The organism is Lysobacter hankyongensis (genome assembly GCF_039543145.1).
Classification (GTDB): Bacteria; Pseudomonadota; Gammaproteobacteria; order Xanthomonadales; family Xanthomonadaceae; genus Lysobacter_I; species Lysobacter_I hankyongensis.
In genome coordinates this window covers 57,672-115,342 of sequence record NZ_BAABJE010000018.1, presented here as the reverse complement: position 1 = coordinate 115,342, position 57,671 = coordinate 57,672, and the positions used below count along the sequence as shown (strand labels likewise).

General features: G+C 68.1%; 44 protein-coding genes and 1 pseudogene (2 of these 45 cut by a window edge). 28 read left to right on the top strand and 17 right to left on the bottom strand.

Annotation, left to right across the window (positions count from 1 at the left end):
• Nucleotides 1–3,101 carry the start of a putative Ig domain-containing protein gene (locus ABD974_RS17000; protein WP_345304533.1) on the bottom strand. It extends 4,546 nt beyond the left edge of the window, so 3,101 of the gene's 7,647 nt are visible here — the first part of the coding sequence; it begins with the start codon at nucleotides 3,099–3,101; its stop codon lies off the left edge, out of view.
• Nucleotides 3,102–3,246: 145 nt separating this feature from the next.
• Nucleotides 3,247–10,200 (bottom strand): annotated as a pseudogene (locus ABD974_RS16995) (putative Ig domain-containing protein); the annotation flags it as partial.
• 304 nt (nucleotides 10,201–10,504) lie between these two features.
• Between ABD974_RS16995 and ABD974_RS16990 the strand changes: the two are divergent.
• The 4 genes from ABD974_RS16990 to ABD974_RS16975 all read left to right on the top strand — a co-directional run bounded on the left by ABD974_RS16990 (nucleotide 10,505) and on the right by ABD974_RS16975 (nucleotide 12,863).
• A complete protein-coding gene (locus tag ABD974_RS16990; protein ID WP_345304531.1) occupies nucleotides 10,505–11,050 on the top strand; it encodes a phage tail protein in 546 nt (181 codons plus the stop codon).
• Between the two features lie 77 nt (nucleotides 11,051–11,127).
• The gene (locus ABD974_RS16985) at nucleotides 11,128–11,664 is read left to right on the top strand and encodes a phage tail protein (protein ID WP_345304530.1); all 537 of its coding nucleotides are present in this window, start codon (nucleotides 11,128–11,130) and stop codon (nucleotides 11,662–11,664) included.
• Between the two features lie 88 nt (nucleotides 11,665–11,752).
• Nucleotides 11,753–12,280 carry a phage tail protein gene (locus ABD974_RS16980; RefSeq protein ID WP_345304529.1) on the top strand — a complete coding sequence of 176 codons (528 nt, stop codon included), beginning with the start codon at nucleotides 11,753–11,755 and terminating at the stop codon, nucleotides 12,278–12,280.
• Between the two features lies 1 nt (nucleotide 12,281).
• On the top strand, nucleotides 12,282–12,863 hold the full coding sequence (locus ABD974_RS16975; RefSeq protein WP_345304528.1) for a GNAT family N-acetyltransferase: 582 nt from the start codon (nucleotides 12,282–12,284) through the stop codon (nucleotides 12,861–12,863).
• Between the two features lie 159 nt (nucleotides 12,864–13,022).
• On the opposite strand, the gene ABD974_RS16970 is transcribed toward ABD974_RS16975, so the two are convergent.
• Complete coding sequence (locus ABD974_RS16970) at nucleotides 13,023–13,313, bottom strand: DUF6916 family protein (protein WP_345304527.1); 291 nt, start codon at nucleotides 13,311–13,313, stop codon at nucleotides 13,023–13,025.
• Between the two features lie 237 nt (nucleotides 13,314–13,550).
• Between ABD974_RS16970 and ABD974_RS16965 the strand changes: the two genes are divergently transcribed.
• Genes ABD974_RS16965 through ABD974_RS16940 form a run of 6 tightly spaced genes read left to right on the top strand, consistent with a single transcriptional unit; the run spans nucleotide 13,551 to nucleotide 17,692 of the window.
• A complete protein-coding gene (locus ABD974_RS16965; RefSeq protein ID WP_425562726.1) occupies nucleotides 13,551–14,336 on the top strand; it encodes an ABC transporter ATP-binding protein in 786 nt (261 codons plus the stop codon).
• Entirely contained in the window at nucleotides 14,336–15,085 is a 750-nt protein-coding gene (locus ABD974_RS16960; protein ID WP_345304526.1) for an MlaE family lipid ABC transporter permease subunit, read from the top strand. Before ABD974_RS16965 ends, ABD974_RS16960 begins: the two co-directional genes overlap by 1 nt.
• A gap of 8 nt (nucleotides 15,086–15,093) precedes the next feature.
• Nucleotides 15,094–15,621 (top strand): outer membrane lipid asymmetry maintenance protein MlaD, encoded by a 528-nt coding sequence (gene mlaD, locus ABD974_RS16955; protein ID WP_345304525.1) that lies wholly within the window; start codon nucleotides 15,094–15,096, stop codon nucleotides 15,619–15,621.
• A complete protein-coding gene (locus tag ABD974_RS16950) occupies nucleotides 15,618–16,289 on the top strand; it encodes an MlaC/ttg2D family ABC transporter substrate-binding protein (protein ID WP_345304524.1) in 672 nt (223 codons plus the stop codon). The genes mlaD and ABD974_RS16950 overlap by 4 nt, the downstream gene beginning before the upstream one ends.
• Nucleotides 16,286–16,576, top strand: a complete 291-nt coding sequence (locus tag ABD974_RS16945) for an STAS domain-containing protein (protein WP_345304523.1) — start codon at nucleotides 16,286–16,288, stop codon at nucleotides 16,574–16,576. Before ABD974_RS16950 ends, ABD974_RS16945 begins: the two co-directional genes overlap by 4 nt.
• 51 nt (nucleotides 16,577–16,627) lie before the next feature.
• Complete coding sequence (locus tag ABD974_RS16940; RefSeq protein ID WP_345304522.1) at nucleotides 16,628–17,692, top strand: MlaA family lipoprotein; 1,065 nt, start codon at nucleotides 16,628–16,630, stop codon at nucleotides 17,690–17,692.
• Between the two features lie 45 nt (nucleotides 17,693–17,737).
• Here the strand turns inward: ABD974_RS16940 and ABD974_RS16935 are convergent, their stop codons facing one another.
• Together ABD974_RS16935 and ABD974_RS16930 are read right to left on the bottom strand one after the other, a co-directional pair.
• Entirely contained in the window at nucleotides 17,738–19,117 is a 1,380-nt protein-coding gene (locus ABD974_RS16935) for a DNA recombination protein RmuC (protein WP_345304521.1), read from the bottom strand.
• 30 nt (nucleotides 19,118–19,147) lie between these two features.
• A complete protein-coding gene (locus ABD974_RS16930; RefSeq protein ID WP_345304520.1) occupies nucleotides 19,148–20,317 on the bottom strand; it encodes a class I SAM-dependent rRNA methyltransferase in 1,170 nt (389 codons plus the stop codon).
• Between the two features lie 265 nt (nucleotides 20,318–20,582).
• On the opposite strand from ABD974_RS16930, the gene ABD974_RS16925 reads away from it, so the two are divergent.
• From ABD974_RS16925 to ABD974_RS16915, 3 genes are all read left to right on the top strand, one after another.
• Nucleotides 20,583–21,551, top strand: coding sequence for a TerC family protein (locus ABD974_RS16925; RefSeq protein WP_345304519.1), 969 nt, complete (start codon nucleotides 20,583–20,585; stop codon nucleotides 21,549–21,551).
• Nucleotides 21,552–21,630: 79 nt separating this feature from the next.
• A complete protein-coding gene (locus tag ABD974_RS16920; protein ID WP_345304518.1) occupies nucleotides 21,631–22,431 on the top strand; it encodes a rhomboid family intramembrane serine protease in 801 nt (266 codons plus the stop codon).
• Nucleotides 22,432–22,837: 406 nt separating this feature from the next.
• The gene (locus tag ABD974_RS16915; protein WP_345304517.1) at nucleotides 22,838–23,659 is read left to right on the top strand and encodes a TrbM/KikA/MpfK family conjugal transfer protein; all 822 of its coding nucleotides are present in this window, start codon (nucleotides 22,838–22,840) and stop codon (nucleotides 23,657–23,659) included.
• Between the two features lie 148 nt (nucleotides 23,660–23,807).
• Here ABD974_RS16915 and ABD974_RS16910 read toward each other — a convergent pair whose 3' ends face one another.
• Entirely contained in the window at nucleotides 23,808–24,461 is a 654-nt protein-coding gene (locus tag ABD974_RS16910; RefSeq protein WP_345304516.1) for a DUF2238 domain-containing protein, read from the bottom strand.
• Nucleotides 24,462–24,564: 103 nt separating this feature from the next.
• Between ABD974_RS16910 and ABD974_RS16905 the strand changes: the two genes are divergently transcribed.
• The gene (locus ABD974_RS16905) at nucleotides 24,565–25,197 is read left to right on the top strand and encodes a hypothetical protein (RefSeq protein ID WP_345304515.1); all 633 of its coding nucleotides are present in this window, start codon (nucleotides 24,565–24,567) and stop codon (nucleotides 25,195–25,197) included.
• The gene (locus ABD974_RS16900; RefSeq protein WP_345304514.1) at nucleotides 25,194–26,945 is read left to right on the top strand and encodes a M28 family metallopeptidase; all 1,752 of its coding nucleotides are present in this window, start codon (nucleotides 25,194–25,196) and stop codon (nucleotides 26,943–26,945) included. Before ABD974_RS16905 ends, ABD974_RS16900 begins: the two co-directional genes overlap by 4 nt.
• Nucleotides 26,946–26,994: 49 nt before the next feature.
• On the opposite strand, the gene ABD974_RS16895 is transcribed toward ABD974_RS16900, so the two are convergent.
• Nucleotides 26,995–28,818, bottom strand: coding sequence for a monovalent cation:proton antiporter-2 (CPA2) family protein (locus ABD974_RS16895; protein ID WP_345304513.1), 1,824 nt, complete (start codon nucleotides 28,816–28,818; stop codon nucleotides 26,995–26,997).
• 136 nt (nucleotides 28,819–28,954) lie between these two features.
• Between ABD974_RS16895 and ABD974_RS16890 the strand changes: the two genes are divergently transcribed.
• The 4 genes from ABD974_RS16890 (at nucleotide 28,955) to ABD974_RS16875 (ending at nucleotide 35,667) form a co-directional block, all read left to right on the top strand.
• A complete protein-coding gene (locus ABD974_RS16890) occupies nucleotides 28,955–29,605 on the top strand; it encodes an ECF-type sigma factor (RefSeq protein ID WP_345304512.1) in 651 nt (216 codons plus the stop codon).
• Between the two features lie 81 nt (nucleotides 29,606–29,686).
• A complete protein-coding gene (locus ABD974_RS16885; RefSeq protein WP_345304511.1) occupies nucleotides 29,687–32,479 on the top strand; it encodes a protein kinase domain-containing protein in 2,793 nt (930 codons plus the stop codon).
• 85 nt (nucleotides 32,480–32,564) lie between these two features.
• Nucleotides 32,565–34,634 (top strand): XVIPCD domain-containing protein, encoded by a 2,070-nt coding sequence (locus ABD974_RS16880; protein WP_345304510.1) that lies wholly within the window; start codon nucleotides 32,565–32,567, stop codon nucleotides 34,632–34,634.
• Nucleotides 34,635–34,815: 181 nt separating this feature from the next.
• Nucleotides 34,816–35,667, top strand: coding sequence for an energy transducer TonB (locus tag ABD974_RS16875; protein WP_345304509.1), 852 nt, complete (start codon nucleotides 34,816–34,818; stop codon nucleotides 35,665–35,667).
• A 33-nt stretch (nucleotides 35,668–35,700) separates the two neighbouring features.
• On the opposite strand, the gene ABD974_RS16870 is transcribed toward ABD974_RS16875, so the two are convergent.
• Nucleotides 35,701–36,591 carry a LysR family transcriptional regulator gene (locus tag ABD974_RS16870; RefSeq protein ID WP_345304508.1) on the bottom strand — a complete coding sequence of 297 codons (891 nt, stop codon included), beginning with the start codon at nucleotides 36,589–36,591 and terminating at the stop codon, nucleotides 35,701–35,703.
• Nucleotides 36,592–36,727: 136 nt separating this feature from the next.
• Here ABD974_RS16870 and ABD974_RS16865 point away from each other — a divergent pair, with 136 nt between their 5' ends.
• Complete coding sequence (locus tag ABD974_RS16865; RefSeq protein WP_345304507.1) at nucleotides 36,728–37,327, top strand: short chain dehydrogenase; 600 nt, start codon at nucleotides 36,728–36,730, stop codon at nucleotides 37,325–37,327.
• A gap of 84 nt (nucleotides 37,328–37,411) precedes the next feature.
• Complete coding sequence (locus tag ABD974_RS16860) at nucleotides 37,412–38,278, top strand: hypothetical protein (protein WP_345304506.1); 867 nt, start codon at nucleotides 37,412–37,414, stop codon at nucleotides 38,276–38,278.
• A gap of 250 nt (nucleotides 38,279–38,528) precedes the next feature.
• Here the strand turns inward: ABD974_RS16860 and ABD974_RS16855 are convergent, their stop codons facing one another.
• Entirely contained in the window at nucleotides 38,529–39,488 is a 960-nt protein-coding gene (locus ABD974_RS16855) for a ComEC/Rec2 family competence protein (RefSeq protein WP_345304505.1), read from the bottom strand.
• A 22-nt stretch (nucleotides 39,489–39,510) separates the two neighbouring features.
• Entirely contained in the window at nucleotides 39,511–40,074 is a 564-nt protein-coding gene (locus ABD974_RS16850; protein ID WP_345304504.1) for an SH3 domain-containing protein, read from the bottom strand.
• A gap of 477 nt (nucleotides 40,075–40,551) precedes the next feature.
• Here ABD974_RS16850 and ABD974_RS16845 point away from each other — a divergent pair, with 477 nt between their 5' ends.
• Entirely contained in the window at nucleotides 40,552–42,594 is a 2,043-nt protein-coding gene (locus tag ABD974_RS16845) for a S8 family peptidase (protein ID WP_345304503.1), read from the top strand.
• A gap of 135 nt (nucleotides 42,595–42,729) precedes the next feature.
• Here ABD974_RS16845 and ABD974_RS16840 read toward each other — a convergent pair whose 3' ends face one another.
• The 7 genes from ABD974_RS16840 to trxA all read right to left on the bottom strand — a co-directional run bounded on the left by ABD974_RS16840 (nucleotide 42,730) and on the right by trxA (nucleotide 52,040).
• Nucleotides 42,730–43,671, bottom strand: coding sequence for a diacylglycerol kinase catalytic domain-containing protein (locus tag ABD974_RS16840; protein ID WP_345304545.1), 942 nt, complete (start codon nucleotides 43,669–43,671; stop codon nucleotides 42,730–42,732).
• Nucleotides 43,672–43,676: 5 nt separating this feature from the next.
• Nucleotides 43,677–44,690 (bottom strand): SPFH domain-containing protein, encoded by a 1,014-nt coding sequence (locus ABD974_RS16835; protein ID WP_345304502.1) that lies wholly within the window; start codon nucleotides 44,688–44,690, stop codon nucleotides 43,677–43,679.
• 535 nt (nucleotides 44,691–45,225) lie between these two features.
• Nucleotides 45,226–46,491: a TolB family protein gene (locus ABD974_RS16830; protein WP_345304501.1), complete on the bottom strand. Its 1,266-nt coding sequence runs from the start codon at nucleotides 46,489–46,491 to the stop codon at nucleotides 45,226–45,228.
• A 191-nt stretch (nucleotides 46,492–46,682) separates the two neighbouring features.
• Nucleotides 46,683–48,719: an elongation factor G gene (gene fusA / locus ABD974_RS16825; protein WP_345304500.1), complete on the bottom strand. Its 2,037-nt coding sequence runs from the start codon at nucleotides 48,717–48,719 to the stop codon at nucleotides 46,683–46,685.
• 379 nt (nucleotides 48,720–49,098) lie between these two features.
• Nucleotides 49,099–49,509, bottom strand: coding sequence for a hypothetical protein (locus ABD974_RS16820; protein ID WP_345304499.1), 411 nt, complete (start codon nucleotides 49,507–49,509; stop codon nucleotides 49,099–49,101).
• A gap of 147 nt (nucleotides 49,510–49,656) precedes the next feature.
• Nucleotides 49,657–51,411 carry a transcription termination factor Rho gene (gene rho, locus ABD974_RS16815; protein WP_345304544.1) on the bottom strand — a complete coding sequence of 585 codons (1,755 nt, stop codon included), beginning with the start codon at nucleotides 51,409–51,411 and terminating at the stop codon, nucleotides 49,657–49,659.
• 302 nt (nucleotides 51,412–51,713) lie between these two features.
• On the bottom strand, nucleotides 51,714–52,040 hold the full coding sequence (gene trxA, locus ABD974_RS16810) for a thioredoxin (protein WP_345304498.1): 327 nt from the start codon (nucleotides 52,038–52,040) through the stop codon (nucleotides 51,714–51,716).
• A 293-nt stretch (nucleotides 52,041–52,333) separates the two neighbouring features.
• Between trxA and rhlB the strand changes: the two genes are divergently transcribed.
• The 6 genes from rhlB to ung form a co-directional block, all read left to right on the top strand.
• Nucleotides 52,334–54,082 (top strand): ATP-dependent RNA helicase RhlB, encoded by a 1,749-nt coding sequence (rhlB, locus tag ABD974_RS16805; RefSeq protein ID WP_345304497.1) that lies wholly within the window; start codon nucleotides 52,334–52,336, stop codon nucleotides 54,080–54,082.
• Nucleotides 54,083–54,092: 10 nt separating this feature from the next.
• On the top strand, nucleotides 54,093–54,371 hold the full coding sequence (locus ABD974_RS16800) for a hypothetical protein (protein WP_345304496.1): 279 nt from the start codon (nucleotides 54,093–54,095) through the stop codon (nucleotides 54,369–54,371).
• A 40-nt stretch (nucleotides 54,372–54,411) separates the two neighbouring features.
• Complete coding sequence (gene ftsE / locus ABD974_RS16795; RefSeq protein WP_345304495.1) at nucleotides 54,412–55,101, top strand: cell division ATP-binding protein FtsE; 690 nt, start codon at nucleotides 54,412–54,414, stop codon at nucleotides 55,099–55,101.
• On the top strand, nucleotides 55,094–56,038 hold the full coding sequence (ftsX, locus tag ABD974_RS16790) for a permease-like cell division protein FtsX (RefSeq protein ID WP_345304494.1): 945 nt from the start codon (nucleotides 55,094–55,096) through the stop codon (nucleotides 56,036–56,038). The genes ftsE and ftsX overlap by 8 nt, the downstream gene beginning before the upstream one ends.
• 108 nt (nucleotides 56,039–56,146) lie before the next feature.
• The gene (locus ABD974_RS16785) at nucleotides 56,147–56,986 is read left to right on the top strand and encodes a response regulator (RefSeq protein ID WP_345304493.1); all 840 of its coding nucleotides are present in this window, start codon (nucleotides 56,147–56,149) and stop codon (nucleotides 56,984–56,986) included.
• Nucleotides 56,987–57,089: 103 nt separating this feature from the next.
• Nucleotides 57,090–57,671, top strand: partial view of a uracil-DNA glycosylase gene (ung, locus tag ABD974_RS16780; protein WP_345304492.1) — the 5' portion only. It continues 135 nt past the right edge of the window; 582 of the gene's 717 nt are visible here — the first part of the coding sequence; the start codon lies at nucleotides 57,090–57,092; its stop codon lies beyond the right edge, outside the window.

The following is a 57,671-nucleotide window of genomic DNA, read 5'->3' as shown; positions in this document are numbered from 1 at the left end:
GAGCTGTCGGTGACCTGCAGGGTGAAGGCGAAGTCGCCGGATTCGGTCGGCGTACCGTAGATTTCGGCGTTGTGATCGTCGAAGAACAGACCGTCGGGCAGCCGCCCTGCCACGATCGCGTAGACGTAAGGCTCGACCCCGCCGTTCGGCCTGAACCAATGCCAATACCCTTCGCCGAGCCGGCCGTCGACCGGATTCCGATAATCCAGTTCGATCGGATTGTCGTCATTGACGATCGTGCCGACGGCCGTTCCATGTTCGATCCGGGCGTTGTCCGCGGTACTCAAACTGAAGTAGATGCGCTCGAAGTATTCCGGCACCGTGTCGCCACGCACGGGGTGGGAGACGGTCTTCGACGTTTCTCCAGGCGCGAACAACAGCCGACCGTACTGTCGCGGAATCACGGTGTCGAAGAGGTCGCCCACCGAATAATGGACCGACACGGTATGCGCGGAAGGCGCGCTCAGCGTGATCTCGAAGGTCATCGGCTGCGTGCCGGAATCGCCTTCGACCAGACTCACGTCCTGAACCGAGAGCGCAGGCAGTTGCTGCGAGATCGACACGATGCGCACGGTCGCCCGCGATGTCGGCGGGTCGGCGCCGACGACATCGATCGCTTCGATGAAGAATGTCTCCTCGTCTTCCTCCAGCGTGTCGCGCAACGTCGCCTGATGGGCGAACGCCACGCGCTCCCCGGGCCGGATGGAATATCTGCGCGACTCGAAGCCTTCGTAGTCTTCGCTGGCCACCGCTGTGCCGTCGACCGTGCGCAGGGTGAAAGACACGCCCTCGGGACCCGCGGGCGCATCCAGCACGGCGTAGAAATAACCCGTGCTGCCCTCGTAGACGATGTCGTCGTCGAGGATCAGTCGCGGCCGGTGATCGTCGTTGATGATCGTGCCGACCGCTTCGCCGTCTCCCAGCACCGCCCCGGAAACATTCGTCAGACGCAGCAGGAAGGTTTCGTCGGTCTCGGGATTGCGGTCGGACGTGATCTTCACATCGACGGACGTCTGGGTCAGCGACGCCGGAATCGTCACGCGCTGCGTCGCAATCGGAATGTAGTCCGCACCGGCCACGGTGGCGCTGCCGTCGACGGTCTGGACATCGAACGCGATGCCGCCCGCGGGCGCGGGCGCGTTCGACCGGATCTCGAAACGCAGCGTGGTGAATCGCGAATCGCCCTCGACGAGGGCGCTGTCGAGTACCGACAGCACGGCGCGCGGCGGCGGTGGCGGCGCCGCGTCCACCCGCAGCGCATAGCGGCGGGTGTAGGTGGACGGACCGTCGCTGGCCTGGATCGTGAAGGCGTACACACCCAGCGCGATGGGCGTGCCGGACAGGCCCTGGCCGTCGAAGTCGATGCCGGGCGGCGGGTCGCCCTCGATCAGGCTGTACAGATACGCCGACGTGCCGTCGACGGGCTGGAAGGCCTGCGCATACGGCCTGCCGGCGACGGCCGCGGGCAGCGTCGACGGTCCGAACGCGATCTGCGGCGGGGCGATGCGCAGCACGAACGACGCGGTCGCGACGCCGGGCACGGTGAGCGTGCTGTCGGTCAGGGTGACATCGATGGGGAAGTCGCCGGATTCGGCGGGAATCCCGCTGATCTCGCCTGCGGGACTCAACTGCAGGCCCGCGGGCAGCGCACCGCCGGTGAGGCTGTAGACGAGGGGCTCGGTATAGCGGCCGCCGACCGCGAACTGCGCGCTGTAGTCGCCGCCCTCGGTGCCATCGAGCGAAAACAGCGGCGCGAAGCTGAAGCTCGGCGGCGATGCCTGCAGCGTGTAATCGCGACTGGCGGTGTACGGCCCGGCCGCGCTGCTGTCGGACACGGTCACCGTGAACGCGAACGCGCCGGAACCGCGCGAACTGCCGGCGATCGTGCCGCTTTCGCTCAGCGTCAGGCCCGGCGGCAGCGCACCGGCGGTGATCGCGTAGCGATACGGCGGCTGCGCGCCGGTCGCCGGATTGAGGGCGACAGAATAGCCGTCGTCGAACGGCGCATCGGGCAATGTCGTCGGCGGCAGGGTCAGGGTGTGGCCGCCGATGACGATCGTGTAGTCGCGATAGGCGACCGCCGCATTCGACAGCGCACCCACGGTCGCCATCACCCGGAAGGCATACGTGCCGACGGCGGTCGGAAATCCGAGGAGGTATGTGCGGCCATTGAAGATCGTCAGCGCGATGCCCGGCGGCAGCGCGCCCGACACGATCTCGAACCGTGCATCGGTCTGCGGCGTGGACAACCCCTGGTCGTAGCGCTCGCCCAGCGCACCGCCGGGCAACGCCGCCGGCTGGATCGCGAACGCATCGTCGTCGTCGGTCACGATGTGGATCGCCGCGATGCCGCCACCGGTCGCGCCGATCGCGTCGCTCAACACGACCCCGAAGACTTCCGTCCGCTCGCTTTCGGTATCGCCATGGATACGGAGCTGCAGCGTCCTGCGGGTTTCGCCCGGCGCGAACACCAGCGTGCCTGCCTGTGCCTCATAGTCGTCCGGCGCGAATGCCCGGTCATCGACGGTCGCGTAGTCGACCCGCACCTCCTGCGCGGCGGGATACCCCAGCACGACTTCCAGCACCGCAATCGCGTCGCCGGTATCGCCTTCGATCACCGCGATGTCCGACTCGGCGAAGCCGATGTCTGGCGTGAGTTCGTCGTTGCGGATCGTGCCCACGGCGCGCCCGTCGGCGACCGTCGCGCCGACCGCGTTCGCGATGTCGACGTAGAAGGTTTCGTCGGGCTCGTAATCGCCGTCGGCGTTGACGAGGACGGTGTAGGGGAATTCGGTCTCGCCTTCGGGAATCTCGGCCGCTCCGGAGGACAGCACGTAGTAGTCGGCGCCGTCGGCGCTGCCATCGCTCGTGGAGAGATCGAAGCGTACGCCACCGGCGGGCGCGGGCGCGTCGAGACGCACCCGGAACACCATCGTCGTCGCGGCGGCCTCGTCCTCGGCGAGGGTGACATCGTCGATGGACAGCGCCGGCTGCGCCCGCACATGCGCGGACAATGCGATGGAAAGCAACAGCGCTGCGCATGCGGCGGCGGCACGGATCGGACCACGTCCGAAGATGAACGAGCGCTTCCCCACGAACATGTCCTCTCCGGTGGCGGGATTCCCGGGCCCGCGGCACGAGCGGCCACCTTATCACCGGCGCATTGTCGCCGACCAAAAAAACGCCGCTGCGGGGCAGCGGCGTTTTCGGTACTTCAGGCGGACGTGGACGTCAGAACTTCCTGTCCACGTTGATCTGCACGCTGTTGTCGCGATCGTCGCTGCCGGTCAGGCCGCGGTAATCGAAACGGAACGACCAGCCGCTGTCGAGATCGAACAGCAGACCCAGACCGAGCATCAGTCGCGTGCGATCGAACTCGCTCAGGCTAGTGTTGTAGAACGGACCGGTCGGCAGATCCGCGTAACGCATCGACTGCGAACCGTTGGCGCGGAAGTCGTGCTGGTATTCCAGACGGAACTGCGGCGTCAGGAAGCCCCACGCGGCCTGGTGGCGGTAGTCGATGCGCAGGCCGGCGTTGCCGGTGTTCGTGTCGACTTCCATGTTGTCGTAGGCCAGCGAGAAGATCGCGTCGCCGGTTTCGGTATAGGCCTCCAGGTCGCCGCGCATCACGTCCGCACGGACGTACGGGGTGAACTGCCACGCACCGCTCTGGAAGTCCGCACCCGCCGACACCGAACCGAACCACTGCGTACCGGAACGGCTGCCGTTGACGAACGCGCCGTTGGTGGTGACGTAGCGGCGCAGGTCGTAATCCAGCTTCTGGTAGCCGACCAGACCGTCGAGGAAGAAGCGGTCGCCCGGGCTGTAGCTCGCATACATCGCGAACGTGTAGGCCGTGCCTTCGCTGCGGCTGCCGTTGTCGCCGATGTCGCTGTCGTCGCGGCCGTAACCGACGCCGCCACCGACGCTGAAGGCGTCGCTGATGCGGCGATCGATACCGACGCTGACGCCATCGGTTTCGAAGTCGACGCCGGCGCTGCCGTTGCGACCATCGTGGTTGCCCGAGCGGATCATGCCCGCCGCCCAGATGCCGAGGCCGCTGTTGCCGCCGCCGTTGGCCTGCTGACCGCCACCGGCCATGCCGTTGCCGTTGCCGTTCATGCCGTTGCCGGCGACACCGCCACCGACCTGGGTGTTGTCGCAGCGACGGCCCGGCATGGCGCCGACGGTCTCCGGACAGTAGGTGTTGTAGGCCGCGGCCAGACCGTTGTCGAAGCCGCCTTCACCCGCACCGTGCAGGCGCTCCAGGCGCTGCTGGAAGTTGTTGATCTGGGTGGTGGCGAAGCGACGGGTCGAATCCGCCTGCGCATCCAGCAGACCCTTCACTTCCGGATCGCGCGACGGATCCGGGCGCTGCACGACCGCGACCGTGTAGGCCCGCGTGCCGGTGAAGCCCAGCGCGTCGGTGGCGCGGACGGTGAAGTTGAAGTTGCCCGTGACCGTCGGAGCGCCGCTGAGCGCACCCGCGCTGCTCAGGGTCACGCCGGCCGGCAGCGCACCCGCGCTGATCGCGAAGGTGTACGGCGCGGTACCGCCGGTGGCGGCGAGCGTCTGGTTGTAGGGCACGGAGAACACCGCACCCGGCAGGGTCGTCGGGTTGATGACGATCGTGGGCGCCGACAGCACCAGCGTGTAGGCGATCGTCACCGTGCCGGCAGTGCCGGTGGTGCTGTCCCTCGCCGTGACGCTGAAGTTGAAGGTGCCCGCCACGGTCGGCGTGCCGCCGAGCGTGCCGCTGGCCGCGTTGAACGTGAGGCCGGCCGGCAACGCACCCGCCAGGGTGTAGGTGTACGGCGCGATGCCGCCGCTGGCGGTGAACGTCTGGCTGTAGGCCACGCCCGCGGTGCCGCCCGGCACGGTCGCCGGGGTCAGGGCCAGCGTCGGGGCCGCGATCGTCAACGTGTAGTTGTTGGTGATCGTGGCCGCAGTGCCGCCGGTACTGTCGGTCGCGGTGACGCTGATGTTGAACGTGCCCGACTGCGTCGGCGTGCCGCTGAAGGTGCGGGTCGCGGCGTTGAAGGTGAGCCCGGTCGGCAGGGCGCCGGCCTGGGTCACCGTGTACGGCGCGATACCGCCGCTGAGCGTCAGCACCTGGCTGTAGGCCGTGCCCGCCGTGCCCGCCGGCAGCGTGGCCGGGGTCAGCGTGAGCGTCGGCACCGCCACGACGACGGTGTAGGCGCGGCTGCCGGTCTGGCCGAACTGGTCGGTCGCGGTCACGGTGAAGTTGAACGTGCCCGAGGTGGTCGTCGTTCCGGACAGGGCACCGCCCGCACTCAGGGTCAGACCGTTCGGCAGGGCGCCGGCGGTGACCGCGAAGGTGTACGGCGCGACCGCGCCGCTGGCGGTGATCGTCTGGGTGTAGCTCAGGCCGGCCGTGGTGTTCGGCAGCGTGGCGGGGTTCACGACGATGGTCGGCGCCGGCACGTCGATCGTGTAGTTCTGCGCGATCGAGAACGGCGCACCCACGCCGGTCAGCACGGTGTCGGTGGCGGTGACGGTGATCGGATAGCTGCCCGGCACCGTCGGCGTGCCCGAGATCGTGTTGCCGCTGAAGGTCAGACCCGCCGGCAGCGCGCCGGTGAGCGTGTAGCTGAAGCTGTTCGAGCCGCCGCTGGCGGTGAAGGTCTGCGAGAACGCGGTCGCGTACGGCGCGTTCAGCGTGCCCGCCGCCGGCGTCATCGTCAGCGTCGGCGCCGCGATGGTCACGGTGTAGGCACGGCTGCCGGTCTGGCCGAAGTTGTCGGTCGCGGTCGCGGTGAAGTTGAACGTGCCGACTTCATTCGACGTGCCCGAGAGCGCGCCGCTGCTGGCGAGCGTGATGCCCGACGGCAGACTGCCCGCGGTGACGGCGAAGGTGTACGGGGCCGCACCGCCGGTGGCGGTGAGCGTCTGGCCGTACGCGACCGTGGCGGCGGGATTCGGCAGCGTGGCGGGGTTCACCACGATGGTCGGTGCCGGCACGTCGATCGTGTAGTTCTGCGCGATCGAGAACGGCGCACCCACGCCGGTCAGCACGGTGTCGGTGGCGGTGACGGTGATCGGATAGCTGCCCGGCACCGTCGGCGTGCCCGAGATCGTGTTGCCGCTGAAGGTCAGACCCGCCGGCAGCGCGCCGGTGAGCGTGTAGCTGAAGCTGTTCGAGCCGCCGCTGGCCGTGAAGGTCTGCGAGAACGCGGTCGCGTACGGCGCGTTCAGCGTGCCCGCCGCCGGGGTCATCGTCAGCGTCGGTGCCGCGATGGTCACGGTGTAGGCGCGGCTGCCGGTCTGGCCGAAGTTGTCGGTCGCGGTCGCGGTGAAGTTGTAGGTGCCGACCTGGTTCGACGTACCGGAAAGCGCGCCGCTGCTGGCGAGCGTGATGCCCGGCGGCAGGCTGCCCGCGGTGATCGAGAAACCGTACGGCGCGACGCCGCCGGTCGCGGTGATGGTCTGGCTGTACGCGCTCGCGGCGACCGGATTCGGCAGCGTCGCCGGATTCACGGCGATGGTCGGCGCGGCCACGTTGAAGGTGTAGCTCTGGCCGATCGTGAACGGAGCGCCGGTGCCGGTGGAGCCGGTATCGGTCGCCGTGATCAGCACGATGTAATTGCCCGGCACGGTCGGCGTGCCCGAGACGGTGTCGCCACTCAGGCTGAGGCCGGTCGGCAGGGTGCCGGTGACCGAGTAGGTGTACGGCCCGATGCCACCGCCCGCGGTGAAGGTCTGCGTGTAGGCGGCGCCATAGGTCGGGTTGAAGCTGCCCGCGGGCGGCGCGAGCGTCAGCGTCGGACCGGCGACGGTCAGCGTGAACGCCTGGCCGACCGTGTACGGGCCGTTGCCGGTGCTGCTGTCGGTGGCCGAGACGTTGAGGCTGAAGCTGCCCGCCTGCGTCGGCGTGCCCGAGACCGTCACCGTGTTCGCGGTGGTGCCGGTGATGGACAGGCCGGCCGGCAGGTTGGTCACCTGATAACCGCTCCACGGCTGGGCGCCACCGTTGAAGGTGAAGGTCTGCGTGTACGGCGCCGCGACCGTGGCGGCGAAGCCACCGGTCGGCGTGATCGTGATGACCGGATCCTGCACCGTGATGGTGACCGTGGCCGGCGCCGAAGTGCCGCCGCTGTTGGTCGCGGTGTAGGTGAAGCTGTCCGGACCGGCGTAACCGGCGGTCGGCTGGTAGGTGATGGTGGTGCCGGTGACGATCGCGGTGCCGTGCAGCGGCGCGGTGCCGATGGCGAGCGAGGTCGCGGCACCGCCGCCGAGGATCAGCGGTACGTTGGTGGCCGGGGCGTTGTAGGCGACGGTCAACGCGGAGTTGGCGGCGGTCGGCGGCACGTCGATCACCACGATCGAGTAGCTCTGCGTGGCCGTGTACGGGCCGGTGCCGGTGCTGCTGTCGGTCGCGGTGATGCTGAAGTTGAAGGTGCCCAGCGCGCTCGGCGTACCGGTGATGGCGCCGGTCGCGGGATTGAGCGTCAGGCCACCCGGCAGCGCGCCGGCGGTGACGGCGTAGGCGTACGGCGCGGTACCACCCGAAGCCGGCGCGATCGACGCGCTGTAGGCCGCACCCAGCGTACCGCCGGCCAGCGATGTCGCCGGCAGCGAAATCGTCGGCGCGGCGATGACGACCGTATAGGCCTGGCTGCCCGAGAACGGACCCGGGAACGGACTGCTGTCGGTCGCGGTGACGGTGAAGTTGAAGGTGCCGCCTGCGGTCGGCGTACCGCTGAGGACACCGGCGGGCGACAGGGTCAGGCCGGCCGGCAACGCACCCGCGGTGATCGCGAAGTTGTACGGTGCGACGCCGCCGCTGGCGGTGACCGTCTGGCTGTAGGCCGCGGCGACGGCGCCATTCGGCAACGTGGCCGGACTGACCGTCACCGGCACGTCGTCGTTGGTGATCGTGCCCACACCCTGGTTGTCGGCGATGGTGGCGTTGGTGGCGCCGCTGAGGTTCACGAAGAACGTCTCGTTCGCCTCGGGCACGGTTTCGCCGATGACCGGAACGGTGATCGTCTGGGTGGTCGTGCCGATCGAGAAGGTCAGCGTGCCGCTGGTGTTGGTGTAATCGGCGGGCTGGGTCGCGGTGCCGTCGGCGGTGGCGTAGTTCACGTTCACCGTCTGGCCGCTGGCGGCGTTGAGGGTCACGGTGAACACCGCGTTGACGGTGCCGGCATTGCCTTCGAGCACGGTGACGTCGTTGATCGACAGCGACGGCAGCGGATCGTCGTTGACGATGGTGCCGACGCCCTGGCCGTCGACCACCACCGCGTTGATGACGTTGGTGACGTTGACGAAGAAGGTCTCGCTCGGCTCGTTCAGCGTGTCGCCGTTGACCAGCACGGTGAAGGTGTAGGTGCTGCTGCCGGCGGGAATGGTCTGGCCGGTGAGCGTATTGATCACGTAATCGCTGCCGCCGACGGCGCTGCCGTTCGCGGTGGCGATGTCGAAGGTGACGCCGCCCGGGCCGGCCGGCGCGCTCAGACTCACCGTGAAGGTGAAGTTGGTGATGCCGGCGTTGCCTTCGTTCGCGGTGACATCGTTGATCACGAGATTCGGCAGATCGTCGTTGAGGATCGTACCGGTGGCGCTGTTGGGCACGCCGACGGTGTAGCCGGCGCCGGCATTCAGGGTCAGCGTGACCGTCTCGTTGGTTTCGATGGTGGCATCGGCGGTCGGATTGACCGTGATCGTGCCGGTGGTGCTGCCGGCCGGAATGACCAGCGGCGAGGCGATCGTCGTGTAGTCGACGCCGTTGGTCGCGGTGCCGCCGATGGTGTAGGCGACGGAGAGCGCCGAGAACGACGCCTGATTCAACGTGACCGTGTAGACCAGATTGGGCGCGCCGTCTTCCGCGACATTCGCAGGCGAGACGCTGATGGTCGCGCTCGGCACGTCGTCGTTGAGGATGGTGCCGGTGGCGCTGGCCGGGACACCGACGGTATAGCCGGTACCGGCGGCAACGGTGAGGGTGACAGTCTCGTCGGCCTCGACGGTGCCGTCGACGCTCGGATTGATGGTGATCGTCGCGGTGGTGGCGTTGGCCGGGATGACGACGGTGGCGACGCCACCGGTGTAGTCGACGCCGGACGTGGCCGTGCCGCTGGTGGTGATGTTGACCGTGGTCGGCGACGTCAGACTCAGGCTGCGGGTGACCGTGTAGGTCAGATTGGTCGCGCCGTCTTCGCTGACCGAGGCCGGCGAAACCGCGATCGACACCGACGGCGGCGGGCTGACGGTGAGGGTGAAGGGTTCGATTTCGAAATAGCTGCTGGGAGGACTGGCGGTGCTGCCGTCGGTGACGCGGATCTGCACCGGGTAATTGCCCGGCGCGGCGGACGTGGTGCCGCTGATGACGCCTGCGGTCGACATCGAGATGCCCGCGGGCCACGCGGGACTGGCGGGATCCAGGACGTAGGTGTGGGGCGCGACACCACCGGTGGTGGAGAGCGTCTGCGAGAACGGCGCGCCCTGGATCGCGGTCGCGGTAGTGGGGACCAGCGTCAGCGTCGGATTCTGGACCGTGCCGGTGTATCCCTTGTCGACGAACTGGGCCGTGGGAGTCGTGGCATCGGTGGAGCGGACGCTGAAGCTGTAGGCGCCGCGCTGCGTCGGCGTGCCGCTGAGGACGCCGCCGCTGGTCAGGGTCAGGCCGGGCGGCAGGACGCCGCTCTGCAGCGTATAGGTGTACGGCGCGAGACCGCCGCTGGAGCTCAGCGTCTGCGAGAACGGGGTGCCGGCGGTGAGCGTCGGCAGGGTGGCCGGGGACACCGTGATCGGCGAGGCCGACGGATTGATGGTGATCGTCACCCGGACGTCGCCGTTGCCGGTCGCGGTCGCCTCGGTGAATTCGAAGACATCGGTCGATCCGATGCCGGTCGTGCCGTTGTGGCTGTAGTCCAGGAACCACTGGCCGCCGGTGATCCGCAGCGTGGCGGAACCGTGATCTTCGAGGTCCGAGGCGCCGGAGCTGCCGCCGTCGATGGCGCCGCCGCCCGCGAACGCGATGTTCGATGCGCAGTCCGAGACGTTGATCGTGACCGAGCCGCCGCTGGTCACGGTGGCGGTCTGGGCCGGACATTCCAGGGACGTGTGCTGGGCGCTCGCCAGTGTGGGCCACAGCGACCCGAGGGTCAGCAGCCAGACGAGAAGGCCAAAACCGGCGAAGCGGCCACGACGGCCGTACTGCGACGAAAGCGTTTGCATGTCCCTGTTCCCCTGATGACGGCAGCACTGCGGCTGGCCGGTGGCGATCCACGCGCTGTTGGTGGATCAACGTCGTTTCCGCCGCCCGGAGGACAGCCCGGGACTTGGGCGCGACACGGGGTATTGGAACAGGATTACGCCGACTGCGAAAGTGTTGTCCGCATCCGCCCGACGAATCGCGCGCTCCCTCCGAACATACGCACCGGTCCGGTCCGGGCAGGCCTTGTCCCGTCGCGGGTTCAGGTTCAGAGTAGGCCGGCGCGGCGCACGAGGCGTCTCGCCACCATCCAAGGGGAGGATCACGATGAGCGAATTCTTCATCGGCCAGATCATGATGGCCGGCTTCAACTTTGCGCCCAAGTTCTGGGCGCTGGCGAACGGTCAACTGCTGCCGATCAACCAGAACCAGGCCCTGTTCTCGCTGCTGGGGACGCAGTACGGGGGCAACGGCACCACCAACTTCGCGCTGCCGGACCTGCGCAGCCGCACGCCGATCGGCTATGCCTCGTCGGTGGACCCCAGCTGGCAGCCGCCGTCGGTGCAGATCGGCCAGGCCTCCGGCGTCGAGAACGTGACGCTGCTGAGCACCAACCTGCCGGCGCACACGCATTCGGTGAACGCCTCGACATCCAATGGCGACAACCGCAGCGCCGGCGGCCGTGTTTACGCCACCAGCACCAGTACGAGTTCGGCACCGAATCTCTACGCTCCCAGCACCGGACCCCTGGTCCCGATGAACGCGCAGACGGTCGCCCCCTCCGGCGGCAATCAGCCGCATCCGAACCTCCAGCCCTACAGCGTGATCAATTTCTGCGTTGCGCTGAGCGGCATCTTCCCGTCGCGGAACTGACCGCGCTGGCCAAGGACATCGGACGACCCGCGCCCCATCGGCGCGACCGTCCCTTCCAACTTCGGAGCTAAAGACTCATGAGCACTCCCTATATCGGCGAAATCCGCATGTTCGCTTTCGGCACGCGCGGCGCGCCCAACAACTGGCAGGCCTGCGACGGCAGCCTGCTGCCGATTTCCGAGTACGACGCCCTGTTCGCCCTGATCGGCACCACCTATGGCGGCGACGGCCAGACCACCTTCGCCGTGCCGGACCTCCGGGGTCGCCTGCCGATCCACCAGGGCCAGGGTCCGGGACTGAGCAACTACGTCATCGGGCAACGGGCCGGCACCGAAACCGTGACCGTGCTGCCGACCCAGATGCCGGCGCACACCCACACGCTCGTCGCGACGAACGGCGGAGCGAGCGGCCTGACGCCGGGCAATACGCTGCTTCCCGGCGCGGTCAGCGGCGACAGTTTCTATGTGTCCGATGTCACCGGGGCGACGCAGGTCGCCATGTCGGCGCAGTCGACGAGCCTCGCGGGCGGCAGCCAGCCGCACGAGAACTGCATGCCCACGCTGACGGTGCAGTACTGCATCGCCACCTTCGGCATCTTCCCGTCGCAGGCATGACCACCGCGCCCGCACACACCGCCATTCCACCGCGCCATGCCGGCGCGGCCGCGGCGATGCCGCGGCACCTCATCGGAGGAATCAATTCATGACGCAACCCTACATCGGCGAAATCCAGCTGTTCGGATTCAACTTCAACCCGCGCGGCTGGGCGTTCGCGAACGGCGCCACGCTGCCGATCTCCCAGAACACCGCACTGTTCTCGCTGATCGGCACCATCTACGGCGGCAATGGCCAGACCACGTTCCAGTTGCCCAACTTCGCCGGCCGCGCAGGCTGCGAACAGGGCAACGGACCCGGACTGAGCCCGCGCACGCTGGGCCAGACCTTCGGCGTCAACACCGTCACGCTGACCAGCAACCAGATCCCGCAGCACAACCACGGCATCAACGCATTCGTGCCGGCGAATGCGGGCACGCCCTCGGCGAACGGCGGCCTGTCCCAGCCCGGCATCGCCGCGAACAAACCTTTCTCCTCCGGCGCCCCCAACACCACGTTCGCTCCGAACATGCTCTCGCCCAGCCAGGGCGGCGGCCAGCCCCACCAGAACCAGCAACCGTATCTCGGCGTGAATTTCTGCATCGCGCTGCAGGGGATCTACCCGTCGTTCCCGTGACATGACGGTCGCGATTCCCGCGCGGCTGGCGCCGTTCCCCGCGGAACGGCCCGGCCGCACCGACATCCCCGCGTCCCTCGCCGGACGCGGGTTTTCATTGCGCGCGCTGCGCGACGACGACCTGCCGTGGCTGCGCGATCTCTACGCCAGCACCCGTGCCGAGGAAATGGCCCCGGTGCCCTGGCCGGACACCGCGAAACGGGCCTTTCTCGACCAGCAGTTCGCGCTCCAGCACCAGCACTATCTGGCGCACTACGGCGATACCGACTTCCTGGCGATCGAACGCCAGGGTCGTGGGCCGGTGGGCCGCTATTACCTGCAGCGGACGACCCCGGATCACCTCATCGTCGATATCTGCCTGTTCCCGGGCATGCGTGGCCAGGGCGTGGGCGAAGCGCTGATCCGGCAGAGCCAAACCGATGCCGCCGCGCTCGGCTGCGGGATGTACCTGCACGTGCAGATCTCCAACCCCAAGGCGCGACGCCTCTACGAACGGCTCGGCTTCACGGCCGACGGCGGCGTGACCGGCACGCATCAGATGATGCGATGGCGCGCGCCCGATCATGCCGACGTCCCGCGGTAGAACGGCCTGACCCGTCTTCGACTGTCGAAAATCAGGCCGGTGCTTTTCCGGTCATGCCTGCGGCCTCGCCGCTCTACCGGAACCGTGTTGATTCGTGTCCACCGGCCATGGACACGGCCCGGATGATGTCGCGTTCAAGCCGCCGCATGCGTCGGCAGATCAGTTGAACACCGCCTGATACAGGAAGCCGGCGCGCTCCTGCGCGATCGGCACCAGGAAAATCCCGGCCTCGCCCACCCGCGGATGACGCATGGCGTAGATCTGCTGCGGGAACAGGATCGGCGAGGTATTGCGGAACAGCAGCGAAAACGGCGCCCGCATCGGATTCTGGGCCCGGGTCTCCAGCGGCCGCGCTTCGACCAGCACGAATTCCACATCCATATCGTTCAGCGCCGCGGTGAACGTCTCGTTCACGCATCCGGCGAAATGTTCCAGCGTCAGCAGCTCCATCGAATTCCGGCCCCCGGCCCCTGTGCTGCGCGACCCGGCAGCGGCGGCACATCCTCGCCGCTGCGGCGCCCGGGCACAAGCCATCGCGGGCGACACCCGGCATCGGGGCGGGCGCAGACAACCCCGCGACATGCGGGGACAATGCCCGCCCCACTCCCGCAAGATTCAGCCAGCGGACGCCATCCTGAACGGGTTTGTGCCCCTGCCCCCATCGCTCCAGAGCCTCCTGCCGACCCGATGCCCATCACCCCCGCCGCCGTCCGCGTCTCCGCACTCCGCCTCGATCGCGGCTCGCGCACGATCCTGCGCGACATCGATCTGACCGTGGCGCAAGGCAGCGTGACCGCCATTCTCGGGCCCTCGGGCTGCGGCAAGTCGACCCTCCTCTCGGCGCTCACCGGCGAACTCACGCCTGCCGCCGGCAGCGTCGAAGTGCTGGGCCGGCCGGTGCCGCAGCGCAAGCGCGCGCTGCTGGAATTGCGCAAGGGCATCGGCGTGCTGCTGCAGGGCAACGGCCTGCTGACCGATCTGACCGCGGCCGAGAACGTCGCCCTGCCGCTGCGCACCCACACCGATCTGCCGGCCGAGGTCATCCGCCACCTGGTCGAGATGAAGCTGCATGCGGTCGGCCTGCGCGCCGCTGCCGACCTCTATCCGCGCGAGCTCTCCGGCGGCATGGCGCGCCGGGTCGCACTGGCCCGCGCCCTGGCGCTGGATCCGCCATTGATGCTTTACGACGAGCCGCTGACCGGCCTGGACCCGATCGCCAGCGGCGTGATCATGAGCCTGATCGCCCGGCTCAACGCCAGCCTCGGCCTGACCAGCCTGATCGTGACCCACCACGTCCACGAAACCCTGCCCATCGCCGACCGCGCCGTGGTCATCGCCAACGGCGGCATCGTCTTCGACGGTACCCCGGCCGAACTCGAGACCACCGGCGATCCCCTCGTCCGGCAATTCCTCAAGGGCGAGCCCGACGGCCCCATTCCCTTCGATGCCGCGCCGCGCACGGAGGCCGCGTGATGGCCGTCGTCGACACCCTCCGCGGCATCGGCCGCGCCGGCCTGTTCTCGCTCTCGGTCTTCCGCGCCAGCAAGCCCACCGCGGACTTCTGGCAGGAACTCACCCGCGAGATCTACAAGATCGGCGCGCGCAGCCTGCCGATCATCGCGGTCGGCGGCGCCTTCGTCGGCCTGTCGATCACGCTGCTGGGCTACCGCGCGCTGCAGACCTACGGCGCCGCCAACCAGATCAGCGCCCTGATCGGCCTGGGCATGTACCGCGAACTCGCGCCGGTGCTCACCGCGCTGCTGTTCGTCGGCCGCGCCGGCAGTTCCATCGCCGCCGAACTCGGCCTGATGCGCGCCACCGACCAGATCACCGCGCTCGGCCTGATGGCGATCGACCCGGTCGGCAAGGCCGTGGCGCCGCGGTTCTGGGCGGCGGTGATCACCGTGCCGCTGCTCACTGCGATCTTCTGCAGCCTGGCGATCTCGGCCAGCTGGTTCCAGGCCGTCCAGGTGCTGGGCATCGACAACGGCGCGTTCTGGCAGGTGATGAAGGACGCCGTGGATTTCCACGAGGACTTCCTGCCTGCGTTCCTGAAATCCGCCGTGTTCGGCGGCACCGCGGCGCTGGTCGCCTCGTACGTGGGCTATCACGCCGAACCGACCATCGAAGGCACCTCGGTGGCCACCACCCGCGCCGTGGTCAACGCCTCGCTGCTGGTGCTGATGTTCAATTTCGTCCTTTCCGCTTTTCTGTTCCGTTGAGGTCTCCCATGAGTGCACGCGGCCCCCGCCTCGAATTCGCCGTCGGCGCGTTCCTTCTGCTCGCCCTGGCGTCATTGCTGGTGCTGGCGATCGCTTCCACCAACGGCAAGTTCGGTTTCGGCGAAGACACCTATCCACTGAAGGCCCGCTTCACCAATCTCGGCCAATTGCGGCCGATGGCGCCGGTGAAGATCGGCGGCGTCGCGATCGGCAAGGTGGCCTCGATCGAGCTGGACCCGAAGAAACTCGACGCCGTCGTGGTGCTCGACATCGACCGCCGCTATGCCGATCTGCCGATCGATACGTCCGCCAGCATCCTCACCGGCGGCCTGCTCGGCGAAAGCTATGTCGGCCTGCAGCCCGGCGGCGACATGACCGCGCTGAAACCCGGCGACGAAATCGCCTTCACCGCGCCCGCCGTCGATCTGATCCAGATGGCCGGCAAATACATCTTCGGCGGCCCCGGCGGAACCAAGCCGGACGCCGACGACTCCAACACCTCTTCCGACGCCTCCCCCACCGGACAGACCCCATGACCCTCAAGACCCCGCTCACGACCGTCCTGCTCGGCGCCGCGCTGTTCGCCACGGCGCCCGCCTTCGCGCAACAGGCCGCCGCCCCGGCGCGCGCCACCCCGGCGTCCGCGACCATGCAGGGCAGCCCCAGCCAACTGGTGCTCAACAACAGCCAGCGCGTGCTCACCACGCTGGAAAAGCGTCGCGGCGAGTTCCAGAAGAACCGCACCGCGCTGCGCACGTTCATCACCACCGAATTCAACGCGATGTTCGATCGCGACTATGCCGCACGCCTGGTGCTGGGCCGTCACGGCCGCGGCGCCGCCGACGAAGACGTGAAACTCTTCGCCGACGCGCTGGCCGACAACCTGATGCAGCGCTACGGCTCTTCGCTGCTCGACTTCAACACCCAGCTGCGCGTGCGCGTGAAATCGGAAAAGGCCCTGCCACAAGGCCAGGGCGTTCGCGTCGCCAGCGAATTCCTGCGCCAGGGCGGCGAACCGATCCCGGTCGACTACTTCATGCGCAAGACCGGTACGCAGTGGAAGGTCTTCGACGTGATGGTCGAGGGCGTGTCCTACGTGCAGACCTTCCGCAGCCAGTTCGACACCGAACTGCAGCGCAAATCGATCCGTCAGGTCGCGACCGAACTGCGCAACGGCCAACTGAAGGCGGACGCCGGGCAGTGAACGCCACGGCCTGCGAGATCGTCCGCGATGGCGAAACACTGCGTTTCCGCGGCCCGCTGCTGCGGCATGCGGTGACCGGTCTGTGGAAGCGGCTGCCGGCCGATGCCAGCGGCATCCGGCGCCTGGATCTGAGCGCGGTCGAATCCATCGACAGCGCCGGCCTGGCCTTGATTTCGCTGCTCGCCGCACGTGCCGGCGGAGTTTCGGTGGAAGGTCGACCCGAAGGGTTCGCCGAACTGCGCGGGGCCTACCGGCTCGGCCACGATCTGACCTTCGCCCGGGATTGAACGGCCGCTCCAGCGGGCCCCCACCATGATCGCAGAGGCTACACTCGCGCCATGAACCAGCACCGCCTCCTCCCCCGGGCGGCCTTTCTCGCCGCCGCCCTGTTCGCCAGCGGCTGCGCGCATCAGGCCGTCACCCAAGACGCCCCGCCGCCGGTCGCGGTGGTCGCCGCCGCGGATACACCCGCGGCTCAGACTGCCGAAAGCCAAACCGCCGAAAGCACGGTCGACGCGAACGCGCAGGCACCCATCGACGCGTCCACGCAGACCGCCGAAGTCGTCGCCGGTGCCGAACCCGCATCGCTGCAACCGACCGACGCCGAGCGCGATTTCGCCGCGATCTACGGTGCGCCGGAACCGCAGGTCTACGACCCGATCGCCGACCCGAATCTGCCCGAGCCCGCGGCGCTGCCTCAAAGCTACGACCCGTGGGAGAAATACAACCGTCGCGTCCACCGGTTCAACGATGTCGTGGACCGGCGCGTGGCGAAGCCCCTGGCCACCGCCTACGTGAAAGTGGTGCCGCGCCCGGTGCGCCTGGGCGTGAGCAACTTCTTCAACAACCTCGGCCAGCCGGTCAGCGCGGTCAACGCGCTGCTGCAGGGCAAGCCGAAACAGGCCGGGCAGTCCATCGGCCGCTTCCTGCTCAACAGCACCCTCGGCATCGGCGGCCTGTTCGATCCGGCCACCTCGGCGAAACTGCCGAACAAGAGCGAGGATTTCGGCCAGACGCTCGGCGTCTGGGGCTGGAAGAAATCGCGCTACGTCGAACTGCCGCTGTTCGGGCCCCGCACCGTCCGCGACGCCCTCGGCATGGCCGGCGACGCACCGTTGTCGCCGATCCGTCCGATAGAAGAGGACAAGGTGCGCGTGTTCCTGCAGGGCCTGCAACTGGTCAACGTGCGCACCCAGCTGCTGAGCGTGGACCGGATGCGCGAAGGCGCCGCCGACGACTACGCGCTGGTGCGCGACGCCTGGCTGCAGCGCCGCAACTATCAGATCTCCGGCGACCGCGCCGACAGCGACGACGAAGCCGCGCTGCCGGAATACCTGCAGAACAACGAAGACAATCCGACCGTGCCGATCGACGCGATTCCGGTGATCCCCGGTTCGCCGTAACCCACGATCGAAAAACGCCCGGAACGCATGTGTCCGGGCCGTCGCTCAGGCGTCGTCGCCGGTCGCATCCTCGGCCGCGATATCGCCCAGCAGTTTCTGCGCCTCACCTGCCGGCAAGGCCTCGACCTCGCGCAGTTTCCGCCCGAGCGCGCGCGAACGCACGCTGGTTTCCTCGATCTTGTTGCTGGCTTCGTCCAGCTTCTTCTTCACGCCGTCCAGCACCGTGCCGAACTTGGCGAATTCGGTCTTGACCGCGCCCAGCGTGCGCCACACCTCGCTGGACCGCTCCTGGATCGCGAGCGTGCGGAAGCCCATCTGGAAACTGGTCATCAACGCCAGCAGCGTCGTCGGGCCGGCCACCGCGATGCGCAGATCGCGCTGCAGCGCTTCGACCAGACCGGGGCGGCGCAGGACCTCGGCGTAGAGGCCCTCGGTCGGCAGGAACAGGATCGCGAACTCGGTGGTATGCGGCGGCGAGACGTATTTGTCGCGGATCTCGCGCGCCTGCTTGCGCACCTGGCGCTCGAGCGCATCGCCGGCGGCGCGCGCGGCCTCCACGTCGCCCTGCTCCTGCGCATCGAGCAGCCGCTCGTAGTCCTCGCGCGGGAACTTGGCGTCGATCGGCAGCCACACCGGCGCATCGCGCTCGGATCCGGGAAAGCGCACCGCGTATTCCACCGCTTCGTTGCGCTCGGGCACGGTCTTCACATTCGCCGCGTACTGATCGGGCGCGAACACCTGTTCCAGCAACGCCGCCAACTGCACCTCGCCGAAGATGCCGCGCGATTTGACGTTGGTGAGCACGCGCTGCAGGCCGCCCACGTCCGAGGCCAGCTTGTTCATGTCGCCCAGACCCTGATGCACCTGCACCAGCATCTGCGCGACGTTGCCGAAACTTTCGGTCAGGCGCGTTTCGAGGGTCGACTGCAGTTTCTCGTCGACGGTCGCGCGCATCTGTTCGAGCTTGGCTTCGTTGCCGGCCTGCAGTTCGCCCAGTTTCTGTTCGAGCGTGGCGCGCAGCTCGCCCAGCCGCTGTTCGTTGCGATCGGTGAGCTCGCGCAATTGCGCGCCGAGCGCGTCGGCGAACTGGGTCTGCCGCGTCGCCAGCTCCAGACGCGCCTTGTGCGCATCGTCGTTGAGCGCGGCCCGCAGTTCGTCCAGCCGCGCGTCGGTGCGTGCGGTGAGGTCGCCGAGACTGCGGCCGAAGTCCTCGATCCGCTGGCCCTGGCTCAATGCCAGGCTGTCGAGCTGCTGGCGCAGTTCACCACGACCGGCGCGCTGCTCCTCGCGCAGCGCCTCCTCGACCCGCGCGCGCAGGCGATCGAGCGCGGCGTCGGGCTTGCGCAGCAGCAATACGACCAGCAGGACAAGGACGGCCGCAACGGCGGCCAGCAGCAGGATCAACAGAAGATCGGTATGGGGCATGGCTTCAATGTAGCCGCGGCGATGCCGGCATCAGTCCACCACGCGGCAGAACACCGCCTTCAGGTAGCGGCTTTCCTGCACGTCGGTCAGCCACGGGTGATCGGCGCCGGCGCCGGCCACCTTCAGCACCTGCACCGTGCGGCCCGCGTAGAACGCGGCGCGGCGCAGCATGTCGAGGAACTGCTCCTCGCTGACCAGACCGGTGCACGAGAAGGTCGCGAACAGGCCGCCGGGCTTCACCACGCCCATCGCCAGCTTGTTCATGTCGAGATATTTCTTCAGCGCCGGAATCACCTGCTCGCGATCGCGGGTCATCTTCGCGGGATCCAGGATCACGACGTCGAACTGTTCGCCGGCATTCGCCGCATCGCGCAGCCACGGGAAGATGTCGGCCTGCACGAAGCGCGGGCGGACGTTGTTCAACTTGCCGTTGCCGCGGGCGATTTCCAGCACCGCGTCGTCGATGTCGATACCGACGACTTCGCTGGCGCCGCGCACCGCGGCGTAGACGCCGAAACCGCCGGTGTTGCAGCACAGGTCCAGCACGCGCTTGCCCGCGCACTGGTGCGACAGCCATTCGCGGTTGTCGCGCTGATCGGCGAAGAAGCCGGTCTTGTGCGCGCCGGCGGGATCGGCGCGGAACTTCACGCCGTACTCGGTGATGATCGCGGGCGCGGCCGGTTCGCTGCCGCGGAAATCGAAGCTTTCCTGCTTCTGCACGTGCTCGTCGGCGAAAGCGTGGAAGCGGCAGCCCGGGAACTGCTCGCGCAGCGCGGCATAGATCCATTCGCGATACCGGAACATGCCCGCGCTGAAATATTCGACCACCAGCAGATCGCCGTAACGATCCACCACCAGGCCGCTGAGGCCGTCGCCTTCGCTGTGGACCACGCGCCAGGCGTCGGAGACCGCATCGAGTTTCAGCACCTCGCGCCGCAGATGCACGGCTGCGGCGATCTTCGCCGCGAACCAGTCGGCATCGATGGCGATGTCGGGATCGCGCTCCAGGATGCGCAGCGAGATCCGCGAATGGCCGTTGTAGAAACCGCGGCCGACCCAGACGCCATCGTTGCCGACGATCTCGACCAGGCTGCCCGGCTTGGGCCGCTGGACGGGTTTTTCCACCAGTTTCTGGAAGATCCAGGGGTGGCGCGAGGTCCAGGTGTTCCTGAGACGGATTTCGGGCAACGGTGCGTTCATGTTGTCATTGTAATGGGGTTGACGCGCCCGGGTATTTGCAAAACAATCGTCGCTCCAGAAGGGGAGTAGCTCCCGAACGTTCCGGTCGTCAATACGGGCTCCGCCCCGGCCGGACGGCGGTCGCAGCAACAGCGCGATCGCGAGCGAGACCTTCGCCGCACGGCGAAGCTCTATCCCCGCCCGGTCGCGTTCGCGCGCCGGTTCCGGAATACGACGCCCAGCCTCGCGGTTGGGCGTTCTCGTTTCCGAACCGGAGTTTTTCTCAATGACCACGATCGGTAGTCCGTTGTTGTGGGGCGCGTTCGCCGTCCTCGTCGTCGTCGCCCTGCTCGTCGATCTGGTGCTGATGCGCCATGGTGGGCCGCACAAGGTGACATTCAAGGAAGCGCTGTACTGGAGCATCGGCTGGATCGGCCTGGCGCTGGCGTTCAACGCCGGCCTGTGGTGGTACGTCAGCCAGCAGGCCGGCGATGTCGTCGGCAATCGCGTGGCGCTGGAATTCCTCACCGGTTACCTGGTGGAGAAATCGCTCGCGGTCGACAACATCTTCGTGTTCCTGATGCTGTTCACCTACTTCGCGGTGCCCGAGGAACAGCGCCAGAAGGTGCTGATCATCGGCGTGATCGGCGCGATCGTGCTGCGCGCGATCATGATCTTCGCCGGCGCCTTCCTGCTCGCGAAATTCCACTGGATCCTCTATGTCTTCGGCGCGTTCCTGCTGCTGACCGGCGTCAAGATGCTGCTCGCCGCGGGCAAGGCGCCGGACCTGGAGAAGAACCCCGCGCTGAAGTGGATGCGCGGCCACCTGCCGCTGACCGCGGATTACCACGGCAACGCCTTCAGCGTGCTGAAGGACGGCAAGCGCTGGTACACGCCGCTGTTCGTGGTGATCGTGCTGATCGGCGTGACCGACGTGATCTTCGCGGTGGATTCGATTCCGGCGATCTTCGCGATCACCAGCGACCCGTTCATCGTGCTGACGTCGAACGTGTTCGCGGTGCTGGGCCTGCGCGCGATGTTCTTCCTGCTGGCGGGCATGGCCGACCGTTTCCACCTGCTGCCGTACGGGCTGGCGATCGTGCTGATGTTCATCGGCGTGAAGATGCTGCTGATCGACGTCTACAAGATCCCGATCCTGTGGTCGCTGGGCGTGGTGGCCGCCACCATCGCCGCGACCGTGGCGCTGAGTCTGCTGCGACCGGCGGCCCCGCCGGTGACCGCGTCGCGGGACTGAACGCTCTGTTGCGTCGGCACGGCCGCCCCGCCATCGGGGCGGCCTTGATCGGGCCCGCCTCCGGCACCACAGCTTGACGATGCAACTGCACACCCCCGAAGACCTGCCCGACACTCCCGCCCAGCGCGCCGCCGATCGGCGGCGCCTGTTGCGGGCCCTGAATCTGAGTCTGGCCTTCGTGCTGGTGCTGGCGGCGGCGTTCGCGCTGCAGCAGGGCGAGGACTATCGCCCGCTGACGGTCACCGCGCACAGCCTGCCGGGCCTGTGGGGCGTGCTGACCGCACCGCTGCTGCACGGCTCGGTCGAGCACATCGCCGCCAATGCCGCTTCGCTGCTGCTGCTGGGCACACTGGCCGGCAGCGTCTATCCGAAGGCGACCCTGCGCGCGCTGCCGCTGTTGTGGCTGGGGTCGGGGCTGGGCGCCTGGCTGCTGGGCGATCCCGGCAGCCACCATTTGGGCGCCAGCGGCGTCACTCACGGGCTGATGTTCCTGGTGTTCGTGCTCGGCCTGCTGCGCCGCGACCGTCCATCGATCGCCGCGGCGATGATCGCGTTCTTCCTGTACGGCGGCATGCTGCTGACCGTGCTGCCGCAGGAGCCCGGCGTGTCCTGGCAGTCGCACCTGGGCGGCGCGCTCGGCGGCGCGCTGTCGGCGCTCCTGTTCCGCAGCGCCGACCCGCTGCCGCCGCGCAAACGCTACAGCTGGGAGCTGGAGGAAGAGGCCGGACCCGACGCCGAACTGGAACCGCCCGCCCCTCATGACGTACCGGTCCTCTGGCATCGCCCGCAGGAGGAACGCGGCGTGGTGCTGCCCTTCGAACGGCGCGAACCACCCCGCGTCCGCCCCGAGGACGCGGGGCCTGGCCCGGGGCCGACCTGACCCGTTTCGGCCCCGATCTGCCGCCCATCCGGGACCATTCCGACGAGCGGTCGGCATCGGATCGACGGCATGTGATCCGCGATTGACGCCGGCAATTGACGTTTCTTTTCAAAATCAAATCGTTACATCGCCATGGGGCGCAGTCCCCCTCAAGAGGCCGATGCCGTCGCCGCAATCGCCATGCTTTGCAAAACGCAGCACGAGTCCGCTAACCTGAACCGGGAGCTTCTGCTGCGGAATCGCGCGACCACGGTCACGCGGCTTCACCGTCGTCGAAAGCAGGGGCACTGAAGCAATGATCGACCGGCCTGGCCGGGTCGTGCGGCACAATCACGGAACCGTCGGCGACGGCGGACCACCCCCATGCGAATTGACGACGTGCGGTTTTGACTACTGGAGTGAAGTCATGAACAAGAAAGCGATTTCGGTTGCGCTGACGGCGCTGTTGCTCGCCTCCGCGGCCACTGCCAGCGCGCAGGACGGCGGTAACACCGGCCAGTACGACCCGAATGCGGCCTCGCAGCTGCCCGAGGGCTACGATTCGTCCGCTCCGGACGCCCGTTACGACGGCAATGCGGCCAATCAGCTGCCGGAAGGCGTCGATCCCAACGGTGCGAACCAGAGCACCAGCCTCTCCGGCGAGATGCAGGGCATGGTCGACGAGATCATGGGCCAGCAACAGGGCCAGATGCTCAGCGGCGACGAAGGCTCGGCCTGCGAAGCGATCCTCTGCCTCTCGACCGGCGGCCCGCCGAGCGAATGCGCCGCCTCGCTGCGGAAGTACTTCAGCATCAACCTCAGCAAGCCGTGGAAGACCATCCAGGCGCGCATCAACTTCCTGAAGCTGTGCCCGACCTCCGACGACACCCCGCAGATGGGCACGCTGGTCGAAGCCATCGGCCACGGTGCCGGTCGCTGCGACGCGGCCTCGCTGAACCAGAGCCTGCGCACCTGGACCGGCATCGACGGCGAATACGAGATCAGCAACCAGATGCCTTCGTACTGCGCCGCGTACTTCGACCACGAGTACACCGACGTCGAAAGCACCCAGCCGCGTTATGTCGACAAGTATGTCGTCCGGACCTACCAGGATTCGGAAGGCAACACGATCTATGAATACGACGGCGGCTACTGGGTCGACGGCGGTGCCGCCACGACCGCGGTCGCCAACGACACCAACGGCGCGGTTCCGGCCTCGCGCGATCCCGCGGCGGTCGGTCGCTTCTGATCGAAGCGCGCACCACCGGGCCCGGCCCGGGTTCGCGAAAAAGGCGGGGGCGACCCCGCCTTTTTCATGCCCGGAATTCGTGCGCTGTCGGACGCGTCGGGCCCTGCGCGTCGAGCCTGCCGTACGGATTGAGGAGATCCCGCTCGCGTCAGGCGCCGGCCTGTGTTCCCAGCTGCCGATCGTGCAGGCGGGACCACAGCAGCAGCGACACCGCCGCGCCGCAGAGGCAGAGGAACATGTCCCACTGGGTGTCCCACTGGTCGCCCTGGGTGGCGAGGAAAGCGTCGGCGTCCGCGCCGTAGATCAACGCGGCCCACCATTCGATCAGCTCGAAGAACGCGCTGAAGCTCAGGCAGGCCGCCAGCACCAGATAGACCAGCCAGCCACCGCGACGCAGCGGGGTCAGCCGGAGCAACAGTTCGCGCGCGAGGATCGCCGGCACGAAGCCCTGCATCAGATGGCCGACGCGATCCCAGGGATTGCGCTCGACCTCCAGCCCGAGGGCGGTGAAGGCATCGCGCAACTGGAAGCCCAGCGGCGTTTCCGCATAGGTGTAGGCGCCGCCGTGGATCAGCACCAGGGCGTGCGCCACCAGCAGCCAGCACAGCAGCCGGGTCAGCGGGAAGCGGCGCCAGTTCAGCGCGATGATCGGCATCGCGACGATCGCCCAGATCACCTCCAGCAACCAGGTCAGCCGATCCTTCGGCGCGATGCCGGACACCACCAGCGCGATCAGCACGATGGCCAGCAGCAGTTTGCGTTCGACCGATGCAGGCGGCACGGCGATGGGATGGTTCGACATTCGCGGCGCTCCACGGCAGGGTCGTCGCGATCTTACCCCGGCGCATGGGCGTGGCGCCCGGCGGGCCGCTGCGGCATGCTTGCGGCCTCCCGGGGAGGCCCGCATGCACGAACAGAACGACCGCGGCCAGGCGCAGGCGGCCGACAATCCCTACGCGCCGCCGGCCGCACGCATCGCCGAAATCGCCGACAGCGGCATCGCGGCGACGCCCGCGCGCTTCTACGTCGTCGCGCCGACCAAGGCCGCGCTGTTGATGTTCGCCACGTTCGGCTTCTACACGCTGTATTGGTTCTGGCGCCACTGGAAGCTCCACAAGATCGACAAGCGGCTGGACATCTGGCCGGTGCCCCGCGCGATCTTTTCGATCTTCTTCGCCCACAGCCTCTACAACGAATTCGACTACCGCATCGTCCGCAGCGGCCAGCGCCACCGCTGGTCGCCGGGCGGCTGGGCGACGCTCTACGTGGTCGCCGCGATCGGAGGACGCATTCTCGACCGCCTGCCCGAGACGGTCATCTCGCTCCACGCCAGCGTCCTGTTGCTGATCGTGGTGCTGTCCTGTTCCACCCTTTCGATCTACCACGCGCAACGCGCGGCCAACATCGCCTGCGGCGATCCCGCAGCCGAGGCCAACCGCCGTCTGACGCTTGCGAACTATGTCTGGCTGGGCATCGGCGCGCTGTGGTGGGCGCTGGTCGCACTGGGCACGCTGCTGCCCGAGGAAACGATGCAATGAACCTGCTTCATGCCATACGCCACGCCAACTCCCCCAGCGTATCCCGCACCACGATCCGCACCGTTCTGCCGACCCTGCTCGCATGCGTGCTGCTCGCCGCCTGCCAGCGCGACGCATCCGCGCCCGAGGGGCCGACCATTTCCGCACCGGCGACGCCGCCGACCACGACCGCACCGGCGAACGCCGACGAACAGCGCATCGCCGACGACGTGCGCACGCTCGCCGACGACCGCTTCGAGGGCCGCGAGGCCGGCACCCGCGGCTACGATCTCGCCGCGGCGTACGTGGCGCAACGGTATGCCGACATCGGCCTGCAGCCCGCCGGCGACGACGGCACCTGGTTCCAGACGGTGCCGCTGCTGAAGGCCACGCGCGAAGCCGAGGGCGCCGCGCTGGTGGTCAAGCGCAACGGTCGCGAGATCGCACTGCGTTTCCGCGATCAATTCCTGCCCACGCTGAACTTCAACGCGAGCGAACACGCGCTGGAAGCGCCCGCGGTGTTCGTCGGCCAGGGCGTGCACGCACCGGAACTGGGCCACGACGATTTCGCCGGACTCGACCTGCAGGGCAAGATCGCCGTGGTCTTCGGCGGCGCGCCCGCGCGCTTCGACAACGATCGCCGCGCGTTCCACAGCGCCACCCGCGAGAAACTGCGCGCCCTGGCGGAGCGCGGTGCTGTCGGCGCGGTGTTCGTCAACACGCCGAAGGACGAAGCCGAATCGCCGTGGTCGCGCGGCGCCGACAACTGGCAGCGCGCGGGGATGCGTCTGCGCGGACCCGACGGCAAGGGCCTCGGCACCTTCCCCGAACTGCGCGGGCTGGCCACGGTCAGCGCGGCCGCGGCCGATCTGATCTTCGCAGACGGCCCGCGCACCGCCGCGCAACTGTTCGACGCCGCCGAGGCCGGCACGCTGAAGGGCTTCGCGCTGCCGGGCACGCTCGCGTTGGCCGGACGCACGAAGATCGAACCGGTGACCTCGCGCAACGTGGTCGCGAAATTGCCCGGCAGCGACGCCGCGCTGGCCGCCGAGCACATCGTCTACACCGCGCACCTGGACCACATCGGCATCGGCGCGCCGGTGAAGGACGAGAACGGCGTCGAAGACCGCATCTACAACGGCGCGCTCGACAACGCCCTCGGCGTCGCGATCATGCTCGAAGCCGCGCGCGCGCTGAAGGCCGACAAGACCGCGCCGAAGCGTTCGCTGCTGTTCGTCGCGCTGACCGCCGAGGAAAAGGGCCTGCTCGGCGCGGAATGGTTCGCCACGCATCCGACGGTGGCCGCGGATTCGCTGATCGCCAACATCAACATGGACATGCCGGTGCTGCTGGCGCCGAGCAGGGACGTGGTGCCGATCGGCGTCGAGCATTCCTCGCTGAAGACGGCTTTGGACACGGCGGCGAAAGAGATCGGTGTGGCGCTGTCGCCGGATCCGTTCCCGGAAGACGTGGTGTTCGTGCGCAGCGACCAGTACGCCTTCATCCGCGCCGGCATTCCCGCGATCTATCTCACCGGCGGCATGCGCTCCGCCGACGGCGAGCGCGACCCGAAATTGGCGCTGCGCAAATTCCTGCGCGATCACTACCACCAGCCGAGCGACGAAGCGACATTGCCGATCGCCTGGGGCGACGCGCTGCGGCTGGCGAAACTCAACGCGCGTCTCGGCCGCCTCGTCGGCGATGCCGGCGAACGTCCGCGCTGGAACGCGGGCGATTTCTTCGGCGACCGGTTCGCACCGGCGAAGTAATCCCGCGAAGCAACTCTGCGACGTCGGGTCGCGAAGACGCGCGCCGCGCTCAACGCCGCGCGGCGGGCGACGGGTCGTCGTCGAACACCACGTCGGGCACGGCATCGGGCTCGACGTCGGCCTCGAACAACTGCTCCAGTTCGCTGCGCGCCTGTTTCGCGCTTTCCAGCAGCGCCGCTTCGTCGTCGTAGATCAGATGCTGGCTGGCCAGGAGTTCCTCGTCGTGTTCGCGGAACCGCTGCGCGCGCTGCGCCGCCTGCTCCGGCGGAATGCCGAGTGCGATCAGCACATCGCGGCCCATCTCCAGGCCGGACGCGAAGGTTTCGCGGGTGACGTTCGCGCCGAGATCCATCAATTGCCAGGCGTGGCGGCGGTCGTGCGCGCGCGCGAACACCTTCAGCTCCGGATACAGCCGGCGCACCACGCGCGTCGCGCGCAGGCTGGCGTCCGGATTGTCGATCGCATTGATGAAGATCTTCGCGTGGCCCGCGCCCGCGGCGCGCAGCAGGTCCGGCCGCGCCGGATCGCCGTAGTAGACGACATTGCCGAAGCGGCGCACGAAATCCACCTGCACCGCATCGGTCTCCAGCGCCACGAACGGAATCTTCTGCGCCACCAGCATGCGCGCCACGATCTGCCCGAAGCGGCCGAACCCGGCAAGAATGACCTTCGCCTGATGGTCGGGAATCGTGTCGAACGCGCGCGACGGCGCGGCATCGGGAAGAGCGCGCAGCAGGCGCGCGACCGCGATCATCGACAGCGGCGTGAGCGCCATCGACAGACCGACGATCGCCACCAGCCGGTTCTGCAGCGCCGCGTCGATCAGGCTCGCCTTCACCGCTTCGGACAGCACCACGAACGCGAACTCGCCGCCCAGCGCCAGCACCACGCCCAATTGCAGCGCCTCGCGCCAATCCAACCGCCCCGGACGCAGGCCGATGCCGAACAACAGCAGCGATTTCACCGCCAGCAGCGCGACGCTGCCGAGCACGATCGTCCACGGCTCGGCCGCGATCAGCGCCAGATCGATGCTCATGCCCACGGCCATGAAGAACAGGCCGAGCAGCAGGCCCTTGAACGGTTCGATCTGCGATTCGATCTCGTGGCGGAATTCGGAATCGGCCAGCAGCACGCCGGCGAGGAAGGCGCCGAGGCCCATGCTCAGGCCGGCCAGATGCATCGCCCAGGCCGCGCTGAGCACCGCCAGCAGCGCGCTCGCGGTCAACATCTCCGGCACGCCGATGCGCGCGGCCAGCCGGAACAACTGGCGCAACAGCACGCGCCCGCCGAACACCACCGCCACGATCGCGGCGACCGCCTTCAGCACGTCCTGCCAGACCGGATCGGGACTGGCCGCGGCCACGCCCAGCAGCGGGATCGCGGCGATCAGCGGAATCGCCGCCAGATCCTGGAACAGCAGGATCGCGAAGGCCAGGCGCCCGTGCGGGCTGTTCAGCGCCTTGCGCTCGGACAACAGCTGCAGACTGACCGCGGTCGAGGACAGCGCCAGCGCCAATCCCACCACCAGCGCGGCTTTCCAGCCGAGATCGAACGCCAGCCCCACGCCGCCCAGCGCCAGTCCGGAGAGCAACACCTGCAGGCCGCCGACCCCGAACACCGGTTTGCGCATCACCCACAGCCGCGCCGGCGACAATTCCAGGCCGATGACGAACAGCATCATCACGACCCCGATTTCGCTGGCGGCCAGCACCGGCTCGGCGTCGCGGATCACCTTCACCCCGAACGGCCCCAGGGCCACGCCCGCCGCCAGATAGCCCAGCACCGCGCCCAGGCCGAAGCGCTTGAACAGCGGCACCGCGACCACCGCCGCGAGCAGGAATACCAACGCGAGTTGCAGACCATCGCCGTGCATGAGCACCTCCGGCAGGGACAGTAACCGCGCACCGCGCCCACCCGCAATCGCGGCGTGCGGCCGCGTGCGGGACAGTGCATCCGACGCCCGCGCGGTGCCTGTCGGGCGATGCGGAAGACCTGATAAGGTTCGGCCGGTGAACGAACCGCTCGCCAGCACCGTCGATTCCGCGCGCGCCGCGGAGCGCGACATCCACCGCCGCGACCCCGACGAGATCACCGCGCTGCTGGTGCGCTGGAATGCCGGCGATGCCGATGCCCGCGACCGTCTCGCTGCGGCGATCTATTCCCAGCTCAAGCGCATCGCCGCCCACCGGCTGCGCGAACAGGCGCGGCCCGTCGTCGATCCGACCGAACTGGTCCACGAAGTGCTGCTGAAACTGATCCAGAGCCCGATCGACGCGGAAGACCGCCGGCAGTTGTTCAAGATCGCCGCCGCCGCGCTGCGTCACACCCTGATCGATCTGGTGCGCCGCCGCGACGCCGACAAGCGCGGCGGCGGCGAAGTCACCTCGCTGGACGCGCTGCAGATCAGCATCGCCGCGGTCGGCGGGGCCGGCGCGGACCGCTGGCTGGACGTGGAGCGTGCGTTGATCGAACTGGAGGCGCTGGACCCGCGCAAATGCAGGATCGTCGAACTGGCGTTGATCGTGGGCCTGGAGCAGACCGAGATCGCTGCGACCCTGGGCCTGAGCCTGAGCACCGTCGAACGCGACCTGCGCTTCTCCCGCGCCTGGCTGAAGACCCGGCTGTCGGACACCGCACCGCCGCCGGAAGACGATCGTTGACCCGATGGTGACGGGTCGGGCCGCGGCGCGACGACCTGCAGAGAGGCGGGCGCCTTCCGCGCCGCGCAGGAAACCTTGCCGATGACCGACGCCCTCGCCCGGATCGAAACCCTGTTCCATGCCGCGCTCTCGCTGCCGCCGGAATCGCGCGCGGCGTGGCTGCGCACGGCCGAGCACGATCCGACGATCCGCGACACCGTCGACGCCCTGCTGGCCAACGACGCGGCCGACAACCCGCTGCGCGCGCCGCTGCTGGCGGCCCTGTCCGCCGACGCCGCGGCCCCGCAGCGGATCGGCCGCTATCGGCTGATCGACGAACTGGGCCAGGGCGGGATGGCCGGCGTGTGGCTGGCCGAACGCGACATCGACGGCCGCGCGCAGCGGGTCGCGCTCAAGCGCCTGCACGGCGCCTCCACCGCGGCGCTGCGGCGGCGCGCCGCGCGCGAGCGTGCGTTGCTGGCGGCGCTGAACCATCGCGGCATCGCCGGGCTGATCGATGGCGGCGAAACCGAAGACGGCACGCCCTACTTCGTCATGGAGTACGTGGAAGGCGAGCCGTTGCTGCGCCATCTCGCCGAGCGGCGACCGCCGCAGCGCGAACGCCTGCGACTGTTCCGGCAGATCTGTCTGGCGATCGAACATGCGCACCAGCGATTGATCCTGCATCTCGACCTCAAGCCGTCGAACGTGCTGGTGCGCGCCGACGGCTCGACCGCGCTGATAGATTTCGGCATCGGCCGGGCGCTCGACGACAGCGGGGCGGGCGAGCACCACGCCGAGCGCACCGTGGCGTTCACCCCGATCTACGCCGCGCCGGAACTGCGCGACGGCCGCACGCCGACCACCGCGACCGATGTCTACATGGCCGGCCTTCTGCTGGTCGAGATCCTCACCGACGGCGCGCTGTCGCGGCGCGCGCGCGATGGCGCCACCGGAGATCCCTTCGCCGATCCCGCGATCCGCAGCGCCCTGGACGGCGATCTGTCGCGACTGTTGGCGCGCGCCACCGCGCACGCCCCCGACGATCGCTACGCCTCGATCGCGGCGCTGCGCATGGACGTCGAACGGTTTCTCGAAGGCCGGATGCTGGCCGCGTCGCGGCAGACATGGTGGGTGCGCAGCGGGAAATTCTGCCGGCGCAATCGCTGGCCGCTGCTCGGCGCCGGAACCGCGGCGCTGCTGGCGGTCGCGTTCGTACTGCAACTGTCGGCGGAACGCACGCGGGCGCGGGCCGCGGAGAAGAACGCGCTGCTGGCGCAGGATCTGCAGTCGTCGCTGCTGGTGGCGCTGTCGCCCGGCGGCAATCCGCAGGCGCAGGCGCGGATCGAAGCGCTGCTGCAGCGCGAACGCCGGCGGCTGCGCGACAGCGGCGACGCGCGCGCGCTGGACCCCGCGTGGCGCAGCATCGCGTCGATCGTCGCGGTCGCGGAGATCTACGTCGCGATCGGCGATCCGGAGCCGGCGCTGAAATCCGCGGACGAAGCGCTGCGGCTTCTGGCGGAACCGCGGTCGACGCCACGGCTGCACGACGGCCGCGACGACGATCTGCTGGCGCGCGCGCACGCCGCCCGCGGACAGGCGCTGAACGCGCTGGAGCGTTATACGGAAGCGGCACCCGCGTTCGCGCGGATGCGCGCACTGCGTGAAGCGCATCGGCGCGAGGATCCGCAGGCGCTGGCGACCGCACTGCTGCTGCAGGGCAAGGCGGCGATCGAATGGCGCGATTTCGCCCTGGCCGAACGCGCGCTCGCCGAAGCGCAGACGCTGGCCGCCGCCGCACCGCCGCAGCGCGGCTTCCCGGTCGAACTGGCGATCGCGCGGCTCGATGCCGCCAGCGAAAGCGGCGACGCCTCGGCGCAGGGCGCGGCGCGCAGCGCGGCGCTGCTCGCGCTGGCCGACACCGAGCTGGAAGCGGCATCGCCGCTGTGGATCGACACCTGGCTGGCGCTGTCGCGCTGGCGCCAGTTCGAAGGCGAAGCGCAGGCCGCACTGGCCGATGCGCAGCGCGCGCGCGATCGCGCCCGGCAGTTGTTCGGCGAACGCAGCGTCGTCACCGCCACCATCGACAACAACCTGGGCACGATGCTGGCCGATCTCGGTCGATATCGCGAGGCGCTGACGCACTTCGACCGCGCGCGCGCCACGCAGGCGCGCCTGAGCCCGGACAAGGTCGCGGTGCTCGCCTCGATCGACATCAACCGTTGCCGCGCGCAGTACGCGCTCGGCGATTACGCCGCGGCCGCGGCCAGCGCGGAGGCCGCACTGGCGACGCTGCCCGACACCCACGCCGCCTACCGCAGGCTGCGCAGCATCGCGTGGTCGAATCTGGCGCGCGCGCGCAGCGAACTGGGCCAGCATCCGGCGGCATTGCAGGCCGCGCGGCGGTTGTTGTCCGACCCGTGGCTGCGGAGCGCACCTGCGCTGGAGAATGCGTTCGGCCGGATCAGCATGTTCGTGGTGCTGTTGAACGCCGGCGCGCTGGACGAAGCGCAGGCGATCCTGGATCAGACCACACCGGTACTGGAAGCGCAGCTGCCGGACGCGCATCCGGCCTTCCTCTACACGGCGCGGCGGCGCGGACTTCTGGCCGCGGCACGCGGCCGTTTCGACGAGGCGGACCGCGCCTTCGGCCTCGCGCTGACGCGGATGGACGCGACCGACGACGATCCGCTGACCCGCGCCGAAATCCGCGCCTCGCGCGCCCACGCCGCCGCCCGCCTGGGCGATGCCGCACGCGCCCGGGCGTTGCTGCTGCAGGCGCTGCCGGTGCTGCGCGCGGAGACCTCGCCCGATGCCCGCCCGCGGATCGAGGCCGAAGCCCTGCTCCGCAGCCTGTCTTCCGGGACGGGGAAGGCGCAGCCATCGCCGCGATGACGGGTGACGGGCGCTTTCTGCGACCACGATGACAGACCACCGGAAAAGCACCGCCGCCCCTGCGCAGCGACACGGAGACCGCAGCATGACCACTGAAACGAATGCCGAAACGAGCGCCGATGCCGGCAAGCGCGAAGCCGCGCAGCGCGCCTATCACGCACTGTTTTCGCGCACGATCCAGACGCCCGGACTGAACATCAAGAACGAATTCAACGAACAACCGTCGCGGCAGGGCAGCGTGAACCAGTTGCTGCACGACGCGGGCTACTCGCTTGAACAACGCGAACTGCTGATGTCGGCCCTGTCCCGCGCCAACAAGGCCGGCGTCGCCATCGAGGAAGGGCGCCTGCGCGACGCCGGATTCCATCGCGGCAACACCGCCGAAGCGCTGGCGGAAATCCGTGATGCGGGACTGTTGTCGACAGACCGCCTCGGGGCGATGTCCGCGGACGTGGAGATGATGATCCAGCGCATCGACGAGAAACGCCCGGGTCGTTATCAGGACGCACAGACATTCTTCGCCGGTACCGTGGCAAACGGCACCACCGACGAAGAGGCGTCGAAGCGCGCCACGCAAAAGCTCTACGAAACGCTGCTCGATTCGGGCCTTGATCCCGAACAGGCCAGCAAGGGCTATCACGCGCTGCAGGATGCGCTGGCCGCGCGCAAGCTCATCGCGACGATGACCTCGGGCGAACCGGTCGTGCAGCCGCTGGCGGAACTGTCGCAATCCATCAAGGTCATCGCGGAGGCCAAACCGCCGGTGCTGGATGCGACCAACCTGCAGACGCTGCGCGACCTGGAGAAGACCCTCACCGACAAACACCTCACGCCGGCCGCGAGCCTGCTGGGCAACGGCAGGATCCTGTCCGAGCAGGATGTCACCGGCAATTTCACCATCGACCCCGCGCAGGCGCGCGAAACCGCGCCCGATCGCCTGGAGAAACTGCAGGCGGTACTGGACTGGTACGAAAAGAAGAACCAGGTCCATTCGATGGGCGCGTTCTACGGCTACGTCTTCAAGAACGCGCCCGATGCCATCAAGGCGATCAAGGATGCGCAGAACGGCGACGGTTCCGCACGGAACGATGTCGCGTTGGTCAAGGCGGTAGAGCGCGCCGAGGAACTGCTGGGCATCGTCAGCAAGGATTTCCGCACCCAGAGCGCACAGCAAGTGGTCAAGACCGTCGACGACCTGCGCGAAAGCCAGTTCAAGACCGCGGACCAGGTCGCCGATCTGGTCGGCGTGCTGCCGGTGGTCGGCCCGCGCGCGAAATTCCTGATCAAGGAAACCGCGATCGGTCTGCGCTACGCCAGCGGCGACATCAGCGGCACCGAAGCCATCACCTCGACCGTGAAGGAAGCCGCATCGGCGGTGGTGGGCGATGCGATCTTCAAGGACAAGGTGCTGGACAAATTCTCGAAGAGCGGCGAAGACCTGCTGTTTCCGCTGGCCACCGCGATCGGCGGCAACGTGCTGGCCGAGGTCGGCAAGGTCGTGGGCCAGAACAAGCTCTCCGACATCAGCGCGGAGAAACTGGTGCAGGCCGTGAACGTGGGCATCGCCAAGGGCGTCGTCGAGGGCGGCTTCAAGATCGCGGAGAAATTGAAGCTCGGCGACGACCGTCTCGACGAATTCATGAAGACGATGGTGAAGATCGCGCAGAAGTTCGGCGTGGAGCGCCCGGTGGATCAGATGATCGACCAGGAGCTGAAGTCGCGCAGCCGCAACGGCAAGAGTTATTCGATGCTCGAAGACGGCGGTTCGGTCGAAACCGACGCGCGGCAGACCGGAACCCGCGACGGCGAGGCCGGCATGCGCAAGGCGCTCGCCGCACTGGCGGCGATGGACGACGGCACGCGCCCCAGAGCGCCCGGCGAAGCCGACAACATCGCCGCTGCGCTGACGCTCGCCGCCAACAGGGGCGGCCTGCGCCAGATCGATGCGGTCGTGCCCAGCAGCGACGGCTCGCGCCTGATCGCGATCCAGGGCGACGAACGCTCCGAATTCAGCAGGACCGCGAGCGTCGCGATCCGCGAGGCGGCGAAGGTGCCCGCCGAGGAATCGCAGCGGCAGATCGCGCAATCGCAATCCGGCGGGCAGCAGCCGTCGCAGGCGGAGATCGAAACGCGCACCGCGATGCGGATGGCGTGAACGGAGCGGCAGGTCGGGTCTTCGACGAGCCGAAAGCGCCGGACCCGGCCTGCGGCGCCGCATCGAACCCGATGCGCGGGCGGGGGCATCATGGCACCTCGCGGGCATGATCCTCGCGCCGCCCGAATCCCGCTATCCTTCACGGAACCCTGCGATTCGATCCACTGCCGAAGAGACCGACATGCGCCTGCGCACCCTGCTTCTGCTCTGCCTCCTGCCGCTGGTCGCATTCGCGGCATCGGCCGCCGACAAGCGCGACGAGATTCGCCGACAGGCCGAATCCAGCCTGTCCGTCAGCGGCACCATCGACATCACCGCGGAGGGCAAGGTGGTGCGTCATGCCCTCGACGCGCCGGAAACGCTGCCCAAGGGCATCGTCGACATGACCGCGCGCCTCGCGCCGCAATGGACGTTCGAACCGGTGCAGTTGCCCGCCGGCACGGTCAGCCGTTCGAAGATGAGCCTGCTGTACGTCGCCAAGCGCCTCGACAACGGCGATTACCGGATCGAACTGCGCAGCGCGAATTTCGCGTCCGACCTGCCGCCGGAAGCGGGCATCCGCATCGCCCGCCGCGGCCGCATGCCGGCGTATCCCGAGAACTTGGTGGAGCGCGCGATCAACGGCACGGTCTATCTCGTGGTGCAGATCGGTCGCGACGGCAAGGTCATGAACATCGACGCCACCCACGTCAATCTGCGCACCATCGGCAGCGAAGACGAGATGGCGCAGTGGCGGGACCAGCTCGCGCAGACCAGCATCAAGGCCATCCGCGGCTGGACCTTCGAACCGCCGACCACCGGCCCGGATGTCGATGCGCCGCACTGGTTCGGCACCCTGCCGGTCGCGTTCACGATGATGGGCCAACGCATGCCGAAGCCGGGCAAGTGGGAAACCTACATCCCCGGTCCGCGCAGGATCCTGCCGTGGCAGGACAGCGCCGGCATCACCGCCGACAACGCCGACGCGCTCGCCCCGAACCAGTTGCACACCCAGGGCAGCGATCGCCGCCTGCTCTCGCCGCTCGGCGGCTGAGACGCATCGTGCCGGGCCCGGCAGCCGCCGGGCTCAGCGCAACAGCGCCTGGCGTTCCGGCGCATCGAACCACGCCACCGCGAACGCGCGGAACACCGTCTGCAGCCGGGTCGGATGGCGTCGCTGCGGATGCACCAGATACATCGGCAGCTGCGCGATCTCCCAGTCGGGCAACAGGCGCTGCAACCGGCCTTCGCGCAGTGCATCGTGCACGTGGTACTGCGGCAGCCGCGCGATGCCCAGGCCGCGTTCGGCCGCATGCTGGATCGCATTGAAATTGTTCACCGCCAGCGGCGTGCGCAGGCGCACGGTCTCGCTGTCGCCGCCGCGCACGAACACCCACTCCGCATCGTCGCGAAAATGGTTGTTGCGCAGCGCCGGCAACCCCGCCAGATCCGCAGGCCGGCGCGGCACACCGCGTTCCGCGAGCAGTGCGGGCGCCGCGACCGGGATCTCGCGGATCAATCCGACCGCGCGCGCCACCAGCCGCTCCTCCATCGTGCGGGTGATGCGGAAGGCGAAATCGTAATGACCATCGAGCAGATCGCGGGTCAGGATGCTGAGGTCGACCTCGACCTCGACCTGCGGATGCGCCGCCTGGAAATCGGCGATCAGATCGACCAGGAACACTTCGCCGAACGTCGTCGCCGACGTGATGCGCAGGCGCCCGCGCACCTCGCTGCGTTCGGCGGCGATCAGCTGCTCCGCATCGTCGTAGGCGCCGCGCAGCCGCGCGGCCTGCTCCGCATAGCGATGCCCCAGCGGCGTCAGCGACAGCCGCCGCGTGGTGCGGATCAGCAGTTCGGCGCCGAGCGTGCGTTCCAGCTCGGCCACCTGCCGGCTCACGTGCGCCTTGGAATAGCCCAGCGCCGCCGCGGCCGCGGTGAAACTGCCGCGCTCGGCCACCGCCGCGAAGCACAGCATCCGGTCGATCCGGGTCGATATTGTTTCCATATGGCAACAGTATTTCCATGGTCGGCCCGCTAATCAAGCGGATTCAGGCGGCGCAGACTGTTTCCACCGCCGGCATTGCCGGCCTCCCGGAAACAAAGGAACCACCATGAACATTCTCCTGATCGGTGCCCAGGGCACCCTCGGCCGCGCCGTCGCCGAAGAACTCGGCCCGCGCCACACCCTCATCACCGCCGGCCGCAACAGCGGCGACCTGCGCATCGACCTCACCGACCGCGACAGCATCGCCGCCGCCCTCGCCCGGGCCGGCCAGCTCGATGCGGTGATTTCCGCCGCCGGCAACGTCGCCTTCGGCGGTCTGCTGGAACTCACCCCGGAACAGTGGGAGATCGGCCTGCGCGACAAGCTGATGGGCCAGGTCAACCTCGCGCTGCTCGCCGCGCCGCTGCTCGCCGACGGCGGTTCGATCACGCTCACCACCGGCGTGCTCGCCGAAGACCCGATCCGCTACGGCGCCTCGGCCACGCTGGTCAACGCCGGCATCGAAGGCTTCGTCCGCGCCGCGGCGCTGGAACTGCCGCGCGGCGTGCGCATCAACGCCGTCAGCCCCGGCGTGCTGCAGGAATCCATGCCCGGTTATGCGCCGTACTTCCGCGGTTTCGAAGCGGTGCCCGCCGCCCGCGCCGCGCTCGGCTTCAGCCGCAGCGTCGAAGGCGCACAGACCGGGCAGGTCTACCGGATCGCGTGATCCTGCACCGCCCGGCCGCGCGAGCGTGCCGATCCCGTTATCCTGCGAACGGGGTCGGCACGGGATAGGCACGGGAGACGCACGATGGCGGCGCAGGGCTTCAACACGCACGGCTTCGCGACACTCGCACTCACGGCGCTCCTCGCCTGCAACTCATCGCAGGCGCAGGCCGGCGACACCGGCAGCGGGCATTTCCGCCTGGGCGACAGCGGCGTGACGCTGACGCATGCGGTCGCCGTCCGTCACGAGAAACATCTCGATCCCGAGGAAGACGAAGTCTTCGTCTTCCTCAGCGACCGCCCGCTCGACCCCGCGACGATCGCCGCGGCCTTCGACCCCGACGACGGCGCGCGCGAATCCTACGGCGAACGCAGCGGCGGCTACGTCCGCGTGTGTCTCCCGCCCGACGGCGGCGAATGCGGGCTTCACTACAGCCGCAACGACCCGAGCGATTCGTTCAACAGCTCCGGCTACGGCGATCTGTCGGTCACGACGCAGACCCGCGACCGCATCGCCGGCCGCTGGCGGCTCGAAGAACCCGAGGATTTCTTCGGCAAGACCTACGACTTCGACCTGCGCTTCGACGCCGCGATCCACACTCCGCCCGGCACGTCCCTGCCCGCCGGCGGCGGCGACGCCGGTGCCGCCTACCGCGCCTACACCGACGCGGTGAAAACAGGCGACCTGCGCACGCTGCGCGGCTTCCTCGGCGATGCCGCCGAATGGCGCCTGCCCGACAACGACGCCGAACGCATCAAGGAAACGCTGAAGGACCTCCGCGACGAACAACCCCTCGCCCCCGAAGTCCTCCGCGGCCGCCGCCACGGCGACACCGTCGTCCTCTGGGTCCGCGGCACCGACCGCGACGACATCACCCGCGCCGGCCGCGTGCGGATGTCGTGGAAAGACGGGCGATGGTCGGTGGGCGAGCAGGATCTGGATGGGCCGTAAAATTTCCGGCCATCAACACCGGTAGAGCGGCCTTCAGGCCGCTATCCGGCGATCCGGCGACGATTCAGACCTCATAGGCTGGATGTTTCGCACCCAGCACGAGCATCTCAGCAAGCAGCCCGGGTAAGGCCGCAGGCCGTACCCGGGGTTCTCTTGTCATTGCTCCCGGGTGCGCTTCGCTTACCCGGGCTACTTGCTTATGCGCCCAATACGACCATTCTCCGCGGAGATGCCGGATCGATGACCCAGCCTACTGCTCTTCCGTGGACAGGACTCCGTTGGCATCCGGCATCAACCATTGCAGGTCAAATTCCTCGCTAGTGCCATCGCGGCGACGTTCCAGTTTCTGGGCGATGACCACCCGCTGCCCATCGGTGCGAACAACGATCAACCCGTAGACAGCAACGTTCCGCTCGGCCTGGTCCAGCAGCCGGTCCAGCTTTCGCTGCAACGCAGCCTTGTCGGCTTCTTCGGCCTCCTGCAGCTTGGCGACGAGAAGCCGAATCTCTTCCTGGGTCGCAATCGCTGGCTTCGTGTACTCCGCGGTCGAGCGCGAGAGCTCGGTGGAAAAGATGAGGGGTCGATCGCCTCTGCTATGCCGCCCGACAGCACCCAGCGTATTAGGTCGAGGATGGCAGTGCGGTTCGTCATCGCCTGACGATATGACTGTCGCGACCGGATTGACGGCGCGCAGAAACCGCGTCGAAAAGTCTCCGGACCCATGATGGCAAGATTTAGCCACGTCGACCTCCAAGGCTGCGCGAGCACGTTGCATCATGGCTTCTTCTGCAGCCACGTCCCCATCTTCCGGTAGCGGTCCCGCGTGAATGTCGAGAAGATGTTCCTCGGCCGGTACATTGAGGTCTCCGCCCAAGAGCACACGCACGTTCCCATAAACGACCTTCAGTACGACAGAGTGCCCATTCTTGGTTTTCCCGGGGTCCTGGAACCACGGCAATCCGCGCATGCCGTCTGCCTCGACCACGGCCGGACCCATCACCTCGATACGCAGAGGATTGCCGTTCTGACAACGGTGGATCCGGTCATAACCGGGAAGGTGGCCCGACGCAAGGGAAAGCCCCTCGATTCTGCCGATCCGATTCGATGCAAGCGCGGTGCGCAACAGCGAAACGTATTTGGCTTTGCTGGCATGATCTATCTGCTCCATCAGCTCAGTGAGCTGATCGTGCGTATCTATCAAATCAATCACGCACATTCTTCCACCGACTTTTTCACGCGCGCCCAGTTTGTCGCGCGCGCGCGGCGGGACGCTCGACAAGCGTGTTGTGATAAACGGCATCAAAAGTGAACGCTGGCGAGGAGAACAAGCCTCGGAAGCCCTCGTAGTGATCGAGGTCCGAATGCGAGATCACCGCGAACGCAAGTGCCAACTTCCGGCCCGACGTCTCGTGCGGCTCGGACTCCTGCTCTCCCTTTCGATCGAGCTTTAGGTTGAAGCGCCACGAAAGAAAACGACGCATGTTGCTTCCGGCGCCAGCGTCGACCAGCGCAAACTCATCATCCGGAGTTACCAGAAATGCGCCGTCACCTTGGCCGACATCGACAAAGTTGATCTCGAGCAGTCGTTCGGCCTGGGAGTCGTCGACGTGAAGCCAGCCTCGCTCGCCGCGTCCCTTCACCTCAAGCCATCCATCGGCTTCTCGATCCCGGGAAAGCACTTCGACCCAGTCGCCCCAAATCAGCTGCTGCAGTTTTTTGGACTTCGGGTCGGGATTCTCCCGGACGAAGACCTTGCCTGCCGCGCCTGTTCCTGCGTAAACGTGGTCCCTTGCCATGAGGCCTCCGGAGCGATGACATATGACACACCATACAGACTGCAGGTTCTGCAATACGGAAGCCAGTGCCGTCGCTGAAGATCACGCCGCCATCGCGGGAAGACCCGGACACACATACTCGCCATTTCCTTTCCATGGTGTAGCGGAATTTCCCGGTCGGATGCAGGGATATTCGGAGTTGTTGGCATCCTGATCTTCGTCACGATCTTCAACGCGACGCAGCTCTTCCACACATTGTTCATTGATCTTTTTGCACATGATTCACGAGTCGATAGATTCGGCTGATCGTGCAGCATGACTGCCGTCGATCATGGGATGACATCCGCAATCAAGCAGGCGTAGGCTGCGGCTGCGGATCACAGGAGATGAAGCAAGGACGAGCTTCATGTGGGATCGCCTTTGCTTTCCAGGACGCGATCCGTATCGGCGGGCAGGTCAGCCCGCATCGCTGCTCACATCATGGAAAAGGAACCCCAGATGAAATGTCACGTCAATCCCATCGCCGTCGCGATCGGCGCCGCGCTGCTGTCCGTCGCACTGCCCGCTTTTGCGGGTGAATTCCACACGACCAACAAACCGATCGATGGCCAGTACATCGTCGTGCTCAAACCGCAGGCGGCCAGCCTGGTGGGCGAGTCCAATCGGGCGGCACGCGTGCCAGACGCCGCGAAATCGATCGCCGCCCAGCATCGCGTCAGCCTGGTGCGCAGTTTCGACCGCGTCCTGCGCGGTTTCGTCGTGAAGGCCGACAGCGCCGCGCTTGCGGCGCTGCTGGCCGACCCCCGCGTGGCCTATGTCGAACAGGACGGCATCGCCACGCTGGACACGATCCAGACCGGCGCGACCTGGGGGCTCGATCGCGTCGATCGGCGCCTGCTGCCGCTGGACGGCTGGTACACCTACGACACCACCGGCGCCGGCGTCCACGCGTACGTCATCGATTCGGGCATCAACCTCACCCACAACGAATTCACCGGCAGCATCGGCGCGGGCATGGACTTCATCGGCGGCGGCGTCGGCGATTGCAACGGTCATGGCACGCACGTGTCCGGCACCATCGGCGGCACGACCTACGGCATCGCGAAGGACGTCACGATCCATCCCGTCCGCGTCTTCGGCTGCGGCAACACGACGGCCGTGTCGACGGTCATCGCAGGGATGAACTGGGTCGCCGGCAATCAGATCCTGCCCGCGGTCGTGAACATGAGTCTGGGTGTCATCGGCAGCCACCCGGATGCCCCCTCGCTCGATGCCGCAGCCCAGGCCTTGCACGATGGCGGCGTCACCGTCGTGGTCGCGGCGGGCAACAGCAACGCCGATGCCTGCGGCTTCTCGCCGGCACGCGTGCCCGACATGATCACGGTCGGTTCGACCACCAGCACCGACACCCGCTCTTCGTTCTCGAACTGGGGCACCTGCCTCGACTGGTTCGCGCCCGGCAGCAGCATCACGTCCGCGTGGATCGGCAACAACACGATCACCAACACGATCAGCGGCACGTCGATGGCCGCGCCGCACGTGGTCGGCGCGGCCGTACGCTACCTGCAGAACCACCCGACAGACACACCTGCGGCAGTGCGGGCCGCGCTGCACAATGCCAACAATGTCTTCGGCGGCCTGGGCGCCCCGACGTGGCCGGGCGTGGCCAGCCGCGGCACGGGCTCGCCCAACGAACTGATGCACTACGGATCGCTCAACGACGGCTACAACGACGGCGACCCCCACATCAGGACCGTCAACGGCCTGTACTACGACTTCCAGACCGGTGGCGAATTCGTCGCACTGCGCGGGCAGGGCATGGAGTTCCAGACCCGGCAGCGGCCGGTGGACGGCCTGCCCTGGGTCAGCGTCAACACCGCCGTCGCCGCGCGTGTCGGCAAGCATCGCGTGACCTGGCAACCCGGCACCGGCGTGAGCCCCGATCCGTCCGGTCTGCAACTGCGAATCGACGGCGCCGTCACCTCGCTGCCGCCGGGCGGCATCGCGCTCGGCGTCGGCGGCAAGGTGTCGCCGCTGGGCAGTACCGGCATCGCGATCGATTTCCCCGACGGCACGAGGATGACCGCCAACGCGTATTTCTGGCCCTACGGGAACGTGTGGTATCTCAATGTCCGCGCCTACGGCACGATGGCCACCGACGGCATCATGGGCGTGCTCAAGCCGAACGAGTGGCTGAGCCCGGGCTTCGCGGACAAATGGCGCGTGACCAAGCGCCTGGCCGCGCGCAACCTGTCGGGAAGGACGACGCGCGCGCCGGAAGAAGGGACGGCCAATGAAAGTCTCTTCGACTACGACAAGGAAGTGACGCCGGACAATTTCGTCAGCGAACCCTTCCCCGCGGACAAGGTGCCGCCGATGGATCCGAAGAACGTGGATCTCGCGAAACAGGTCTGCGCACGCATCAAGGACGAGAAACTGCTGAAGGACTGCCTGTTCGATGTCGGCACCACGGGCGACCCGGTGTTCGCCGAAGGTGGGGTTGTCGAACAAGCGCTGCAGGAAGAGGCGAAGTTGCGCTGATGGCCCGACGCTGCCGGGTGCCTTCACGGGCATCCGGCAGTTGGAAACAATCGCGGAGGAGCAAAACCGGGACACCCCTCTTTTCGCGGTCTTCCTCGTCCGTGAAGTCGAATGCGGGCGTTCGCTGCGCCGCATTCACTGCAGCAACCGCCCCCGCTTGTCCGCGAGGTCGATCGTCGCTTCCATGCCGGAGCGGAATTCGAGGCCGTCGCTTTCGATGCCGTCGCTGAAGATGACGCCGCCGTCGGGCATCAGCGAACGGATGCGCAGCGGGGTCGCCGGGTCGATTTCGCCGAACACCAGCGCCGCCTGGCTCCAGCGGCTGGGGAAGGGCTCGCGCACGCTGAAAACGAGTTGCCGCGCGTCCCAGGCGAAGCCATGTTCGCGCAGGGCCTGCGTGTGCTTCGAGGGACGTCCGCCGGCGACGGCGGTGGCGCCGGTGAGCACGCTGCGCAACCAACCGGTGGAACCGAGGCCGGTGGAGACGATCACGCCGCTCGACGACTGCCGTTCGTGGCGATCGCCCTGCGCGAGTTCGTAGCGCGCGGAGACGTGGCTGCGCGCGCCGATGAAGAAATCGTTGACCGCGAGCAGTTCCTGGCCGTCGGTGAGCCGCGCGCGGGCCATGCTGATCTCGCGGATCGGGCGCTGGCCGCGCCAGACATCCGGCAACAGTGTCGGCAGCGTCTCCGGCGCGAACGGCAGCAGCACGCCGTCGAAGCGCGCCGGATCGGGATTGATCGCGATCACCGGCTGCGCGTCGAGATACTTCAGGGTGTTGGCGACCAGCCCGTCCTGGCCGAGGACGACCACGGTGCAGTCCGGCGGAAACAGGAAATTCGGCAGGAAACCGCGATCCAGCGGTTGCAGGCGACCGTGCGCGCGCAGCGTGCGCTCGACGCTGGCGACGGCGGCGCGATAGGTCGCGTCTTCGAGCAGGAAATCCTCGAAGTCCATGCCCAGATGCTCGGCCTGGAACCGCGCCTGCTCGACGGTGTTGTAGCGCGCGACCAGTTCCTGCAGTCGCGTGCGCCGGGTCACCAGGACGATCTTGCGGTCCTGCGCCTGGTCGCGCATCGCGGTCACTTGCTCTTGCCGGCCATCTGCCGCAGCAGGTCGGGCGAGAAGTTGAACTCGCCGATCTTCACCGCGTTGTCGGCGATGTTCTGCAGGCCCAGCGCCATCAGCGTTTCCGGGCTGGCCTGGCCGAACATCATCGCCTGCAGCGCGCGCGGGTCCATGTCCTTGATCGCTTCGACCAGCGCGCGCATGGCGTATGCGCGTACGTCGGCCTCACGCTTGCGGTTCTCGGACTGCAGGCGCACCAGCTCGCCGTTCTGTTCTTCCAGCCTCACGTTGCCGGCGATTTCCTGCGCCTGCATCTCCTGTTGCTTCTCGAGGATGACGCGCTGCGATTCGACTTCGGTCTCGCGTACCTGGCGGCGTTTCTGCTCGACCACCAGTTCGCTGCGCAGTTCGCTTTCCTTGATCATCTGTTCCTGCGCGATGGCCGCGTTGCGGCGGGCGTAGGTGGCGTCGTCGGCCTGCTTGAGGATGTCTTCGCGCACCGGCGCTTCCAGCGCGCGCGCGGTTTCCGGCGTGGGCTTCACCGCGAGCAGCGCGAGATCGACGATCTCGATGCCCAGCGCCGCCAGCGCGGGCGCCGCGGCCAGGCCCTGGCGCGCGGTCTTCGACAACTGCTCGGTGCCGTGCAGCACTTCGCGCAGATCGGCTTCCTGCAGCAGCGCGCGGAACTGCGCCTTCACCGCGTTGAGCACGCGCATCGGCAGGCGTTCTGGATCTTCCGAGGCGTAGGCGCCGTTCGGTTCCAGCACGAAGTTCTGCTGTTCGGCCAGCGTCTTCGGCGATGCGATTCGATACCCCACCTGCCCCTGCAGCGTCACCGCCTGGAAATCGCGGGTGGTCTCTTCGAACATGAAGGGCACGTCGACCGCCGTCAGCGGCACGCTGACCAGCGTCGACGCCGGCGCGAAGTAGAAGAACGCCAGGCCGGTGCCCTCGCGCACCACCTTGCCGTCCTTGTACTGCAGCAGGTAATGGCTCGGCGAGGATTTGACGTAGCGGAAACCGAACATGCGGGGCTCTCCTGGGACCGGCTTCGACGGGATGCGAAAGTCGAATGATATGCCGAATCAAACCCTCTGAAACGGACCGGCCCACATTGATGCAATCGAGGGGGGCGTGGCCAAGGGAATTGGTGGAAGCAGAGCCACGGGCACGGATGGATATTTCAATGAAGATCGATTGAAGCTTCGAATTTTCAGCCGTCAAATCAGATCATGGGCGACCCGGATTTGATGGGAATCCGTGAATTTTCAGTGGACTGCATCGTCCCGGCGCCTGCTCGGTCGGTGCATCGACCTTCGATCGAAAACCCGGGGGGCGGCGCACAGGACGTGCGCCGTTTTTCTACGAGGCAAGGATGCCTCGTAGAAAAATTCCGGCCACCTTGCAGGCGGCAGATTTGAATTGGACCTGAGTGTTTCTTTGGTGACTTTCTTTGCGCCAAAGAAAGTCACTCGCGCACCAGCGCGAAAAAGGTTCCAAGCTTCACCTCGGCACCATGCGTCACCTGTGCCGATTGCTGCATGATGCAGCGATCGAACACCGTCAACCGGACACGACTTCCGCGATCAATTTGTCGCGCAACACCAGACTCGGCTCACCGCCGGGATGCAGCGCGAACACGCCGAAACCGTTGGAATAGATCACGCCACCGTCCGCGGTGAGATCGAACGAAGCCACATGACTGGCGAGCACGCGCTCCTCGCCGTGCTCGCTGCGCCAGACCAGCTTCCAGCTGTCCGGCACCAGCGAGGGCACGCCGTGCACGCGCTTGCTGCTGCGCATCGCGGCGTCGGCGTCGATCCGCCGGCCCTTGAGCAGGATGTCCTTCAGATCGGAGTCGTACTGCGGGCCGGTCGCCGAGGTCAGCGGTTTGCGCGAATAGACCAGCGACTGGAAATTGAGGAAGTGGAACAACGTGCGCAGCAGCCGGAACGGAAACAGCAGCGCATCGAGCAGGATGTCGTTGCCGCGGTAGCGTTGCCCTTCGTAGGGCCGGCGGATGAACAGCAGACTGCCGTCCGCCGTCACCCGCGGCTGCAGGAAATCGAAGCGCTGATCCTCGAACACGGGACTCAGTTCGCCGGTACGCGTGTCCAGCAACTGGATGGCCGCCGGTCCGATCGCGACCACGTGTCCTTCGGGGCCGCGCGCCAGGCCCGCGGACTGGAAGACCAACCGACCGTCCTGACCTGGCACCCAGCAGGGCGAGGTGTCGATGGTGTCGCCGCCGGTGAGTTCGCGCAGGTCGTCGCCTTCCACGCCCATGCTGACGATGTTGGCGGCGCCGTTGCCGGACTGCTGGCTGCACAACAGGCGCAGACCGTCCGCGCTCAGGCGCAGATCGTCGAGCAGCAGATTCTGGCGATGGATCAGGCGGCGCTCCTTGCCGCTGGCGATGTCCTGCTCGAACAGTCCGCCCATGCTGTTGTCGCGCAGGAAGTAGACCAGCCGGCCCTCGGGCGCGAATTGCACCGACGTGGCCAGCAGCGCCAGTTCGCGCCCCGGTCCTTCGCGCCAGGTGCCGCCGGCGCGCACGGAAAAGGTCGTGCCCTCCTTCCAGGCATGGCGCTCGCGCGAGCGTTCGAGCCGATCCATCGCGGCCTGCACATGCGGGCTGTGGATCTCCCGCGGCGGCGCGCCCGCGTCCGCATAGAACATCTTGCCGTTGGCGACGAACGCGACCCGCCGGGTGCTGGCCTGCGGTTTCGCCGCCGCCCAGCCGTCCGCCTGCGACCGATCGCCCCGGCGCTGACTCGACACCCAATACAGCAGAACCGCGACGACGATGGCGATGAGGAGAAGATGCATGGAGAGGACCCGCAGGATGCCTCGGCCATTGTCCATGGCGTGCGGCGGAGCGTCCAGCCGACGCGGTGCGTTGTCGCGGCACCCGCGCGCACGGAAGGACCGGGATCGATCGCGACTCGAACGGGCGCCCGAAAAGCGGAGGCGCCGGTGTCCCGGCGCCTCCGTGTCGCGTCCCTGCGGTGCGGTTGCGCTCAATCCACGCGCGCTTCCTCGTATGCGTGGAAGACCATGCTGGCCTGGGCGCGGCCCTGGGTGAGCGAACGCAGGGCCGTGGTGTAGCCGGAGAGCGCGGCCAGCGGGGCATGCGCGAGCACATCGGCGCGGGCGCCCTTGTCCTCGATCGCCGCCACGCGGCCGTTGCGACGCTGCACGTCGCCGATCACGTCGCCCACGTGCGCGGCCGGGGTGTCGATGGCGAGCGCCATCACCGGCTCCAGCAACGTGGTGCCCGCCTGCGCGAGCGCCGCACGCACGGCGTCCGATGCCGCGCGCTGGAACGCCATGTCGGACGAGTCGACCGCATGGGTTTCGCCGTCGACCAGCGTCACCGCGATGCCGACGACCGGGTGACCGCGCGGGCCTTCCATCAACGCCGCGCGCACGCCTTTTTCGGTCGCCGCCACGAACGCCTTCGGCACCGCGCCGCCGACGCTGCGGTCCTCGAACGTGACCAGGCCGTCGTCGCGCGGGGCGACATCGACGATCACGCGCGCGAACATGCCGACGCCGCCGTTGCGCTTCACCACCTTGCCTTCGACGCCGCGCACGGCCATCCGCGGCGTTTCCTGATAGGCCACGCGCGGCGCGTCGGTACGCACCTCGACGTTCCAGTCGTTGCGAAGACGCTCGACCATCACTTCGAGATGCAGCTCGCCCATGCCCCAGACCAGCGTTTCGCCGGTGTCGGGGTCGGCCTGGACGCGGAACGAGGGATCTTCCTGCGCCAGCCCGGCCAATCCCTGGCCCAGCCGCATCAGGTCGTTCGCGTCCTTCGCGGCGAGCCGCCACGACAGCACCGCCGGCTGCGCCTGGATGCTGTCGAGCACCAGCCGCATGTCATCGGCGCTCAGCGTTTCGCCGCTCACCGCGTCTTTCCAGCCGAGGATCGCGACGATCTCGCCCGCGACGGCCTCATCGACATCGTGCGTGCGCGCGGCCTGCACGATGGCGAGACGACCGATGCGACGCGCGCGATCCTGCCGCGAACACCATACCGTCGCGCCCACCCGCAGCGTGCCCGAGTACACGCGCACGTACGTCACCGGCCCATGCGCGTGGTGCGCGATCTTGAACACCAGCGCCGCGAGCGGGCCCGCGGGATCCGCGGGCAATCGCGTCTCGATGCCGTCGCGCACCGCGCTCGTCGCCGGACGATCCAGCGGCGAAGGCAGGTAATGCACGATGGCGTCCAGCAGCGTGACGATGCCCTTGTTGCGGATCGCGGAACCCGCGAGCACCGGCACGCCGAGGCCCGCCAGCGTGCCGCGACGGATCGCCGCGCGCAGCATCGCATCGTCGATGGCGCGTTCGGCGAGCCAGGCGTCGGCGAGCGATTCGTCGTGCCCGGCCACCGCTTCGATCAGGCGCGCACGGGCGTCGGCATACCTCGTCGCTTCGTCGTCGCCCCACGGATGCCGCACGGTGTCGCCGTCGTCGGTCCAACGCAAGACGCTGCGGTCGACGAGATCGACCCAGCCATCGAACGCCGCCTCGCTGCCCAGCGGGATGCCGAGCGGCCACGGATTGGCGTCGAGCTTCTCGCGCAATTGCGCGAGCGTGCGATCGAAGTCCGCGCCGGCACGGTCCATCTTGTTGACGAACGCGATGCGGGGCACGCCGTGCCGCTGCGCCTGGCGCCACACCGTTTCGGATTGCGGCTGCACGCCGTCGACCGCGGAAAAGACCGCGACCGCGCCGTCGAGCACGCGCAGCGAACGTTCCACTTCGATCGCGAAATCGATGTGGCCCGGCGTGTCGATGAGGCTGAGCCGATGCGGCGCTTCGCCCGGCGGCGTCCAGTCGATGCGCACGGCCGCGGCGCCGATGGTGATGCCGCGCTTGCGTTCGATCTCGGAGAAATCGGTGGTGGCCGCGCCGTCGTGGACTTCGCCGACGCGATGGATCGCGCCGGAAGCGTACAGCAGGCGTTCGGTGAGGGTGGTCTTGCCGGCGTCGATGTGGGCGATGATGCCGAGGTTGCGCCAGCGCGAAAGTGTCGTGGTGTTCATGAAGCCATTCCATGTATCGCCAACATGCGGGGCCGCACGCCCCGGTTGGCGACGGGACGTGCGGCTAGGGTTCGGTCTCGGCGGCGATGCTCATGGCACGTTCTCCCTGGAGGTCTTCGGTGGTGTTCGGGGTCTGGAAAAAGCGGGTCCGCAAAAGAATCGCGGGCAACAAAAAAGCACCCTTGCGGGTGCTTGTGCGTATCGCGTGTCGCGGGCCGGGATCAGTTCGATCCAGGGCCATCGGTCACGGAAGGCAGGCGCACCCGGCCCGCGCGTTCGCGCTGGCGGCGGTTCAGCAGAATCAGGAGCGGCGTCCGCGTCATGACCATGGCCGGGTGATGGAGGAAGGCGCGCATTCTGCGCGCGCGGCAGTGTGACGTCAATCATGACCGTCCTCTCTTTCGGGCACAGACGATTCCGCCAGCCCGACGATCTGGGAACACCCAAGCGGTCGCAACAGAACGCGCAACCGCACACCGGGCTTCACAAAGCCGATGCGACGAAAGACTGTCCTCGGGATGATCGCGCGGCACGTTCGACCACCTTCCAAGCCGATGAGGATTTCGCCGTTCGTATCCCGCGACACGAGGATGCCGACATGCTCCTGCCCGTCGCGCTCCGGCAGCACGTGCGACCATGCCGTCCACATTCCAGCATCGAATCCGAAATCGTGGCCGCTCAATGTCACCAGATAGTCTCGCGCCTGCTCGCGGGTAATCCGGCAACGCGGCGGCAATTGTTCGCCGTTGAGCGTCCGCAAGGCAACGGTAACCGGGCTGAGTCTAGTCATGGATGAAGTCCGGAAAAATGTGTCCGGGAACATGCCGCGCATCATCATCTCAAACGAAACGCCCCGCAATGCGGGGCGTTTCGTTGGAAGCGAGCAGTGAACAGCAGGTCCCTCGCCCCGATGGGGCTCGGGATGACATGTGTATCGTCAGCGACGCATCGAAGTGAAGAACTCGTCGTTCGACTTGGTGGTCTTCATCTTGTCGAGCAGGAATTCCATCGCCGCGATCTCGTCCATGCCGTGCAGCAGCTTGCGCAGGATCCAGATCTTCTGCAGCAGGTCCGGTTCGATCAGCAGGTCTTCGCGGCGGGTGCCGGAGAGGTTGACCGCGATCGCGGGGTAGACGCGCTTCTCGGTGATGCGGCGATCCAGATGGATTTCCGAGTTGCCGGTGCCCTTGAACTCTTCGTAGATCACCTTGTCCATCGCGCTGCCGGTATCGACCAGGGCAGTGGCGATGATGGTCAGCGAGCCGCCTTCCTCGACGTTGCGCGCGGCGCCGAAGAAGCGCTTCGGGCGATGCAGGGCGTTGGCGTCGACGCCACCGGTCAGCACCTTGCCGGAGCTGGGCACGACGTTGTTGTAGGCGCGGGCGAGACGGGTGATCGAATCGAGCAGGATGACCACGTCCTTCTTGTGCTCGACCAGGCGCTTGGCGCGTTCGATCACCATTTCCGCGACCTGCACGTGGCGGGCGGCGGGTTCGTCGAAGGTGGAGCTGACCACTTCGCCGCGCACGGTGCGCTGCATTTCGGTCACTTCTTCCGGACGCTCGTCGACGAGCAGCACGATCATGTGCACGTCGGGGTGGTTGTAGGTGATGGCGCTGGCGATCTGCTGCATCATCATGGTCTTGCCCGCCTTGGGCGGAGACACGATCAGCGAGCGCTGACCCTTGCCCTGCGGCGCCATCAGATCGAGGATGCGGCCGGTGATGTCTTCGGTGCTGCCGTCGCCGCGCTCGAGCCTGAAGCGGCGGCGCGGGAACAGCGGCGTGAGGTTCTCGAACAGGATCTTGTTCTTCGAGGCTTCCGGCGGCTCGCTGTTGATGGTGTCGACCACCGCCAGCGCGAAGTAACGTTCGCCGTCCTTCGGCCAGCGGATGCGGCCGGCGAGGTAGTCGCCGGTGCGCAGGTTGAAGCGGCGGATCTGGCTGGGCGAGATGTAGACGTCGTCCGGGCCGGCGAGGTAGCTGGCCTCGGCGGCGCGCAGGAAGCCGTAGCCGTCGGGCAGGATTTCCAGCACGCCGTCGGCAGCGACGCCTTCACCGTGGCGGGTCAACACCTTCAGCAGCGCGAAGATCACGTCCTGCTTGCGCGCGCGGGCCACGCCTTCGTGGATGCTCAGCTGCTCGGCGATGTCGAGCAGCTTGGGCATCGGCATGCGCTTGAGGTCGCTCAGCGAATACTGCGGGAAGCCCTCGGGCACGGTCGACAGCGAACGCGGCTGGAACGGCTGCTGCTGGAAGCTGCCGGCGTCCTGGCTGACGCCTTCGCCGCCTTCGTTCTGGTCGCGGCCGCGGAAACCGCCGCGATCACGATCACGATCCCGGCGGTTGCGGAAGCGGTCGCGGCGGTTGTTGAAGCGCTGCTGGTCGCCGCCCTGCTCGCCGCCGTCGTTGTTGTTCTGGAAGCCGCCCTGGGCCTGGCCGCCCTGCGGTTGGCCGCTCTGCTGCGAGGTGTTCTGCTGCGGGCCATTCTGCTGCGGACTGTTCTGGGCGGGCGGATGGCCGCCTGCAGGCTCGACCTGCGGAGCTTGCGGGGCCTTCGGGGCTTGCGGAACCGGGGGGGCCGGTGCGCTGGGCGCGGGCGCCGAAAATTCGGCGGCCGGAGGCGGCAGAGGCGGTGCGGGCGCGGGCGGCGGAGGCGGTGCGACCGGCTGCGGCGCCTCGGGGAGGGGCATGCTGGTCTGGACGGCGGTCTTGGCGACACGCGGCTTGCGCACGCGTTTCCCGGCGGTATCGCCGGATTCGGGAGTCTGGTCGGACAAAGCGGAAATCCTCGCTGCTGCGAGCGCCCGCGGTGCGCGGACGGGATCAGGAGTGGGTGGTCGGAAAGACGGGAGATGCGTGGAAATACGGCGCCGGTGGCGCGTCGTTGGCTAGAAGCTAGCACCCGCGTGCGCCCGCGGCAAGCACCGGACTGAAGCGGGGTTCATGCGCCGCGACCGGCGGCGGGTTGCGGCCGGTCGCGGCGGAAGGGCGTTCAGAGCGCCTTGTCGATCAGCTGGGCGAGGTGCGGCTTGCCGACGGCGCCGATCTGGGTGCCGTGCACCTGGCCGTTCTTGAACGTGAGCAGCATCGGGATGCTGCGGGCATTGAAACGGCGGCCGAGGTTCGGGTGCGCCTCGATATCGACCTTCACGACCTTGGCGCGACCTTCGTATTCGTCGGCGAGCTGGTCCAGAAACGGGGCGATCATCTTGCAGGGGGTGCACCACGGCGCCCAGAAGTCCACCAGGACAGGCACATCGGACTGCAGGACGAGTGCGTCGAAATCGGCGTCGGTGGCATGGGCAATCTTGTCGCTCACTGGGGGTCTCCGGATCTGGCGGACGCCACGGTGGCGCCACGGGTGTGTACGAGAGGGTCGGAAAGGGCGGCCCGGTGCGAATGGGCAGGTGTCACGGGCCGGGGTCACGGGCTGGGGTCGCTGGCTGCTACACTGCGGGCTTGCATCGCCGGCTTCAAGGGCTCCGCCCGGCAGCCGAGCGCCACATCCCAAGCAGTGCGCAGAGGCCGGCAGTCTGCTGCCCCGCGACCTCCCAACGCAAGCGCGAACCCGGCATCCCGCCCTCGCGCGGCCCCCTCTTCAACGCCAGAAGCATGAGCGACAAGCCCCTAACCGACATCACCTTTTCCTCCTTCGAGCTGCATCCGGCGCTGTTGGCCGGGCTCGAAGCCGCGGGCTTCACCCGCTGCACCCCGATCCAGGCGCTGACCCTGCCGGTGACCCTCCCGGGTCGCGACGTGGCCGGTCAGGCCCAGACCGGCACCGGCAAGACCCTCGCCTTCCTGGTGACGGTGATCAACCGGCTGCTGTCGCGCCCGGCGCTGGCCGAGCGCAAGCCCGAGGATCCGCGCGCCCTGATCCTGGCCCCGACCCGCGAACTGGCGATCCAGATCCACAAGGATGCCGTGAAGTTCGGCGCCGACCTGGGCCTGAAGTTCGCCCTGGTCTACGGCGGCGTGGATTACGACAAGCAGCGCGCCCTGCTGCAGGCCGGCGCCGACGTGATCATCGCCACGCCCGGCCGGCTGATCGACTACGTCAAACAGCACAAGGTCGTCAGCCTGCACGCCTGCGAAGTGTGCGTGCTGGACGAGGCCGACCGCATGTTCGACCTCGGCTTCATCAAGGACATCCGCTTCCTGCTGCGGCGCATGCCCGAACGCACCACCCGCCAGACCCTGCTGTTCTCGGCGACGCTCAGCCATCGCGTGCTGGAGCTGGCCTACGAGCACATGAACGAGCCCGAGAAGATCGTGGTCGAGGCGGAGTTCATCACCGCCGCGAAGGTGCGGCAGAAGATCTATTACCCCGCCGACGACGAGAAGATCCCGCTGCTGCTGGGCCTGCTCTCGCGCAGCGAGGGCGCGCGGACGATGGTGTTCGTGAACACCAAGGCCTTCGTCGAGCGCGTGGCGCGGGCGCTGGAACGCGCCGGCTATCGCGTGGGCGTGCTCAGCGGCGACGTGCCGCAGAAGAAGCGCGAGTCGCTGCTGAAGAAATTCCAGGCCGGCCAGCTGGAACTGCTGGTGGCCACCGACGTGGCCGCGCGCGGCCTGCACATCGACGGCGTCAGCCACGTCTACAACTACGATCTGCCGTTCGACGCCGAGGACTACGTCCATCGCATCGGCCGTACGGCCCGCCTGGGTGCGGAAGGCGACGCGATCAGCTTCGCCTGCGAGCGCTACGCGATGTCGCTGCCCGATATCGAGGCCTACATCGAGCAGAAGATTCCGTCCGAGCCGGTCACCCGCGAACTGATGACCGCGCTGCCGCGCCCCGAGCGCGAGCGCCCGGCCGCGGTCGAAGGCGAGGACGGCGACAGCGACGACAGTCTCACCACGATCTTCCGCGAAGCGCGCGAAGCCCGCGCGGCCGACGACGCCAAGCGCGGCGGCGGGCGCAGCGGCGGCGGTGGACGCAGCGGCAGCGGCGGCCCCGGCGGTCGCGGTCGCAGCGGCGAGCGGTCCGGTCCGCGCAGCGGCGGCAGCACCGGCGGCAGCACCGGCGGCGGCGAACGTCGCGAGCGCACCCCGCGGCCGCCGCGCGATCCCGCGGCGCAGACTGCGGTCACCGTTCCCGACGCGATCCAGGCGGTCGCCGCGACCGCGGCCGAGGGCGAACGCAGCCAGCGCAAGCGTCGTCGCCGTCGCGGCGGCAAGCGCATCGACGGCGGCGCCGAGGGCGCGGCCGCCAATCCGGTCACCCAGGCCGTGCGCGCGCTGGAAACGCCCGCGCCGGTGGCGGTGAAGGCGACCGGCGACGGCAAGCCTTCGCTGTTCTCGCGGATCGGCAACAAGCTCAAGTCGCTGGTCACCAAGCCGCCGCGTTCGCAGCACTGAGGTTCCGGCGGTGCCCGGTTCCGCCCTGGTCGAATGGTTCCTGCAGCCGCTGCTCGAACTGCTGCTGCAGGTGTTCGGCTACTGGACCGGGCGGATCGTGGTGCCCGTGCTGTCGCTCGGGCTGATCCGTATCGAACACGTGAACAATGCCCGCCGGTCGCGTCCGCGCTGGCATGGCTTCCATCGCGCGAAGGGCGGCGGCTTCGTGATCGATGAAGACATGACGATGTTCCTCGGCGTCCTGTTCTGGATCGCGGCGGGCGTGGCGGCGTATTTCGTGCCGCGCTGAGACCATCCGTCCGCGATGGGGCTTCTGCGATACTTCCCCCATGACCGTCCTCCGCTTCGACAACGTCAGCAAGCAATATCCCGGCGGGCACGTGGCCCTGACCGATCTGAGCTTCGCCGTGAACCGCGGCGAGATGCTGTTCGTGACCGGGCACTCCGGCGCCGGCAAGAGCACCCTGCTCAAGCTCATCCATCTGTCCGAACGCCCGACGCGCGGCGCGGTGCTGCTGGGCGAACGCAATCTGCGCAACGTCTCCGGACGCGGGGTGGCGATGCACCGGCGCGAGGTCGGGGTGGTCTATCAGGACCACCGCCTGCTGACCGACCGCAGCGTGGCCGAGAACGTGGCGCTGCCGCTGCAACTGCGCGGACTGCGTCGCGACGAGATCCGCAAGCGCGTGCGCAGCGTGCTGGACCGGGTGAGCCTGGGCGCGCGCGCCGAGGCCCTGCCGACCCAGCTGTCGGCCGGCGAACAGCAGCGGGTGGGCATCGCACGCGCGCTGGTGGGCGAACCGCAGCTGCTGGTGGCCGACGAACCCACCGGCAACCTCGACCCCACGCTGTCGGCCGAGATCATGGCGCTGTTCGCGGGCCTGCCCGAACGCGGCACCAGCGTGCTGGTGGCCAGCCACGACCTCGGACTGGTCAAACGCATGAAGAAGCGGGTGCTGGTGCTGGATCACGGCCGTCTGGTCGACGACATCTCGCCGGAGGAGCTGGCCGATGGCTAAGCCTGCCGCCGCGTCCGTCGCGAAGCCGCGCTCGCGCATCGCCGCATGGTTCGACCACCACCTGCACAGCTTCGTCGCCAGTCTCGGCCGCATGCTGCGCCGGCCCTGGGCCACCCTGCTGACCGTCGGCGTGATGGCGGTGGCGCTGTCGCTGCCGCTGGGGCTGGCGCTGGTGCTGGACAACGTCGCCCGCCTGGGCGGGACGGTGGAACGCGCCCGCGAGGCTTCGCTGTTCCTCAAGCCCGAGATTCCGGTGGAACGCGCCCGCGCGCTGGCGGCGACGCTGCGCACGCGCGGCGACGTGGCCGAGGTCGTGGTCCGCAGCCCGGACGAAGGTCTGGCCAGCCTGCGCGGCAGCGGCGCCGATCTCTACGCCGACGCAATCTCCGCGGTCGGCGGCAACCCGCTGCCGAGCGTGCTGATCGTGCGCCCGCGGGGCGACGAGCGTGCCCTGCTGGCCACACTGCGGGCCGTGCCCGAGGCCGACTTCGTCCAGCACGACGCGGTCTGGCGCGAACGCCTGGACCGCTGGCTGGGCTTCGGCGAACGCGCGGTGTGGGTGCTCGCGGCGCTGTTGGGGCTGGGCGCGCTGCTGGTGGTGGGCAACACCGTGCGCCTGGACATCCAGTCGCGTCGCGACGAAATCGCGGTGCTGCAGTCGCTGGGCGCGACCGACGGTTTCATCCGCCGGCCGTTCCTGTACTTGGGCGCGGCCTATGGGCTGGTGGCCGGGGCGCTGGCGCTGGCGCTGCTGACCACGGCCGAGCTGGCGCTGCGCGCGCCGCTGCGGGCGCTGGCCGACAGTTACGGCAGCCGCTTCGCCTTCACCGGCGTCGATCCGCTGCAGGCGCTGGCGGTGCTGGCCGCCGCCGGCGCGCTGGGCTGGCTGGGCGCCGGCGTGGTCACCGGCCATTTTCTGCGTCAAACTAGGATCTGACGGCGTGATCGACAGGGGCGCGTCGGGCGGTTCGACCGCCCCGGCGTGGACGTCGGCAGACTGTTGAAGAACATTCGACCACCACCGCAACCTGAGCGAACCCCACGCATGCCCGCCCACGATGTCCGCCACCTCACCACCGAGAATCCCCGGGTCATGGTGGTCGACGGCTCGAAAATGGTCCGCAGGCTCATCGGCGACATGCTCCAGCGCGACCTGCCCGGCGTGGAAGTCATCGGTTGCGGCGGTCTGGCCGAGGCCAAGGCGGCACTCGCCGAAGGTCCGGTGGACCTGGTCACCACCTCGCTGGTGCTGATGGACGGCGACGGCCTGCAGGTCGCGCGCCAGGTGCGCAGCGCCGCCGGCCAGCGTTACGTGCCGGTGATCGTGGTGTCCGGCGATGCCCAAGCCCACCTCGAAGCGCGCCGCTTCACCGAGGACGTGACCGACTATTTCGACAAGGCCGAGGGCTACCCGGCCCTCGCCACCTTCATCCGCGGCTACGTGCATCCCGAACCGATGCCCGACGCCCGCGTGCTCTACGTCGAGGACAGCATCACCGTGGCCGTGGCCACCCGGCGCATGCTGCAGGCGCACGACATCACCGTGCTGCACATGAGCCGCGGCGACGACGCCCTGGCCTATCTGCGCGAACATATCGGCCAGGAGGATGTCGGCGCCGATCTGCTGCTGACCGACGTGACCCTGGACGGCGATGTCAGCGGCCTGGACCTGCTGCGCGCGGTGCGCAACGAACTGGGCTACGGCAAGCGCCGGCTGCCGGTGCTGGTGATGACCGGCGACGGCAACCGCGACAAACAATCGAACCTGCTGCGCGAAGGCGCCAACGATCTGGTGCTCAAGCCGATCGAGGAACGGATGCTGATCACCAAGACCCTGTTCCAGCTGCGCATGGCGAAGTTGCGCGAGCGGGCCGCGGCAGGCTGAGCCAACCGCGTGGCCCGATGTCCCGCGACGGCATCGCGGCGAACCGCACCCCGAACCGGATCGACGCCGGCATACTGACGGTTCCACCGCTTTGCCCGCTCCCATGACCGACGACGACCGCATCAAACTCGAACCTTCGTGGAAGGCGCGCATCGGCGAATATCTGATGCGCGACGAGATGCGGGCGCTGTCGGCGTTCCTGCGCGAGCGCCGCGCGCAGGGCGCGCGGATCTATCCGCCCGGGCCGCAGATCTTCGCCGCGTTCGACGCGACGCCGTTCGATGCGGTGAAGGTGGTGATCCTCGGCCAGGATCCGTATCACGGCGCCGGGCAGGCGCACGGCCTGTGCTTCTCGGTGCGACCGGGCGTGGCGGTACCGCCGTCGCTGGACAACATCTTCAAGGAAATCCAGCGCGACCTCGGCATCGCCCGGCCCGATCACGGCTGCCTCACGCCCTGGGCGGAACGCGGCGTGCTGCTGCTCAACGCGGTGCTGACGGTCGAGGACGGCCGCGCCGGCGCGCATCAGGGCAAGGGCTGGGAAGGCTTCACCGACCACGTGGTCGATACGCTCAACCGCGAGCGCGAAGGCCTGGTGTTCCTGCTCTGGGGCAGCTACGCGCAGGCCAAGGGCAAGGTCATCGACCCGCGCCGGCATCGCGTGCTGAAGGCGCCGCATCCCTCG

Coding starts and splice junctions, on each gene's coding strand:
- ABD974_RS16990 (WP_345304531.1), top strand. CDS start 10,505: ATGAGCGAATTCTTCATCGGCCAGATCATGATGGCCGGCTTCAACTTT.
- ABD974_RS16985 (WP_345304530.1), top strand. CDS start 11,128: ATGAGCACTCCCTATATCGGCGAAATCCGCATGTTCGCTTTCGGCACG.
- ABD974_RS16980 (WP_345304529.1), top strand. CDS start 11,753: ATGACGCAACCCTACATCGGCGAAATCCAGCTGTTCGGATTCAACTTC.
- ABD974_RS16975 (WP_345304528.1), top strand. CDS start 12,282: ATGACGGTCGCGATTCCCGCGCGGCTGGCGCCGTTCCCCGCGGAACGG.
- ABD974_RS16970 (WP_345304527.1), bottom strand. CDS start 13,313: ATGGAGCTGCTGACGCTGGAACATTTCGCCGGATGCGTGAACGAGACG.
- ABD974_RS16965 (WP_425562726.1), top strand. CDS start 13,551: ATGCCCATCACCCCCGCCGCCGTCCGCGTCTCCGCACTCCGCCTCGAT.
- ABD974_RS16960 (WP_345304526.1), top strand. CDS start 14,336: ATGGCCGTCGTCGACACCCTCCGCGGCATCGGCCGCGCCGGCCTGTTC.
- mlaD (WP_345304525.1), top strand. CDS start 15,094: ATGAGTGCACGCGGCCCCCGCCTCGAATTCGCCGTCGGCGCGTTCCTT.
- ABD974_RS16950 (WP_345304524.1), top strand. CDS start 15,618: ATGACCCTCAAGACCCCGCTCACGACCGTCCTGCTCGGCGCCGCGCTG.
- ABD974_RS16940 (WP_345304522.1), top strand. CDS start 16,628: ATGAACCAGCACCGCCTCCTCCCCCGGGCGGCCTTTCTCGCCGCCGCC.
- ABD974_RS16935 (WP_345304521.1), bottom strand. CDS start 19,117: ATGCCCCATACCGATCTTCTGTTGATCCTGCTGCTGGCCGCCGTTGCG.
- ABD974_RS16930 (WP_345304520.1), bottom strand. CDS start 20,317: ATGAACGCACCGTTGCCCGAAATCCGTCTCAGGAACACCTGGACCTCG.
- ABD974_RS16925 (WP_345304519.1), top strand. CDS start 20,583: ATGACCACGATCGGTAGTCCGTTGTTGTGGGGCGCGTTCGCCGTCCTC.
- ABD974_RS16920 (WP_345304518.1), top strand. CDS start 21,631: ATGCAACTGCACACCCCCGAAGACCTGCCCGACACTCCCGCCCAGCGC.
- ABD974_RS16915 (WP_345304517.1), top strand. CDS start 22,838: ATGAACAAGAAAGCGATTTCGGTTGCGCTGACGGCGCTGTTGCTCGCC.
- ABD974_RS16910 (WP_345304516.1), bottom strand. CDS start 24,461: ATGTCGAACCATCCCATCGCCGTGCCGCCTGCATCGGTCGAACGCAAA.
- ABD974_RS16905 (WP_345304515.1), top strand. CDS start 24,565: ATGCACGAACAGAACGACCGCGGCCAGGCGCAGGCGGCCGACAATCCC.
- ABD974_RS16900 (WP_345304514.1), top strand. CDS start 25,194: ATGAACCTGCTTCATGCCATACGCCACGCCAACTCCCCCAGCGTATCC.
- ABD974_RS16895 (WP_345304513.1), bottom strand. CDS start 28,818: ATGCACGGCGATGGTCTGCAACTCGCGTTGGTATTCCTGCTCGCGGCG.
- ABD974_RS16885 (WP_345304511.1), top strand. CDS start 29,687: ATGACCGACGCCCTCGCCCGGATCGAAACCCTGTTCCATGCCGCGCTC.
- ABD974_RS16880 (WP_345304510.1), top strand. CDS start 32,565: ATGACCACTGAAACGAATGCCGAAACGAGCGCCGATGCCGGCAAGCGC.
- ABD974_RS16875 (WP_345304509.1), top strand. CDS start 34,816: ATGCGCCTGCGCACCCTGCTTCTGCTCTGCCTCCTGCCGCTGGTCGCA.
- ABD974_RS16870 (WP_345304508.1), bottom strand. CDS start 36,591: ATGCTGTGCTTCGCGGCGGTGGCCGAGCGCGGCAGTTTCACCGCGGCC.
- ABD974_RS16865 (WP_345304507.1), top strand. CDS start 36,728: ATGAACATTCTCCTGATCGGTGCCCAGGGCACCCTCGGCCGCGCCGTC.
- ABD974_RS16860 (WP_345304506.1), top strand. CDS start 37,412: ATGGCGGCGCAGGGCTTCAACACGCACGGCTTCGCGACACTCGCACTC.
- ABD974_RS16850 (WP_345304504.1), bottom strand. CDS start 40,074: ATGGCAAGGGACCACGTTTACGCAGGAACAGGCGCGGCAGGCAAGGTC.
- ABD974_RS16845 (WP_345304503.1), top strand. CDS start 40,552: ATGAAATGTCACGTCAATCCCATCGCCGTCGCGATCGGCGCCGCGCTG.
- ABD974_RS16840 (WP_345304545.1), bottom strand. CDS start 43,671: ATGCGCGACCAGGCGCAGGACCGCAAGATCGTCCTGGTGACCCGGCGC.
- ABD974_RS16835 (WP_345304502.1), bottom strand. CDS start 44,690: ATGTTCGGTTTCCGCTACGTCAAATCCTCGCCGAGCCATTACCTGCTG.
- ABD974_RS16830 (WP_345304501.1), bottom strand. CDS start 46,491: ATGCATCTTCTCCTCATCGCCATCGTCGTCGCGGTTCTGCTGTATTGG.
- fusA (WP_345304500.1), bottom strand. CDS start 48,719: ATGAACACCACGACACTTTCGCGCTGGCGCAACCTCGGCATCATCGCC.
- ABD974_RS16820 (WP_345304499.1), bottom strand. CDS start 49,509: ATGACTAGACTCAGCCCGGTTACCGTTGCCTTGCGGACGCTCAACGGC.
- rho (WP_345304544.1), bottom strand. CDS start 51,411: ATGCCCCTCCCCGAGGCGCCGCAGCCGGTCGCACCGCCTCCGCCGCCC.
- rhlB (WP_345304497.1), top strand. CDS start 52,334: ATGAGCGACAAGCCCCTAACCGACATCACCTTTTCCTCCTTCGAGCTG.
- ftsE (WP_345304495.1), top strand. CDS start 54,412: ATGACCGTCCTCCGCTTCGACAACGTCAGCAAGCAATATCCCGGCGGG.
- ftsX (WP_345304494.1), top strand. CDS start 55,094: ATGGCTAAGCCTGCCGCCGCGTCCGTCGCGAAGCCGCGCTCGCGCATC.
- ABD974_RS16785 (WP_345304493.1), top strand. CDS start 56,147: ATGCCCGCCCACGATGTCCGCCACCTCACCACCGAGAATCCCCGGGTC.